The sequence below is a fragment of the Xanthomonas sp. NCPPB 3583 genome (assembly GCF_041475715.2).
Lineage (GTDB): Bacteria > Pseudomonadota > Gammaproteobacteria > Xanthomonadales > Xanthomonadaceae > Xanthomonas > Xanthomonas euvesicatoria.
In genome coordinates, this window is the sequence record NZ_CM191263.1 from 344930 (window position 1) to 402600 (window position 57671).

General features: G+C 64.7%; 49 protein-coding genes, 1 other RNA gene and 2 pseudogenes (2 of these 52 running past the window's edge). 24 read left to right on the forward strand and 28 right to left on the reverse strand.

Going from position 1 to position 57671, the window contains the following annotated elements; genetic code table 11:
* The 4 genes from ACCQ07_RS01510 to ACCQ07_RS01525 all read right to left on the reverse strand — a co-directional run.
* Positions 1-1442 carry the 5' portion of an adenosine deaminase family protein gene (locus tag ACCQ07_RS01510; RefSeq protein WP_372363709.1) on the reverse strand. The gene continues 109 nt to the left of window position 1, outside the view, so only the first 1442 of its 1551 coding nucleotides appear in the window; the start codon lies at positions 1440-1442; its stop codon lies off the left edge, out of view.
* Between the two features lie 127 nt (positions 1443-1569).
* Complete coding sequence (locus tag ACCQ07_RS01515; RefSeq protein ID WP_372363710.1) at positions 1570-2883, reverse strand: NCS2 family permease; 1314 nt, start codon at positions 2881-2883, stop codon at positions 1570-1572.
* 365 nt (positions 2884-3248) lie between these two features.
* The gene (locus tag ACCQ07_RS01520) at positions 3249-4205 is read right to left on the reverse strand and encodes a PDR/VanB family oxidoreductase (RefSeq protein WP_164738821.1); all 957 of its coding nucleotides are present in this window, start codon (positions 4203-4205) and stop codon (positions 3249-3251) included.
* 17 nt (positions 4206-4222) lie between these two features.
* Positions 4223-5275, reverse strand: coding sequence for a Rieske 2Fe-2S domain-containing protein (locus ACCQ07_RS01525; protein ID WP_372363711.1), 1053 nt, complete (start codon positions 5273-5275; stop codon positions 4223-4225).
* A 125-nt stretch (positions 5276-5400) separates the two neighbouring features.
* Between ACCQ07_RS01525 and ACCQ07_RS01530 the strand changes: the two genes are divergently transcribed.
* Together ACCQ07_RS01530 and ACCQ07_RS01535 are read left to right on the forward strand one after the other, a co-directional pair.
* Positions 5401-6318, forward strand: coding sequence for a LysR family transcriptional regulator (locus ACCQ07_RS01530; RefSeq protein WP_008575625.1), 918 nt, complete (start codon positions 5401-5403; stop codon positions 6316-6318).
* 209 nt (positions 6319-6527) lie between these two features.
* Entirely contained in the window at positions 6528-7340 is an 813-nt protein-coding gene (locus tag ACCQ07_RS01535; protein ID WP_057681335.1) for a TatD family hydrolase, read from the forward strand.
* A 137-nt stretch (positions 7341-7477) separates the two neighbouring features.
* On the opposite strand, the gene ACCQ07_RS01540 is transcribed toward ACCQ07_RS01535, so the two are convergent.
* Positions 7478-8146 carry a VOC family protein gene (locus tag ACCQ07_RS01540; protein ID WP_071118473.1) on the reverse strand — a complete coding sequence of 223 codons (669 nt, stop codon included), beginning with the start codon at positions 8144-8146 and terminating at the stop codon, positions 7478-7480.
* 332 nt (positions 8147-8478) lie between these two features.
* On the opposite strand from ACCQ07_RS01540, the gene ACCQ07_RS01545 reads away from it, so the two are divergent.
* Positions 8479-9357, forward strand: coding sequence for a hypothetical protein (locus tag ACCQ07_RS01545; RefSeq protein ID WP_372363712.1), 879 nt, complete (start codon positions 8479-8481; stop codon positions 9355-9357).
* Between the two features lie 288 nt (positions 9358-9645).
* Here ACCQ07_RS01545 and ACCQ07_RS01550 read toward each other — a convergent pair whose 3' ends face one another.
* Complete coding sequence (locus tag ACCQ07_RS01550) at positions 9646-10533, reverse strand: LysR family transcriptional regulator (protein WP_209261100.1); 888 nt, start codon at positions 10531-10533, stop codon at positions 9646-9648.
* A gap of 96 nt (positions 10534-10629) precedes the next feature.
* On the opposite strand from ACCQ07_RS01550, the gene ACCQ07_RS01555 reads away from it, so the two are divergent.
* Entirely contained in the window at positions 10630-11910 is a 1281-nt protein-coding gene (locus ACCQ07_RS01555) for an MFS transporter (RefSeq protein WP_372363713.1), read from the forward strand.
* A gap of 19 nt (positions 11911-11929) precedes the next feature.
* Here ACCQ07_RS01555 and ACCQ07_RS01560 read toward each other — a convergent pair whose 3' ends face one another.
* Positions 11930-12358, reverse strand: a complete 429-nt coding sequence (locus ACCQ07_RS01560) for a MerR family transcriptional regulator (RefSeq protein ID WP_071118151.1) — start codon at positions 12356-12358, stop codon at positions 11930-11932.
* Positions 12359-12447: 89 nt separating this feature from the next.
* On the opposite strand from ACCQ07_RS01560, the gene ACCQ07_RS01565 reads away from it, so the two are divergent.
* From ACCQ07_RS01565 to purU, 6 genes are all read left to right on the forward strand, one after another.
* On the forward strand, positions 12448-13368 hold the full coding sequence (locus ACCQ07_RS01565) for an alpha/beta fold hydrolase (RefSeq protein WP_372363714.1): 921 nt from the start codon (positions 12448-12450) through the stop codon (positions 13366-13368).
* A 278-nt stretch (positions 13369-13646) separates the two neighbouring features.
* Positions 13647-14528 (forward strand): NAD-dependent protein deacetylase, encoded by an 882-nt coding sequence (locus tag ACCQ07_RS01570; RefSeq protein ID WP_218499089.1) that lies wholly within the window; start codon positions 13647-13649, stop codon positions 14526-14528.
* 80 nt (positions 14529-14608) lie between these two features.
* The gene (locus tag ACCQ07_RS01575) at positions 14609-15706 is read left to right on the forward strand and encodes an NADH:flavin oxidoreductase/NADH oxidase (protein WP_074038877.1); all 1098 of its coding nucleotides are present in this window, start codon (positions 14609-14611) and stop codon (positions 15704-15706) included.
* A gap of 34 nt (positions 15707-15740) precedes the next feature.
* Positions 15741-16619: an NAD(P)-dependent oxidoreductase gene (locus ACCQ07_RS01580; RefSeq protein ID WP_372363715.1), complete on the forward strand. Its 879-nt coding sequence runs from the start codon at positions 15741-15743 to the stop codon at positions 16617-16619.
* A 213-nt stretch (positions 16620-16832) separates the two neighbouring features.
* Positions 16833-17225 carry an XVIPCD domain-containing protein gene (locus tag ACCQ07_RS01585; RefSeq protein ID WP_008574877.1) on the forward strand — a complete coding sequence of 131 codons (393 nt, stop codon included), beginning with the start codon at positions 16833-16835 and terminating at the stop codon, positions 17223-17225.
* A gap of 210 nt (positions 17226-17435) precedes the next feature.
* On the forward strand, positions 17436-18314 hold the full coding sequence (purU, locus tag ACCQ07_RS01590; protein WP_171309876.1) for a formyltetrahydrofolate deformylase: 879 nt from the start codon (positions 17436-17438) through the stop codon (positions 18312-18314).
* A gap of 114 nt (positions 18315-18428) precedes the next feature.
* Here purU and ACCQ07_RS01595 read toward each other — a convergent pair whose 3' ends face one another.
* Both ACCQ07_RS01595 and baeS read right to left on the reverse strand, forming a co-directional pair.
* Complete coding sequence (locus ACCQ07_RS01595) at positions 18429-19112, reverse strand: response regulator (protein ID WP_008574880.1); 684 nt, start codon at positions 19110-19112, stop codon at positions 18429-18431.
* Positions 19109-20488, reverse strand: a complete 1380-nt coding sequence (gene baeS / locus ACCQ07_RS01600; protein WP_008574883.1) for a sensor histidine kinase efflux regulator BaeS — start codon at positions 20486-20488, stop codon at positions 19109-19111. Before baeS ends, ACCQ07_RS01595 begins: the two co-directional genes overlap by 4 nt.
* Before the next feature lie 160 nt (positions 20489-20648).
* On the opposite strand from baeS, the gene ACCQ07_RS01605 reads away from it, so the two are divergent.
* From ACCQ07_RS01605 to ACCQ07_RS01615, 3 genes are read left to right on the forward strand one after another with little or no spacing between them, the layout of a single operon-like run.
* Positions 20649-21872: an efflux RND transporter periplasmic adaptor subunit gene (locus tag ACCQ07_RS01605; protein WP_372363717.1), complete on the forward strand. Its 1224-nt coding sequence runs from the start codon at positions 20649-20651 to the stop codon at positions 21870-21872.
* Between the two features lie 9 nt (positions 21873-21881).
* Complete coding sequence (locus tag ACCQ07_RS01610; protein ID WP_372363718.1) at positions 21882-25031, forward strand: efflux RND transporter permease subunit; 3150 nt, start codon at positions 21882-21884, stop codon at positions 25029-25031.
* Positions 25031-26479: an efflux transporter outer membrane subunit gene (locus ACCQ07_RS01615; protein ID WP_372363719.1), complete on the forward strand. Its 1449-nt coding sequence runs from the start codon at positions 25031-25033 to the stop codon at positions 26477-26479. The genes ACCQ07_RS01610 and ACCQ07_RS01615 overlap by 1 nt, the downstream gene beginning before the upstream one ends.
* A gap of 237 nt (positions 26480-26716) precedes the next feature.
* On the opposite strand, the gene ACCQ07_RS01620 is transcribed toward ACCQ07_RS01615, so the two are convergent.
* The 4 genes from ACCQ07_RS01620 to ACCQ07_RS01635 all read right to left on the reverse strand — a co-directional run bounded on the left by ACCQ07_RS01620 (position 26717) and on the right by ACCQ07_RS01635 (position 31678).
* On the reverse strand, positions 26717-28675 hold the full coding sequence (locus tag ACCQ07_RS01620) for a choice-of-anchor X domain-containing protein (protein WP_372363720.1): 1959 nt from the start codon (positions 28673-28675) through the stop codon (positions 26717-26719).
* Between the two features lie 416 nt (positions 28676-29091).
* Positions 29092-29991: a methylenetetrahydrofolate reductase gene (locus ACCQ07_RS01625; RefSeq protein WP_372364109.1), complete on the reverse strand. Its 900-nt coding sequence runs from the start codon at positions 29989-29991 to the stop codon at positions 29092-29094.
* A gap of 107 nt (positions 29992-30098) precedes the next feature.
* A complete protein-coding gene (locus tag ACCQ07_RS01630; protein ID WP_014089082.1) occupies positions 30099-30764 on the reverse strand; it encodes an epoxyqueuosine reductase QueH in 666 nt (221 codons plus the stop codon).
* Positions 30764-31678 (reverse strand): LysR family transcriptional regulator, encoded by a 915-nt coding sequence (locus ACCQ07_RS01635; RefSeq protein ID WP_014089083.1) that lies wholly within the window; start codon positions 31676-31678, stop codon positions 30764-30766. Before ACCQ07_RS01635 ends, ACCQ07_RS01630 begins: the two co-directional genes overlap by 1 nt.
* A 187-nt stretch (positions 31679-31865) precedes the next feature.
* On the opposite strand from ACCQ07_RS01635, the gene msuE reads away from it, so the two are divergent.
* The 4 genes from msuE to ACCQ07_RS01655 all read left to right on the forward strand — a co-directional run bounded on the left by msuE (position 31866) and on the right by ACCQ07_RS01655 (position 34772).
* Positions 31866-32453, forward strand: coding sequence for an FMN reductase (gene msuE, locus ACCQ07_RS01640; RefSeq protein WP_372166589.1), 588 nt, complete (start codon positions 31866-31868; stop codon positions 32451-32453).
* A 141-nt stretch (positions 32454-32594) separates the two neighbouring features.
* A complete protein-coding gene (locus ACCQ07_RS01645) occupies positions 32595-33578 on the forward strand; it encodes a DUF1852 domain-containing protein (protein WP_008574901.1) in 984 nt (327 codons plus the stop codon).
* 28 nt (positions 33579-33606) lie between these two features.
* Complete coding sequence (locus ACCQ07_RS01650) at positions 33607-34635, forward strand: methionine synthase (RefSeq protein WP_031420763.1); 1029 nt, start codon at positions 33607-33609, stop codon at positions 34633-34635.
* 60 nt (positions 34636-34695) lie between these two features.
* Positions 34696-34772, forward strand: a non-coding RNA gene (locus tag ACCQ07_RS01655) — sX9 sRNA.
* A gap of 216 nt (positions 34773-34988) precedes the next feature.
* Here ACCQ07_RS01655 and kdgT read toward each other — a convergent pair.
* The 3 genes from kdgT to ACCQ07_RS01670 all read right to left on the reverse strand — a co-directional run bounded on the left by kdgT (position 34989) and on the right by ACCQ07_RS01670 (position 39249).
* Positions 34989-35945, reverse strand: a complete 957-nt coding sequence (gene kdgT, locus ACCQ07_RS01660) for a 2-keto-3-deoxygluconate transporter (protein WP_039417721.1) — start codon at positions 35943-35945, stop codon at positions 34989-34991.
* A gap of 135 nt (positions 35946-36080) precedes the next feature.
* Positions 36081-37538, reverse strand: a complete 1458-nt coding sequence (locus ACCQ07_RS01665; protein WP_014089087.1) for an OprO/OprP family phosphate-selective porin — start codon at positions 37536-37538, stop codon at positions 36081-36083.
* Between the two features lie 832 nt (positions 37539-38370).
* On the reverse strand, positions 38371-39249 hold the full coding sequence (locus ACCQ07_RS01670) for an SDR family oxidoreductase (protein ID WP_372164995.1): 879 nt from the start codon (positions 39247-39249) through the stop codon (positions 38371-38373).
* Positions 39250-39385: 136 nt separating this feature from the next.
* On the opposite strand from ACCQ07_RS01670, the gene ACCQ07_RS01675 reads away from it, so the two are divergent.
* Positions 39386-39817, forward strand: a complete 432-nt coding sequence (locus tag ACCQ07_RS01675) for a winged helix-turn-helix transcriptional regulator (RefSeq protein WP_008576183.1) — start codon at positions 39386-39388, stop codon at positions 39815-39817.
* Positions 39818-40010: 193 nt separating this feature from the next.
* Here the strand turns inward: ACCQ07_RS01675 and ACCQ07_RS01680 are convergent, their stop codons facing one another.
* From ACCQ07_RS01680 to ilvD, 10 genes and pseudogenes are all read right to left on the reverse strand, one after another.
* Complete coding sequence (locus tag ACCQ07_RS01680) at positions 40011-40286, reverse strand: hypothetical protein (protein ID WP_057681352.1); 276 nt, start codon at positions 40284-40286, stop codon at positions 40011-40013.
* A gap of 492 nt (positions 40287-40778) precedes the next feature.
* A complete protein-coding gene (locus ACCQ07_RS01685) occupies positions 40779-41174 on the reverse strand; it encodes a hypothetical protein (RefSeq protein WP_029818361.1) in 396 nt (131 codons plus the stop codon).
* Positions 41175-41198: 24 nt separating this feature from the next.
* A complete protein-coding gene (locus ACCQ07_RS01690) occupies positions 41199-41561 on the reverse strand; it encodes an MAPEG family protein (RefSeq protein WP_029818363.1) in 363 nt (120 codons plus the stop codon).
* 201 nt (positions 41562-41762) lie between these two features.
* On the reverse strand, positions 41763-42197 hold the full coding sequence (locus ACCQ07_RS01695; protein WP_372164999.1) for a hypothetical protein: 435 nt from the start codon (positions 42195-42197) through the stop codon (positions 41763-41765).
* 100 nt (positions 42198-42297) lie between these two features.
* Positions 42298-42642 (reverse strand): hypothetical protein, encoded by a 345-nt coding sequence (locus ACCQ07_RS01700; protein WP_071118797.1) that lies wholly within the window; start codon positions 42640-42642, stop codon positions 42298-42300.
* Between the two features lie 1174 nt (positions 42643-43816).
* A protein-coding gene (locus ACCQ07_RS01705; protein ID WP_143030861.1) for an IS3 family transposase occupies positions 43817-44919 on the reverse strand; the annotation gives its coding sequence in 2 pieces (ribosomal slippage) (positions 43817-44661 and positions 44661-44919; 1104 coding nt in all).
* A 112-nt stretch (positions 44920-45031) separates the two neighbouring features.
* Positions 45032-45463 carry an SRPBCC family protein gene (locus tag ACCQ07_RS01710; protein ID WP_071118805.1) on the reverse strand — a complete coding sequence of 144 codons (432 nt, stop codon included), beginning with the start codon at positions 45461-45463 and terminating at the stop codon, positions 45032-45034.
* 2159 nt (positions 45464-47622) lie between these two features.
* Positions 47623-48069 (reverse strand): hypothetical protein, encoded by a 447-nt coding sequence (locus tag ACCQ07_RS01715; protein ID WP_081711024.1) that lies wholly within the window; start codon positions 48067-48069, stop codon positions 47623-47625.
* A 29-nt stretch (positions 48070-48098) separates the two neighbouring features.
* A pseudogene (locus tag ACCQ07_RS01720) lies at positions 48099-48314 on the reverse strand (hypothetical protein); the annotation flags it as partial.
* A gap of 64 nt (positions 48315-48378) precedes the next feature.
* Positions 48379-50217: a dihydroxy-acid dehydratase gene (gene ilvD, locus ACCQ07_RS01725; protein WP_372363722.1), complete on the reverse strand. Its 1839-nt coding sequence runs from the start codon at positions 50215-50217 to the stop codon at positions 48379-48381.
* Positions 50218-50572: 355 nt separating this feature from the next.
* Between ilvD and ACCQ07_RS01730 the strand changes: the two genes are divergently transcribed.
* Together ACCQ07_RS01730 and ACCQ07_RS01735 are read left to right on the forward strand one after the other, a co-directional pair.
* On the forward strand, positions 50573-51934 hold the full coding sequence (locus ACCQ07_RS01730) for a glycoside hydrolase family 5 protein (RefSeq protein ID WP_071118802.1): 1362 nt from the start codon (positions 50573-50575) through the stop codon (positions 51932-51934).
* A gap of 126 nt (positions 51935-52060) precedes the next feature.
* Complete coding sequence (locus ACCQ07_RS01735; RefSeq protein WP_029818374.1) at positions 52061-52249, forward strand: hypothetical protein; 189 nt, start codon at positions 52061-52063, stop codon at positions 52247-52249.
* A 56-nt stretch (positions 52250-52305) separates the two neighbouring features.
* Here ACCQ07_RS01735 and ACCQ07_RS01740 read toward each other — a convergent pair whose 3' ends face one another.
* Positions 52306-52851, reverse strand: a complete 546-nt coding sequence (locus tag ACCQ07_RS01740) for a gamma carbonic anhydrase family protein (protein WP_008577979.1) — start codon at positions 52849-52851, stop codon at positions 52306-52308.
* Positions 52848-53072 (reverse strand): annotated as a pseudogene (locus tag ACCQ07_RS01745) (hypothetical protein). Before ACCQ07_RS01745 ends, ACCQ07_RS01740 begins: the two are co-directional and overlap by 4 nt.
* Positions 53073-53312: 240 nt before the next feature.
* On the opposite strand from ACCQ07_RS01745, the gene ACCQ07_RS01750 reads away from it, so the two are divergent.
* The 4 genes from ACCQ07_RS01750 to ACCQ07_RS01765 form a co-directional block, all read left to right on the forward strand.
* Positions 53313-54623, forward strand: coding sequence for an MFS transporter (locus ACCQ07_RS01750; RefSeq protein ID WP_372363723.1), 1311 nt, complete (start codon positions 53313-53315; stop codon positions 54621-54623).
* Between the two features lie 149 nt (positions 54624-54772).
* A complete protein-coding gene (locus ACCQ07_RS01755) occupies positions 54773-56020 on the forward strand; it encodes a cyclic di-GMP phosphodiesterase (RefSeq protein WP_008577977.1) in 1248 nt (415 codons plus the stop codon).
* 382 nt (positions 56021-56402) lie between these two features.
* The gene (locus ACCQ07_RS01760) at positions 56403-56933 is read left to right on the forward strand and encodes a MarR family winged helix-turn-helix transcriptional regulator (protein ID WP_011346056.1); all 531 of its coding nucleotides are present in this window, start codon (positions 56403-56405) and stop codon (positions 56931-56933) included.
* Between the two features lie 167 nt (positions 56934-57100).
* Positions 57101-57671 carry the 5' portion of a SphA family protein gene (locus ACCQ07_RS01765; RefSeq protein ID WP_218559961.1) on the forward strand. It continues 422 nt past the right edge of the window, so the window shows 571 of its 993 coding nt (coding positions 1-571); it begins with the start codon at positions 57101-57103; its stop codon lies beyond the right edge, outside the window.

Sequence of the window (57671 nt, forward strand, 5' to 3'; positions counted from 1 at the left end):
TCATCGGTTTCGCGCTGCAACGCAGTGGCGCAGGCCTGCGCAACCTTACCGTCGGCATCCCACAGGCTGGTGCCCGGCAGGAAGCTGTAGGTGAGGCCATTGCGGGCCAGCTGTTTGAGCGTGGGGTAGTCGAGGCCTTGTTCCTGCATCGCGCGTTGGTACTCGTGGGTCATGTCCGCACGCGAGACGCCGGCATCGTCGGTGGACAACACCACCGGCACGCCGGCACGCAGATACAGCGCCAGCGGATGCGCCATGCCCTTGACGCCCAGGATCACATCGTTGCTGGTGAGGTTGATCTCCACCGCAACCTGTTCGCGTCGCATGCGTTGCAGCAGTGTCTCCGCATCGTCTTCGTAGGGCAGGTCCACGCCATGACCGATGCGGCGTGCACCGGCATCCACCGCCTGCCGAATATGCGAGCGCAGCTGCGCCGGCGGCACCAGCCCCAGCGCCAGCTCGCCGGCATGCAGCGACAGCGGCACACCGGGATAACGCGTTGCGAAGAAGCGGAACATCGCCATGTGCCGCGCGTAATCGGCCAGCGCCACTGGATTGTCTTCCGGCGCGACGATGTTCAGCGCCACCGCGCGGCTGCCGCCGGCCGCGATCAGCGCATGCGCCAGCGCCATCTGCCCGAACACCATCGGCTGCGGCAGCACGCGCAGCACATACGGAACATAGCGGTACTCGACCGTGCAGCCGGGGCGTGCATCGGCCTGGTCGCAACGCAGTACGCGCCGGACCTGCGCGTCGATGTCGGTAAGATCGCGTTGCGCGGCCTGCACCAGCGGCGCCAGGTCGGGCTGCAACGCACGCAGATTCGCTGCGTCGTCCTCGCCCTTCCACGGCAGTAACTGCATGCGCTTGGCTGCCTGATCCATCTGCGGCGGGTTGGCGATGATTTCCACATACGGCACGCGGTCGCGTGCGGCCTGCTCCAGCACTGCGGCGACGGTGTCGGCAACGCGGGTGCGGACCACCGCGTCGAACTTGCCGAAGGTGCTGAAGAACTGATCGTGGCCGCTGGGGTGCGTTGGGCCTGGCAGGAAGTTGCGCATCGACAGCGAATTCACCATCCGCCCGTACAGCGCGGCATTGCGGGTCGCCAGGCCGCCCGCCGGCTCCTGGCCGGCCCCGCAGGGCGGCGCGCGCAGGCTCAGGTCGTCCAGTTGCACGCAGGCGCCATCGTCGCTGGCCCACTGCAGATAGTCTTCCGCATACACCGAACCGGAGAGGTGGTTATGCAGGTCGCCACCTTTCGGCATGGCCTGCAGCCAGGTGCGTAGCTGTGCCGGCTGCGCGGCCGCCTCACGGAACAACTGCGCCACCTGCAGTTGGCGTTGTTGCGCAGGCGCCGGTGCTGGTGTTGGCCGTGCGTGCACGGCAACGGGCAAGCACGCCCACACGCTTAGGATCAGACAGCGGCGAACAAATGGCATGCAGGAGACTCGTTTGGAGAGACGGTGGCGTGCGACGGCCGGCGGCCCCATAGCTTGCCCACCAGCGCGATCCGAAGCCACCCACGTACGCGCCGGCAAGCAGGCCTGGAACACGTGGAGGCACGCATCATTCCAGCGCATAGCGCAGCACGAACAAGCCCGCGATGGCCCAGGTGGCCGGGTGCACCCCACGCCAGCGGCCGCTGCCGAGCCTGAGCGCGGCATAGGTGATGAAGCCGAACGCAAGCCCCGTCGCAATGGAATAGGTCAGCGGCATGGCGAGCATGCAGATGGCGGCCGGCAAGGCGTCGCCCACATCGTCCCACTGGATCTGCGTGCATTCGCGCAGCATCACCGAGGCCAGGTAGATCAGCGCGGGTGCGGTGGCGTAGGCCGGCACCATCGCGGCCAGCGGCGAGAACAGCAGGGCAAGCAAGAACAAGGCGGCAACCACCAGCGCGGTGAGGCCGGTGCGCCCGCCCACCTGCACGCCGGCGGCGCTTTCCACATAGGCAGTGGTGCTGGAGGTGCCGAGCAGCGAGCCGGCCAGGATGGCGGTACTGTCGGCAAGCAGCGCGCGGTCGAACTGGCGGCGCTGCGCGGGCGTGTGCAGCAGGCCGGCGCGTTGCGCCACACCCATCAGCGTGCCGGTGGCGTCGAACATTTCCACCAGCACGAACACCAGCACCACATGCAGCACCGCAGCGAGCGCACCGCCGCCGCCATGGCCGTGCAAGGCGCCGACGATATCCAGCTGCAGCAAGGTGGGCGCCAGGCTTGGCGGCAGCGCCAGGACGCCTTGGTAGCGCACCAGCCCCAACGCCAGCGCCGCGCCGGTCACCGCAAGAATGCCCAGCAACATGGCACCCCGCACGCGGCGCACTTCCAGCACGCCGATCAGCAGTAACCCGGCCAGCGCAAGCAGCGGCTCGGGCCGGTGCAGATCGCCCAAGGTCAGCAAGGTCTGTGGATGCGCCACCACCAGCCCGGCCTTCTGCAGCCCGATCAGGGCCAGGAACAAGCCAATGCCCGCCGCAATGGCGCTGCGCAAGGTGGGCGGAATGCCATCCACCAACCAGCGCCGCGCGCCGGTGACGGTGAGCAGCAGAAAGAGGCAGCCGGAAACGAACACCAGCCCTAACGTCTGCTGCCAGCTATAGCCCAGCGTGCCGACCACGCTGAAGGCGAAGAATGCGTTCAGGCCCATGCCGGGCGCCATGCCGATGGGGTAGTTGGCCAGCACGCCCATCAGCAGCGAACCCAGTGCTGCAGCCAAGCAGGTGGCCACGAACACCGCGCCGTGATCCATGCCGGTGGTGGCCAGGATGTCGGGATTGACGAAGACGATGTACGCCATCGTCAGGAAGGTGGTGGCACCGGCCAGCAGTTCGGTGCGCACGCTGCTGCCGTTGGCGGCAAGCGCAAATCCGGGCCAGCGCATCAGCATGCGCTCGGGGCGTACAGCCGGTTGACGGCAGGACAAACGAACATCGGCAGAGATCTCATCGATATGGGGCGGGGTGCGTGGCAGGGCCCGCACGCGGGCGGCCCATCTTGCCCTGTTGCGCTGCGCTTGCCACGGGCATCGGGCACGGATTGCGCTGCAGGAGCGTTTGCACACAGGTGCGCGGAAGCGTCACGCGGCATCGCGCATCGTTGCGGCGCATGCCGCGCCGCCGCTGCACGCATGGCAGCGCACGTGCCGTGGGCGATGGCGCGCTGTGTCGCCTGCCATCGTGAAGGGCAAGCGAGGCGTCAGGCTGCGCGAGGTGAATGACAACCGCAATGGCGCCGCGACGACCGAGCTCAAAGATCCAGCACCAACTGTGGCGAGCGGCTGCGCGAACAGCACACGGTGATCTGCCGGTTGGCGGCGCGTTCGGCGTCGCTGAGCACGCTGTCGCGGTGATCTGGCGTGCCAGCCAGCACGCCGGTCAGACAGGCGCCGCACATGCCTTGTTCGCACGACAGCGGCACCTCGATACCGGCATCGCGCAGGGCGCTGGCGATGCTGCAATCGGCCGGCACCTGCACCACGCGGCCGCTGGCAGCCAGTTCCACCTCGAACGCGCTGTCGGCATCGTGGGCGAGGCTGGGCGCGGCGGCGAAGTGTTCGCGATGCAGTTGCGCCGCCGTCCAGCCATGCGCCTTTGCCAGCACGGTGAAGTGGTCCATGAACGCCGCCGGCCCGCACAGATACAGCTGGTCGCGCGCACGTGCCTGGCGCAGTTCCTCGGGCACATGCACGCGTGGACTCTGCCCGCCATCGCTCAGGTGCAGGTACACCTGCCCATGCGTAAAGCCTTGTTGCAGCCGCTGCGAAAACGCCACATCCGCATGCCGGCGTGCGTAGTAGTGCAGCACGAAGGGCTCGCCGCGCGCTTCCAGTGCTTGGGCCATCGACAGCAGCGGGGTGATGCCGATGCCGGCCGCCAGCAGCACATGGCGCTCGCCGGGGTGCAGCGGAAACAGATTGCGCGGTGTGGAGATGCGCAGGCGGTCGCCGGGCGCGAGCTGTTCGCACAGATGCCGCGAGCCGCCACGCGAGGCGTCTGCCAGCTTGACGCACAGCAGATAGTGGTCGCGCACATGCGGCGCGCTGGCGATCGAATACTGGCGAACCAAGCCATCCGGCAGATGCAGGTCCACATGCGCGCCGGCCTCGAAGGCCGGCAATTGCGCGCCCACCGGTTCCAGCCGGATCGCGCGCTGGCGGTGACCCTGATCGACGACCTCGGCAACGCGCACTTCATGCAGGCTCATGCGGGTGTCCTCGGCCGTCAGCGCAGGAAGAAGTCGCTATAGCCCTGGCTGCGCAGCCCGCGGCGATAGGCGATGGAACTGCGATCGGCGGGAATGTGCACTTCCAGCAGCGGGTCCAGCGGCAAATACTCCGGCCGCTGCGCTTCCACCATGGCGCGGTCTTCTTCGAACACGCGCAGGTTGAAGGCGTGCACGTCTTCCACCGGCAGATGGGTGTCGAAATTGCGCGCGATCGGCACCAGCAGCCGGGTGGTGTGCTTGGACACCGGGCTGGCGGCATTCATGATCACCAACCGCTTGCCCGGTACCGGGAAGTGGATGGTGAGCGTGGCGGTGAAGGGCAGATGCACCTCGAAATGACGTAGCCACTGGAAGGTCGGGTCCACGTCGGGCAGCGGCATGTCCACCGAATAGTTGGCCACGGTGCTCAGGTAATCGGCGTTGAAGCCGGTCGGCGTTTCGGTGGTGGTGTAGGCCGGCACCTCGCGTTTGTCCGGCTGGGCGAAGGTGGCGGTGTGCACGAAGGCGAAATGCGCCACGTCGATGAAGCCTTCCAGCTGGCGCGCGGCGCTGCCGCCGATGTCGAAGGCCGGGCAGACGATCTGCTGGAAGCCGTCCTCGTCCCAGCCCGGCATCGGTGGAATCTGGATGTCCGCATCGCTCACCCCGGCCGGCTTGGCCAGGCACACCCAGATCAGCCCGTAGCGTTCGGCCACCGCATAGGTGTGCAGACGCATCCTGGCCGGGATGTTCTGGCTGGGACTGGCCGGGATATGGTTGCAACGCCCGCCCGCGCCGAAGCGCAGCCCGTGGTAGGCGCACACCACGCCGCCGCCATCGGCCGTGCCCATGCTCAGCGGCACCCCGCGGTGCGGGCAGACGTCGCGCGCGGCCACCAACTCGCTGCCCAGCCGGTACAACACCAGCGGCTCGTCCAGCAGGGTGGCCTTGAATGGCGCTTCGCTCACCTCGCTGCTCAGCGCCACCGCATGCCAGTGCCGGGCCAGGCGCTGCCAATCGGTGGCCTCGAAGGTGCAGTGCAGCGGCAGGGCGGGGACGGCGACATCCATGGGCGGTCTCTGGCGTGGGGCGGGAGCGGTGCCGGATTGACTCTAGGAAGCCGGGGGTGTGTGATCAAACATCGTTTTTCCGCCAAGCCATTGCAAAAAATGCAACGCCAACCGAGCCCCGCCGCATGCTGACCTTTTCGCGCTTTACCCGGTATTTCATCGAAGTGGCCCGCTGCGGCAGCATCCGCAAGGCCTCCGAGGTGTTGCACGTGTCGGCGTCGGCGATCGACCGGCAGATTCTCAAGGCCGAGGAAGAACTGGGCGCCCAGCTGTTCGAGCGCCTGCCCGGCCGGTTGCGGCTCACCGCCGCCGGCGAGCTGTTGCTGGTGGACGTGCGCGGCTGGGAGAAGGCCTACGCACGCACCCTGGAGCGCTTCGACGAGCTCAAGGGCCTGCGCCGGGGGCATGTGGAGATCGCCATGATCGACGCGCTCAGCGAAGGCGTGGTGCCCGCGGCGGTGGCCGCGCTGGTGCAGGAGTACCCGGGCATCACCTTCAACCTGTCCACCGCGCGCAACCAGCGGGTGATGGAAATGGTGACCTCGGCCGATGTGGATATCGGCCTGCTGCTGGACCCGGTCAGCAGCGTGGACCTGGAGGTGCGCGCGTTTGCAGACATTCCGCTCGGCATTGCGATGCCGGTGGGGCACCCGTTGAGCACCCGTACCGAGCTGCAGCTGAGCGAGACGCTGGAGCACCGTCTGTTGCTGCCGGCCGCGCCGTTGATCGTCGGCGAGCACGCCAAGGTGCTGTACCAGCGCCAGCACATCGATGTGAAGCGGCTCACCCACTGCAACGACGTGCGCACCCTGCGCGGCCTGGTGCGTGCCGGCGCCGGCGTGGGGCTGATGTCGTGGCTGGACGCCGCCCCGGACGTGGCCGACGGGCGCCTGGCTTTCGTGCCGTTCCGCCAGCACCTGACCAAACCGATGACGCTGGCGCTGTGCGTGGCCCCGCAGCGGCAGCTCTCGCGCTCGGCGCAGCTGGCGATCCAGGCGCTGGCGGCAAAGATCGATGCGATGGCGGTGCCGGCGGTGGGGTGAGTGTGTCGCAGGTGGCACTCATCCCTGCCCTTGTCACGCAGGGGGAAAGATCGCGCGTTCGTGCAGGCTCGTGGCTGCAGGCACCGCTGACCGCATGCAGATCCCGTTACGGATGTTCTTTCCCCCGCCTGCCGGAGCAGGTGCCCGCAGGGCGGATGAGCAACCTCACCCAGTACAATCACCCCTGTTCTTTCAGGCGACACCGCAGCATGCAATTGATCGATATCGGCGCCAACCTCACCCATGACGCGTTCGATCGCGATCGCGATGCGGTGCTGCAACGCGCACGCGATGCCGGGGTGGCGCAGCTGGTAATTACCGGCGCCAGCCGCGAGCATTCGCCGCTGGCCCTGCAACTGGCGCAGCAACACCCCGGATTTCTCTACGCCACCGCCGGCGTGCATCCGCATCACGCAGTGGAATTCACTGCCGAATGCGAAGCGGAAATGCGCACCCTGCAGGCGCATCCGCAGGTGGTGGCAGTGGGCGAGTGTGGGCTGGATTACTTCCGCGATTTTGCGCCGCGCCCTGCGCAGCACAAGGCCTTCGAACGCCAGCTGCAGTTGGCCGCCGACAACGGCAAGCCGCTGTTCCTGCACCAGCGCGATGCGCATGAGGATTTCATCGCCATCATGCGCAGCTTCGAAGGCCGCCTGGGTGCGGCGGTGGTGCACTGCTTCACCGGCACGCGCGACGAACTGTTCGCGTATCTGGACCGCGACTACTACATCGGCATCACCGGATGGCTGTGCGATGAGCGCCGCGGTGCGCACCTGCGCGAGCTAGTGCGCAACATTCCGGCCAACCGGTTGATGATCGAAACCGATGCGCCGTACCTGCTGCCGCGCACGCTCAAGCCGATGCCCAAGGACCGCCGCAACGAGCCGATGTTCCTGTCGCACATCGTCCAAGAGCTGGCGCGCGATCGTGGCGAAGATGTCGCGGTGACCGCCGCCAACAGCACGGCCGCGGCGCGTGCGTTCTTCCGCTTGCCGGAGCCTGCCAGCGCCACGAGCGGCTGACAGCATCTCGCAATCGTGCCGCAATCGCGTGCTGTTACCGCAGTGCACGCGTGCCGCACCGAGCCGGCCGTATCTGCCGGCGGTGAGCGCAGTGCTGCTGTGCGCGGCGCTGAGTGGATCGAGCTGCGCGCGGAAGTTTACGCGGCCAGCAATTCCCACCCCTGCGCATCGCGCAGGCGCAGGCCGGGTTCTGGCGCGTCCACGCTGATGCGCAGGCCGTCGGCCCAGGGCAGTTGCCGTTGTTGCGGAAACCACCGCCGGCGCTGGTCGACTACGATCAACAGGCCGTGGTCATCGCCCAAGGCCGCAAAGCCCTCCAGCGGCGGGGCGAAGGGTTGCAGGCCGAAGTGATGCGCCAGGCTGCGCGTCACCACCTCGACATTGTTGCTAGGCAGGCCGATTTCGCTCAGGCACAGCAGTTCTTCGCCGCCGAACTGGCCTTCACCGACCGGTGCATCCTGCAAGGCATTGCGCGCGATCAACTCCAGCACTGCGCCATCGGGCCCGGCGAAGTACACCGAGTGCGACTGCCACACGCCGTCCAGGGCGAAATGCTCGCGACCGTGTGCATCGCTCAGCAAGGTGGCGCGTGCGCCAATCCACTGCGCAGCGGCTTGGAAGCGCGACGGGGCCACGTTGAAGGCCAGATGCACGCTGCCCACCGGCCGCTGCGCCTGCACGCATTCCAGTGTGCTCCAGCCGATGCGCACCGCGTTGCCATGGATGGGCAACTGCAGTACATCGCGGTAGAAGCGCAGGGTCAGGTCGGGGTCCAGGCAGGGCAGTACCAGATGACGCAGATGCATGGCGGCAATGTCGTTGGAAAACCGGCATTGAACGACCTCAAGCGCAGTTGAGGTCAAGCGTTTCACTCTGTGCGTCGTAGCCGGTGGCGAGTAAGTGCCGGCCTGCGGGCTGACCTGACTGAGTTTTGCCTGCAATTGCTGGCATCGATCGATTTCAATGTTCACAGCCACTCGTTAGTTGCCCGACAGTTCGCTGCTTCGCAGGCCGGGCCTTCGCATACGCAAGCGGGATTTCCATCGGCGTGGACGCGGCGTGCGCATCATTGCCTATGCTTTAGAAAAGCATGGGAGATGTACAAATGGGAAACTGCCTACGCATACCCTCTGCAAACATGGCGCCCGCGTTGCCGGAGCATGGCACCGCCGAAGCGTCCACCAGCAACCCCATGCCGCATGCAGGAAACATGACGGCTGGGCCGCAGGAGTACACTGCCGTCGAGGATTGCGCCGGACGCCAGATTGCCGATATGTGGCTGTCATCCCTGGAGCGACCGGCCCGCAGACCCTCCGGGAGTAGGAGCCAACCCACCGCCCAGTCGCGCCCCCAATCGAAGTTGGAGAAGTTGACCGAGCAACGCCAATCGATGCTACAGCGCGCGATCATTCTGGAAGACCAGTGGCGGAGTCTTCAGGAACGCTGCGCGAGAACAAGTGTCGGCGGCCGGCAAGCATTCAATCTCGATATTCTCAAGGGAATCATTGACCGGGATAAACAGGCGTTGCAGCGCATGGGCGGTGAAGGTAGCTATATCGCTGAGCGCCACCTTCACCGAATCGAACGCACACTGCTGGATTTTGAGAAAAAAATCAGCAATCAAAAAAAACTGGAATCGCATCTTGCAAAAGCGAACGATTTCCTGGCCCGGCTGAAGCTGCTGAAAGACGAGCTCTCAAGCCGAGGCGAAAACAAGGACATCTTGAATGATATCGATTTAAATATAAGAGATTTGGAAGGCATCTTGAATGAACTGACGAGGATTGATGCCAATGGTGCCGGCATCGAATACGACGGCTGCCGTGGGGGTGCCATCGCGTACTTCGATAGTGTCACTATATCGCTTGAAGCGATGCTTCGAAGCCATGATCCAGGCTATTCTGATTATCTGCGGCCTGCGCTGGCCAATGTCCTACAGGATGGTTACTCACCAAGCAGGCGGAAGGCGGTAAGCGATGCTGGGGTGCGCGGTGGCGCCAGCGATGGCATTTCTTGAAGAGCCAGCCCGCAGAGTCTCAATGGTCTCCATAGGACGGCGATTGGTCTTCCAAAGCGCAGCCACGTAACGTCTGCCTCGGTGTTCCCTGTGCGAGTAACAACCCGGCACTGCCCAGACGTCGATGATCTGGGAAACGATGTGTTCCTGCTCGAACGATGTCTGCAGTGAGCGCCGGCCCCTCGCGGTCGGTGTATGCGGTCGGCAATGATCAGGGCCCAGGGTCAACATCGTTTTCCAACGGCATCAAGCAGGAACGTCGCTGTATCGTAGGTCGTGTGGCCAGCGCTAGATCAACTTGGCCAGCGCCCACAAATGCCGCACCAACGGTGTGGTTTCCAGTCCACCCGGCGCGGCGGCCAGGGCCAGTCGCGCCAGCGGCATATGGCCTTCGATATCCAGATAGCGCACGCCGGGTCGCTGCAGCTGCGCGGTGGAGGCGGGCACCACCGAAACGCCCAGCTCGGCGGCCACCAGATTGATGATGGACGACATCTGTGGCGCTTCCTGGGTGATGCGCAAGGTCACGCCGGAGTCGCGGCAGGCGGCGAGGATTTCGTCGTACAGGCTCGAGCCGAAACTGCGCGGAAACAGAATGAAGGGTTCCCCGGCCAGTGCGGCCAACGGCGCGCTGTTGCGCGTGGCCAGGGGGTGCGCGGCGGGGACGGCGATCTTCATCGGCTCGTCGGCAAAGCGCAGCAATTGCAGATCCGGTGGCGTGCTCAGCCCATAGCGCACGAACGCCGCATCCAGACGGCCATCGGCCAGCCCGACCAGCAGGCTGGCAGTATTGGTTTCTTCCAGCAGCAACTCCACCTGCGGCCACTTGCGGCGGAAGTCGCGAATCAGGCGCGGCACCACCGGGCTGAAGGCGGCAGAGGCGGTGAAGCCCAGGCGCAACCGTCCGGATTCGCCACGCGCCACCCGGCGTGCGGTTTCGGCGGCGCGTTCCACATCGGCAAGCACGCGCCGCACCTCGCTCACAAACGCCTCGCCAGCCGGAGTGAGCTCGGCGCCGCTGTGGGTGCGCCGAAACAACGGCGTGCCCAGCTCGCGTTCCAGGGTCTGGATCTGCTGGCTGAGCGGCGGTTGGCCAATGCCCACGCGGGCGGCGGCGCGGGTGAAATTGCCTTCTTCGGCAACTGCAAGGAAATAGCGCAGGTGACGCAGCTCCATCCATCTGTTCCAGATATGGCAACTGCCAGCATCATATATTGGACAGGGGGTGGCGGCAGGCGAATACTCCCCTTCCCACGTCACACGTGCACTGCCGTGTCTTCCTCCGATCATCGCCCGGGTTTGCTGCCTGACCCACCCACCCGTTCCGACCCAGATGCCGACGCACCTGCAGCGGTGCGCATTCGCGTGGCGCTGTTTCTGGCCGGCTTTGCGACCTTTTCGCTGCTGTACAGCGTGCAGCCGCTGCTGCCGGAATTTGCGCGTGCCTTCAAGGTGGACCCAGCGACCGCCTCGCTGCCGTTGTCGCTGGCGACCGGTGCGCTGGCGCTGGCGATTTTTGGTGCTGGCGCAGTGTCGGAAAACCTGGGCCGGCGCGGATTGATGTTCGTGTCGATCGCATTGGCAGCAGGACTCAATCTGATTGCTGCGTTCCTGCCGCACTGGGGCGCGCTGGTGGTGGTGCGTACCTTGTCCGGCATCGCGCTGGGCGGGGTGCCGGCGGTGGCGATGGTGTACCTGGGCGAAGAATTGCCGGCCAGCAAGATGGGGGCAGCCACCGGCCTGTACGTGGCCGGCAATGCCTTTGGCGGCATGAGCGGGCGCATCGTGATGAGCGTGCTGACCGACCACACCGATTGGCGCACCGCACTGGCGGTGTTGAGCGTGTTCGACCTGCTGTGCGCGCTGGCGTTCTTCTGGTTGCTGCCGCCGTCGCGCAATTTCGTGCGCCGGCACGGCATCAACCTGCGCTTCCATCTGCGCGCCTGGGCCGGGCACCTGCACGATCGCAATCTGCCGTTTCTGTTCGCGCTGCCGTTCCTGTTGATGGGTGTGTTTGTGTGCCTGTACAACTACGCCGGCTTTCGCCTGGGCGGGCCGGAATTCGGCTTGAGCCAGAGCCAGATCGGGATGATCTTCAGCGCCTATGTGTTCGGCATCGTCAGTTCCTCGGTGGCCGGTGCGGCATCGGACCGGTTCGGGCGCGGGCCAGTGGTCACGATCGGCATCGTGCTGTGCGGGCTCGGCGTGGCGCTGACCCTGGCGCACGTGCTGGCGTTGGTGGTGGCCGGCATCGTGGTGGTGACGATCGGGTTCTTCATCGCGCATTCGGCCGCCAGCGCATGGGTGAGCCGGCTCGGTGGTGCGCATCGCAGCCATGCCGCGTCGCTGTATCTGCTGGCGTATTACGCCGGCTCCAGCGTGATCGGCGCGCTCGGCGGCTGGTTCTGGCAACACGGCGGCTGGGCCGCGTTGGTCGGCATGTGCCTGACGTTGTTGATGCTGGCGCTTGCGTCGGCATACGTGCTGCGCCAACGTGCCGACGATGCACGCCCCTATGGCCGGTTTGCCCCGCATCCTGCGCGGGGCGAATGATGCAGCGCGCCCGACGCTTCTAGCGCACCCGCTGGCGCCGTGTGGCTTGCGCGGCTGAAGACGTGACGGCCGTTGCATCCCCGGCTGCCTGCGCCAAGGTTGCCAACAGATGCGCACGCCGCCGCTCCAGATCGGCCAGCTGGCGCTCGATCAGCTGCAGGCGCGCGCGATGCGCCGGCGCGGTTTCCGGGCACATCTGCGCGCCTTCCACCAGGCGCATGCACTCAGGAAAGCCGACAATCTCATCCAGGTTGAAACCTGTTGCAATCAGGCGCTGTATCTGGCGCACCTGTGCAATGCATGCGTGGGGAAAGACCCGGTAGCCGTTGGCGCTGCGCGAGGATGTCAGCAACCCGTGCGCATCGTAATGACGGATCGAACGCACGCTGGCGCCGGTCTGTTGCGCCAGCGCACCAATGCGCAGCAAGGGTTCAGAGCAAGCGGCCATGCGCCAAGCATACGCTGCGCGCACGGCTTGACCCTCACATTGGTGTGAGGCTGCACGATCACGGCTCTTATTCGTCTGGAGCTCACCCGATGTCCGTTCGCCTGTTGCCCGGCAGCCGCATGCTGCCGCTGCGCTACCTGTTGGCGTGTGTGATGTTGATATGTTCGATGTGGGCGACAGCCAGCCCGAGCGACATTGCGACCGCACGCAGCTATACCGTCACCGCACCCGATGGCGTGCGCCTGGCGGTGCAGGAGCACGGCGCCACCGATGGCACGGCCATCGTCTTCGTGCATGGCCTGCTCGGGAGTCGCATCAATTGGGATGCACAACTGGCCGATGTGCGCCTGCAGCGGTATCGGCTGATTACGTACGATTTGCGCGGGCATGGCGCTTCCGGCAGGCCGGCTGCCGCATCGGCGTATCAAGACGGCATGCGTTGGGCTGACGACCTGGCTGCCGTGTTGAAGGCCGCAAACGCGCGCCAGGCGGTCCTGGTGGGCTGGTCCCTGGGCGGCGCGGTGATCAGCAACTACCTGAGCCGATATGGCGATACCGGGCTTGCCGGCGTGGTGTACGTCGACGGTGTGATCGAACTGCGCGCAGAGCAGTTGGGCGCGCATCCGGCGGTCTATCGCGATCTGGTTTCGCCCGATCTGCGTACGCATCTGCAGGCGGTGCAGGATTTCCTGCGGCTGTGCTTTGCCACCCAACCGCCGGTGCCGGTGTTCGAGACCTTGCTGGCCAACGCATCGCTGGCCTCGTGGGACATGCAGCGTGCCGTGCAAGGCATGTCGATCGATACCACCGGCCTGCAGCGCACGCGCCTGCCGGTGCTGCTGATGTACGGCGCGCGCGATGCCCTGGTCGCCACCGAGCCGACCGTGGCGCGTGCGCGCCAGCTGCAGCCGCGCGCGCAGACCGTGCTGTATCCGGATGCCGGGCATGCGCCGTTCCTGGAGGACAGTGCGCGTTTCAATCAGGATCTGCTGCGCTTTGTCGAACACTGAACGCGCCGCGCATTGAGCGCCGGCAGCCACAACATGCCCCACCGCGAACGGCTCGAAACCACCTGCGCGGCCATGGCGTGATGCCGTACCGTCTGCGTGCCTGCATCCAGGGCGGCGCATTGCGCGTACTCGGTGTACATCTTCACTTGTCGACGACGGTGTGATGTGCACAGCTATGCGCGAACAAGCGCGCCGGTCTGGCGGCCGACACGGCGCCGCGGCGGGCCGGGCACGTGGCGCTGGCGCAACGTGCTCCCATGGCTTTCCGGAACTACCACATGACCGCTGTCCCTGCCCACGACGATCACCCGCTGCAGGACTTCATCGCGCGCCATCGGCGCCTGTTCGTGCTCACCGGTGCCGGCTGCAGCACCGATTCGGGCATTCCCGATTACCGGGACCTGCAAGGCGGCTGGAAGCGTCCACAGCCGGTGACGTTCCAGGCGTTCATGGGCGAGCTCTCCACGCGGCAGCGCTACTGGGCGCGCAGCCTGGTCGGCTGGCCGCGCTTTGGCTTGGCACAACCCAATGCCACCCATCACGCGCTCGCTGCGCTGGAAGCGCGCGGCCAGTTGGAAGTGCTGCTCACCCAGAACGTGGACCGCCTGCATCAGGCCGCTGGCAGCCAGGCGGTGATCGATCTGCATGGCCGGCTCGATGTGGTGCGCTGCATGGGCTGCGAGCGCCGCATGCCACGCAGCGAATTTCAACTGTTGCTTGAGCAGGCCAATCCGGGCTGGGCAGCGCTTGAGGCCGCGCAGGCGCCCGATGGCGACGCCGATCTGGACGATGTGGCCTTCGAGCATTTCGTGGTGCCGCCGTGCCCGGTGTGCGGTGGCGTGCTCAAGCCGGATGTGGTGTTCTTCGGCGAGAACGTGCCGCGCGAGCGGGTGGAGCGCGCCTTTGCGCATCTGCACGCTGCCGATGCAGTGCTGGTGGTGGGCTCCTCGCTGATGGTGTATTCGGGCTTTCGCTTCGTGCAGACTGCTGCGCGCAATGGCTTGCCGATCGCCGCGCTCAACTTCGGGCGCACGCGTGCGGACGCGCTGCTGACGTTGAAGGTGGAGCAGTCGTGTGCGCAGGCGCTGGCGTTCCTGCACGGGCCGACGGACCTGCCGCGTGTACGTAGCGTCAATGACGCCGGTGCGCGCTCTGCATGACGCAGTGATCCATCGCAGCGGTTGTGCCGGCGCGCGCGGCGCAGTGCAATAAGCACCCCATGTCAGCTGTGGATGCCGCCTTGAGCCAGTTGTTCTCCCCCATCACCTTCGGTCCGCTCGCGCTCGCCAACCGGATTGTCATTGCGCCGATGTGCCAGTACTCGGCACAGGACGGCCGCGCCAGCGATTGGCACCGCATCCACCTGGGCACCTTGTCGCAATCGGGCGCCGGCTTGCTGATTCTCGAAGCGGCGGCGGTGGTGCCGGAAGGGCGCATCAGTTACGCCGATCTTGGTTTGTACGACGATGCGACCGAGCAGGCCCTGGCCGAGGTGTTGCAATCGGTACGACGCTGGTCGCCGATGCCGATCGGCATCCAGCTGGCGCACGCCGGCCGCAAGGCGTCGACCGATCTGCCGTGGAAAGGCGGGGAGGCCATCGCACCCGATCATGCGCATGGCTGGCAGACCGTGTCTGCATCGGCGCTGCCGTTCCGGCAGGGACAGCCGGTGCCGCAGGCATTGGACGAGGCGGGGATCGATGCCGTGGTGGACGCCTTTGTCGCATCGGCAAAACGTGCCGAACGGCTGGGCCTGGAGTTGATCGAACTGCACGCCGCACATGGTTATCTGATGCATCAGTTCCTGTCGCCGCTGAGCAACCAGCGCAGCGATGCGTATGGCGGGTCGCTGGAAAACCGCATGCGGCTGACGCTACGCATCTTCGATGCGGTGCGTGCGGCAGTGTCCGAAAAAATCGCCGTTGGCGTGCGCATCTCGGCCACCGATTGGGTCCAAGGCGGTTGGGATGTGCAGCAGAGCATTGCCTTGTCGCAGGCGCTGGATGCACGCGGCGCGCATTACATCCACGTCTCCAGCGGCGGGCTTGATCCACGCCAGCAGATTCCGTTGCAGGCGGGCTATCAGATTCCGTTCGCACAGGAGATTCGCGCGCAGGTGAACACGCCGGTGATTGGCGTAGGCTTGATCACCGAGCCGGCGCAGGCCGAGGCGATTTTGCAGGAAGGCCAGGCCGACGCGATCGCGCTGGCGCGTGGCATCCTGTACGACCCACGCTGGCCGTGGCATGCCGCCGCGGCACTGGGCGCATCGGTCACGCCGGCACCGCAATACCTGCGTTGCGAACCGCGCGATGCGCGGGGCGTGTTCGCCAACTGACTGCACCTGACGTCATACCGAACAAGGACACCGCATGCCGATAGGATTTCTGGGCTTGGGCACGATGGGCCTGCCGATGGCGCACAACCTGCTGCGTGGCGGGTTCGCGTTGAGCGTATGGAACCGTTCGCCCGAACGCGCCCAGCCGCTGCACGACGCTGGCGCCACGGTGGTGGAGCAACCGCACGATGCCGCGCACGGCCCGCTGCTGTTTTCGATGCTGGCCGACGACAATGCAGTGCGCCAGACCCTGCTGGAGCGTGGCGTACTGGACGCGCTGCCGGCGGGCAGCGTGCACGTCAACATGGCCACCATTTCGGTGGCGCTGGCACACGAGTTGACCGCGCTGCATGCCGAACGCGGTGTGGCCTACGTGGCCGCGCCGGTGCTTGGGCGTGTGGATGTAGCCGAAGTCGGCAAGCTCAATATCCTGGCCGCCGGCGATGAAGCGGCCGTGGCTCGGGTGCAGCCGATGTTCGATGCGCTGGGGCAGAAGACCTGGTACATCGGTCGCGCACCGGAGCAGGCCAATGCAGTGAAGCTGGCCGCCAACTTCTGCCTGGCCAGCGCCATCGGCGCCATGGCCGAAGCCAGTGCGCTGGCACGCGGTCACGGTGTGGATGCCACGCAATTTCTGGGCATGCTCACCAGCACCTTGTTCGCCGCGCCCGCCTACCAGGGCTATGGCCGGCTGATCATGCAGCGCCAATACCTGCCGGCGGGTTTCACCGCCACGCTGGGCCGCAAGGATGTGGACCTGGCCATCCAGGCCGGCGCCGACAAGCAGGTGCCGATGCCGTTGGGCGAACTGCTGCGCGCAGGGCTGGACGAGGCCATTGCGCATGGCGACGGCAACGCAGACTGGGCGGTCCTGGCGGACGTCTCGGCGCGGCGGGCAGGGCAGGTGGCCTGATCACCTTGCGCAACGCGGATTGAGCCCTGCGCAAGGCACTTGGCTTCATGCCACGACGGCCCACCGCTTGCTCACCCAAACATGCAGCGGACCTTCTAAAATGCCGGCTCGTTACAGCCGCCGCTCCAGGGAGGATGCGATGCGACACCTGCAGATCACGCTCGGCTTGGCCGCGCGCGCGCCGCGCGCACGGGCTTGCGCCGGTGGCACGCGATGACCGACGCACCGGTCATCCACCAGGGCCCGGTGGGCCCCGACCATCCCGAGCACCCGGACCACTACCTGTTCGCACAGATCCGCGAAGCGGTCAGCGTGCTGGACGCCGAGTTAGGCAAGCCCGTGGACCAGGCAAGCGAACGCATGGCCGCGCGCCTGCTGCCGCTGGCCAAGCAGCATGGCTTCGACCAGGTGGACTACGTGGTGCTCAGCCGCCATCTGGGCGAAGTCGGCGAGAACGTATTCCTGGTGCGTGGCGAGCTGTCCGACCCCGCGCATCTGCGTGCACACATCACCACGCAGGAAGCCATGGAAACATCGGTGGACGCATCGCTTGCGCAGCTGGAGGAGATCAACCGGCGGCTGATGCTGCGTTTGCCGCCGCGCTGAGTGCCGATGCCGGACGTGCGTGGCGGTGCCGCGCATCCGCATCGGTGCACGCATGGCCCTGCCGGGCGACACGTGATGTTGGCTGCACGTCATCTTGCAGTACGAGCGCAACGCCGCCACGGTCAGAGCGTCAAACATCGGCTGGACGGCACGCCGGTTTTTGCACCCGTTCGCACTGCAAAAGTTACCGACGCAAGCACTGCGTCGGTGATGTCGTGCATTGGCTATCATGCGCCGATGCGCTCCGACTACATCCTCACCCTGTCCTGTCCCGACCGCACCGGTATCGTCTATCGCGTGACCGGGCTGCTGTTCGACCTGGCCTGCAACATCCTCGACGCGCAGCAATTCGGCGACGACGAAAGCGGGCGATTCTTTCTGCGCGTGCATTTCCACAAACCGGCAAAGACCGACATTGCCGCGCTGGAGCAGCGCTTTGCCGTGCTGGCTGATCAATTCCAGATGACATGGCAACTGCATGACGCACGCCGCCGCGCGCGCCTGCTGGTGCTGGTGAGCAAGCAGGGCCATTGCCTCAACGACCTGTTGTTCCGCATGCACAGCCGGCAATTGCCGGTGGACATCGCTGCGGTGGTCTCCAACCACACCGACTTCGCGCCGTTGGCAGCCTCCTACGGCATTGCCTTCCACCATCTGCCCGTGAGCGCCGACACGCGCGCCGCGCAGGAAGCGCAGCTGCTCGCCCTGGTCGATGATCTGCAGATCGATCTGGTGGTGCTGGCGCGCTACATGCAGATCCTGTCGCCGCAGCTGTGCCGGGCACTGGCCGGGCGCGCGATCAATATCCATCACAGTTTCCTGCCCAGCTTCAAGGGCGCGCAGCCGTATCACCAGGCGCACGCGCGCGGGGTCAAGATCATCGGCGCCACCGCGCACTACGTCACCGAAGATCTGGACGAAGGCCCGATCATCGAGCAGGACGTCGCCCGCGTGGACCACGCCATGACCCCGCGCGACCTGATCCGCCTGGGCAGCGACACCGAATCGCTGGTGCTGGCGCGCGCAGTACGCCGCCACGTCGAACACCGCATCGTGCTCAATGGACATCGCACGGTGGTGTTTCGTTGAGGCGGGGAGTCGGGATTCGGGATTGGGGATTCGCGAAAGCGGCTTGACCGATTGCGTTTCAGCCATGGCGCTACCGCTCTTGCCAATCCCGAATCCCGAATCCCCAATCCCGAATCACGGCTCGAAGCGATACCCCGCGCCATAGACCGAGCGGACCCAGTCCTCGCCGCCGGCGTCGGCGAGCTTGCGGCGTAGATTCTTGACGTGGCTGTCGACAGTGCGGTCGGTGACGATGCGGTGGTCGGCGTAGAGCCGGCCCATCAGTTGCTCGCGCGAGTACACCCGCCCCGGGGCGGCGGCGAGGGTGCGCAGCAGGCGGAACTCGACCTGGGTCAGGTCCAGGGCGCGGCCGTCCACGCTGGCGCGACAGGCATCCTCGTCGATATGCAGGCCCGGTGCCGGTGCGCCGTGGGGGTCGTGGCGATGACGGCGCAACACTGCCTGGACACGCGCCACCACTTCGCGCGGGCTGAACGGCTTGCAGATGTAGTCGTCCGCGCCGATCTCCAGGCCCAGCAGGCGGTCGATTTCCTCCACGCGTGCGGTGACCATGATGACCGGCACCGCGCTTTCCTTGCGCAGGTCGCGGCAGATGTCCAGGCCGCCACGGTTGGGCAGCATCAGGTCCAGCAACACCAGGTCCGGCTGCTGCGCGCGGAATGCGCCCAACGCTTGCGCGCCATCGGCGATCCAGTCGTGCGAATAGCCGGCCGCGTGCAGGTACTCGCCCAACACCGCGGCCAGGCGCGGTTCGTCCTCGACGATCAGCACATGCCCGATCGGGGACGCGCTGCTCATGCGGCCAGCGCCGGCAAGCGCAGCACCATGCGCAGCCCGCCCAGTGCGGAAGCCTCGGCGTGGATCGAGCCGCCGTGTGCCTCGGCGATGTTGCGGCAGATCGCCAGGCCCAGGCCGCTGCCGCCGCTGGCACGATTGCGCGAAGCCTCGGTGCGGTAGAAGCGTTCGAACAACCGCGCGCGCTTGTCTGCATCCACGCCTGGCGCGCTGTCTTCGACCACCAGCTCCAGCACCGCGCCGCGGCGCACGCAGTGCACCTGCACCGTGCCACCGGCGTCGGTGTAGCGCAGCGTGTTTTCCAGCAGGTTGCCCAGCAGTTGCTGCAGACGGCGCTCGTCGCCGTCCAGCTGCAGCGGGCCGGCATCGATCTGCGCCTGCACCTGCAGCTGCGCGGCGGCAAAGCGCGCGTGCAAGCCGTCCAGCACGGTTGCCAGGATGACCGCCAGATCGACGGGAGCGCGCCGATACGCCAGCGCACCGACATCGGTCAGCGACACGTCGTACAGGTCCTCGATCAGCTTGCCCAACTGGCCGACCTGCTGGTGCAGCGACCCCAGCGAGTTGGGTGTCATCGGCCGGATGCCGTCCTGCAGTGCTTCCAGTTCGGCGCGCAGGACCGCCAGCGGCGTGCGCAGCTCGTGCGAGATGTCGGCCATGAAGTCGCGCCGCGCGCGTTCGTTGTGCTCCAACGCTTGCGCCAGCAGGTTGAAATCGCGCGCCAGCTGGCCCAGTTCGTCGCGCGCCGCGGCGTCGATGCGGGTGGCGTAGTCGCCCGCAGCGAGCAGGTGGGTGGCCTGGGTCAGGCCACGCAGGCGCCGCAGCAAGGTGCGCGACAACAGCCAGCCGAGCAGCGCGGCGACCAGCAGGCAGGCGCCGCCGATCGCCCACCACGCGCGTTGCTGGGCGGCGTAGAAGCGCGCGTCCGCCGCTGCCAGCGCCTTCTGGAACGGCAGCATCGCCATCCAGCCGACGGTGCGGCCGCCAACCACCACCGGGCGCAGGATGTCGTGGCGGCCGACATCCGGATTGCCAATCACCGGCGTGTAGTCCTGGTCGAGCAGCGCGAAGCGAAACACCGCGCCGGTCTGGTCGGAAATCGGCGGTGCCTCGCGCGGCGGGCCGGGGCCACGCTCCGGGCGCATCAGGACGAACCAGGCATCGGGATTGTCGCGCACGAACTCCCAGCTGCCGTGCCGCGCGTATTCGGCCCTGACCCGCGGCAAGGTCTCTTGCATGCGCTCCACGCCCTGTTCGTTGAGGTAGTCCAGGAACTGGCGTTTGACGAAGGCCTGCACCGCGATGCCGTTGATCAGCAGCACTGCCACGCACGCGGCGAGGATGGCGAGAAACAGCTTGGCGGTGATACCCAGTTTCATCGAAGAGGTGATGCGAAGCGCGGTAACCGCAGCTGCTGCGTATTAGCCGGGTCGGGCCAGGGGAAATCAAGCGAATCGACGCCGCGGCCGGCAATCTCCAAATTTGCTGCACATTCGCGCCGTAGCGTGGCCACATTCGGATAAACCGTGAGTTCGTCGCATGTTGCCCGTCGCTACCCATCGTTTTCGCACTGCGTCCGTGCGCTTGCTGCTGCTCGCCGCCGCGACCACGCTCATGGCCGCGTGTTCTTCCAGGCAGCCGCCGCAGATGCCGCAGACGCAGGTCGGCGTGCAGACGTTGAAGGCGCAGCGGCTGGCCGTGGACCAGACCTTGTCCGGTCGCACCGTGGCCTACGTCACCTCGGACGTGCGCCCGCAGGTCGGCGGCATTGTGCGCAAGCGGCTGTTCACCGAAGGCCAGGACGTCCAGGCCGGGCAGGTGCTGTATGAAATCGATCCGGCCAGCTACCAGGCCGCGTACGACACGGCCAAGGGCGATCTGGCGCAAGCCGAGGCGGCGGTGTTGTCGGCCAGGCCCAAGGCGCAGCGCTACCAGACCCTGGTCGGGCTGGATGCGGTCAGCAAGCAGGACGGCGACGATGCGTTGGCCACGCTGCGCTCGAACCAGGCAGCGGTGGTCGCGGCCAAGGCATCGTTGCAGACCGCGCGCATCAATCTCGACTACACCCGCATCACCGCGCCGGTGTCCGGCCGCATCGGCACCTCCAGCTACACGCCGGGCGCGCTGGTCAGTGCCGGCCAGAGCGAGGTGCTGGCCACCATCAACCAACTGGACCCGATCTATGTGGACGTCACCCAGTCCAGCGTCCAGCTGCTGCAGTTGCGCCGCCAGCTCGACGCCGGCCAGCTCAAGGCAGTGGATGGCAAGGCCGAGGTGACGCTGCAACTGGAGGACGGCAGCACCTACGCACACAGCGGCACGTTGGAGGTGGTGGATGCCGCGGTCGATACCGCCACCGGCACGGTGAAGCTGCGCGCGGTGGTGCCCAATCCCGAGCGGGTGTTGCTGCCGGGCATGTATGTCACCGCGAAGCTCTCGATGGCCGTGGACGAGCAGGCCATCCTGGTGCCGCAGCAGGCGATCAGCCGCAACAGCAAGGGCCAGGCGGTGGCGATGGTGGTCGGCAGCGACAACAAGGTCGCGCAGCGGGTGCTGACCACCGGCGATGCGATCGGCGACAAGTGGGTGGTGCGCCAGGGATTGAAGGCTGGCGACAAGGTCATCGTGCAGGGCCTGCAGAAGGCGTCGGTCGGCGCCGAGGTCAGGGCCGTGGAAGTGAGCCAGACCGCTGCGGCCGACTCGGCCGCCAACGCGTCGCCATCCACGCAGGGCACCGCCGCGGCGGCGCCCAAGGCCGACTGAGGAACCGCCATGGCCCGCTTCTTCATCGACCGTCCCATCTTCGCCTGGGTCATCGCCATCGTGATCACCCTGGCCGGCGCGCTCTCGATCCTGTCATTGCCGCTGGAGCAGTATCCCAACATCGCCCCGCCGACGATCAACGTCAGCGCCACCTACACCGGTGCCTCGGCGCAGACCGTGCAAAACTCGGTCACGCAGATCCTCGAGCAGCAGATGACCGGGTTGGACCATCTGCTGTACATGTCTTCCAGCAGCAGTTCCGCCGACACCGCCTCGATCACCCTGACCTTCGATTCCGGCACCGACCCGGACACCGCCCAGGTGCAGGTGCAGAACAAGGTGTCGCAGGGCGAGGCGATGCTGCCGGAGGCGGTGCAGAGCAATGGCGTGACCGTCACCAAGTCCACCGGCAGCAGCATGTTCATGGTGCTGGCCTTCACCTCCGAAGACGGCAGCATGGACAGCACCGACATCGGCGACTACATGGTGTCCACGCTGCAGGACCCGATCAGCCGGCTCAACGGTGTCGGCGGGGTCAACGTGTTCGGCTCCGAATACTCGATGCGGGTGTGGCTGGATCCGGACAAGCTGCGCACCTATGCGCTGATGCCCGCGGACGTGAGCAACGCGATTTCGGCGCAGAACGCCGACGTCTCCTCCGGCGCGCTGGGCGCGTTGCCGGCGGTGCAGGGTCAGCAGCTCAACGCCACGGTCACCTCGCGCAGCAAGCTCAAGACCCCGGCGCAATTCGAAGCGATCGTGCTGAAGTCGCAGCCCGGCGGCGCCACCGTGTATCTACGCGACGTGGCGCGAGTGGAGCTGGGTTCCAAGTCGTATGCATCCAGTTCCAAGTACAACGGCAAGTCAGCCTCGGGCATGGGACTGGAGCTGGCGACCGGCGCCAATGCGCTGAACGCGGCCAAGGCGGTGGAAGACAAGCTGGAACAGCTCAAGCCGTACTTCCCCACCGGGCTGAAGTACGAGATCGCCTACGACACCACGCCGTTCGTGCGCATTTCCATCGAGGAAGTGGTCAAGACCCTGCTCGAGGCGATCGCGCTGGTGGTGCTGGTGATGTACCTGTTCCTGCAGAACTGGCGCGCCACGCTGGTGCCGGTGATCGCGGTGCCGGTGGTGCTGCTGGGCACCTTCGGCGTGCTCGCCTTGCTCGGCTATTCGATCAATACGCTGACCATGTTCGCGATGGTGCTGGCGATCGGCCTGCTGGTCGATGACGCCATCGTGGTGGTGGAGAATGTCGAGCGCCTGATGAGCGAGCAAGGCATGTCGCCGCGGCAGGCCACCTACACCTCGATGGGGCAGATCTCCGGCGCGCTGGTGGGCATCGCCCTGGTGCTGACCGCGGTGTTCCTGCCGATGGCGTTCTTCGGCGGCGCCACTGGCGAGATCTACCGCCAGTTCTCGGTGACCATCGCCGCGGCGATGCTGCTGTCGCTGCTGGTGGCGCTGACCCTGAGCCCGGCATTGTGCGCCAGCCTGCTCAAGCCGATCGCGCGCGGCGGACACGTCTCGCGCCAGGGCATGCTCGGGCGCTTCTTCGGCTGGTTCAACGCCCGCTTCGACCGCAGCGCCGAGGGTTACGGCCGCGGCGTGGGCACGTTGATCGGCCATCGCAAACTCGGCGGGCTGGTCTACCTGGCGCTGCTGGTGGTGATGGCGCTGTTGTTCTGGCGCCTGCCCAGTTCGTTCCTGCCCGACGAAGACCAGGGCATGCTGATGGTGATGTTCACCACACCGGCCGGCGCCACGCAGCAGCGCACGCAGCAGTCGATCGATCAGGCCACCGACTTCATCCTCAAGCAACCGGAAGTGGCGGGGATGATGACCATCTCCGGCTTCAGCTTTGCTGGCAGCAGCCAGAACTCGGGCATGGGTTTCATCAAGCTCAAGGATTGGGCGCAGCGCGATGCGCCTGCGCAGGAGATCGCCAACCGCATCACCGGCGCGATGATGGGCGCGCTGCCCGATGCGCAGGTGTTCGCACTGTCGCCGCCGGCGATCAACGGCCTGGGTACCAGTTCCGGTTTCACCCTGCAGTTGCAGGACGTGGCCGGCAAGGGCCACGACGCGCTGGTCACCGCCAGGCAGCAACTGCTGCAACTGGCCAACGCCGACAAGGACCTGACCGCCGTGCGCTTCAACGGCCTGGAGGATGCGCCCACCTACCGCGTGCAGATCGACGACGCCAAGGCTGGCGCGCTCGGCCTGGATGCGGCGGACATCAACACCACGCTGGCCACGGTGATGGGCGGCAGCTACGTCAACGATTTCCTCAACAACAACCGGGTCAAGCGCGTGTACGTGCAGGGCGAGCCGAGCGCGCGCATGCTGCCTGCCGACATCGGCCGCTGGTACGTGCGCAACAGCAGTTCGGAGATGGTGCCGTTCTCGGCGTTTTCCAGCAGCGCGTGGGCGTATGCGCCGCAGGTGCTGAGCCGCTTCAACGGCGTGGAGTCGATGGAGATCACCGGCAGCGCTGCCAGTGGCATCAGTTCCGGCGAAGCGATGAACGGCATCGCCGGGCTGGTGGGCAAGATCGGCAAGGACGTGGGTTACGCCTGGTCGGGCATGTCCTACCAGGAGCAGGCTGCCGGCGCGCAGACCTGGATGCTGTACGCGGTGTCGCTGGTATTCGTGTTCCTGTGCCTGGCCGCGCTGTACGAGAGCTGGTCGATCCCGATCTCGGTGATGCTGGCGGTGCCGGTGGGCATCGTCGGCGCACTGCTGGCAACGTGGCTGCGCGGGCTCTCCAACGACATCTATTTCCAGGTCGGCCTGCTGGCGACGATGGGCCTGGCGGCCAAGAACGGCATCCTGATCGTGGAGTTCGCCAAGGAACTGGAAGAAAAGGGCCAGCCGCTGATCGAAGCGACCTTGCATGCCGCGCGCATGCGCTTGCGCCCGATCGTGATGACCTCGCTGGCGTTCCTGCTCGGCGTGCTGCCGATGGTGGTCAGCAGCGGCGCCGGCTCCGGTGGACGCCATTCGCTGGGCACCGGCGTGCTCGGTGGCACGCTGGTCTCTACGCTGCTGGGCATCTTCTTCGTGCCGTTGTTCTACGTGATGGTGCGCAGCGTGTTTCCGGGCAAGGCGTCTGATCACGCGACAGCCGCTGAGACGTCCGAGGTGGCCCCGTGATGCGCTTTAGCTTTGCAAGTGTGGCAGCGGCCTGCGCCATCGCCTTGAGTGGTTGCGTCAGCATGGCACCGCATTACGCGCGCCCGGATGCGCCGGTGCCCGGGGTGATCGGCGACACCGGCAGCACCGGCAACGCAGGCACCGGCATGCCGAATGCAGCCGCTGTGGATTGGCGGCAGGTGGTGACCGATGCGCGTCTGCAGCAGGTGGTCGCGCTGGCGTTGGACAACAACCGCGACCTGCGTGTGGCAGTGCTCAATATCGAGCAGGCACGCGCGCAGTACCGCATCCAACGTGCGAGCCTGTTTCCCGCCGTCGATGCCACCGTCTCGCATACCGCGCAGCGCGCTGCGGCAGCGACCAGTTTCACCGGCGCCCCGCAGATCATCCGCAGCGCCAGCGGCGAGGTGGGCATCAGCAGCTGGGAGCTGGACCTGTTCGGCCGCATCCGCAGCCTCAAGAACCAGGCCCTGGAAACCTATCTTGCCAGTGAGCAAACCCAGCGCAGCACGCGTCTGAGTCTGGTCGCTGAAGTGGCCAACGACTGGTTGACCGTTGCCGCCGATCAGCAGCGCCTGGCGCTCGCGCAGCAGACCATGGACAGCCAACGCAAGACCTTGCGTCTGACCGAGCTGCAGCACGACAACGGCATCGTCTCCGGTCTGGATCTGGCGCAGATCCAGACCAGCGTGGAAAGCGCGCGCGCTGATGTGGCCAACTACACCACCCAGCTGGCGCAGTCGCGCAACGCCTTGAATCTGGTCGTGGGCACGCCGGTGCCGGCTGCGTTGTTGCCTGCCAGCGATGCGATCGAGACGGGCGTGGCGCTGGCGCCGTTGCCTGCCCAGCTGGAATCGCGGGTGTTGTTGCAGCGCCCGGACGTGCTGTCGGCCGAGCACACGCTCAAGGCCGCCAATACAGATATCGGCGCAGCACGTGCGGCCTTCTTCCCCACCATCTCGTTGACCGCCAATGCCGGGCGCGGCAGCGATGCGTTATCCAGCCTGTTCGATGGCGACCATACATGGTCGTTCTCGCCCAGCGTGAGCTTGCCGATCTTCCGTGCCGGCGCGTTGAAGGCCGAACTGGATGTGGCCACGTTGGAAAAGGACATCACCATTGCGCAATACGAATTGGCGATCCAGACCGCCTTCAGTGAAGTGGCCGATGCACTGGCCGAACGCACGCAGCTCGAAGAACGCATGCATGCGCAGCAGGCGATGGTGGACGCCGCACAACGCAGCTTCAGCCTGTCGGATGCGCGCTATCGCCATGGCGTGGACAGTTACCTGGTGACGCTGGATGCGCAGCGCACGCTCTACAGCGCGCAACAGACATTGATCAGCTTGCGGCTGACCGAGGCGAGCAATCGGGTGACCTTGTACAAGGTGCTCGGCGGTGGCGCCGATGCGCAGAGCGGCGCGTCTGTGGCGGGTGCGGCGCGTTAGCGTATTGCCCGCACGCTCGTAGGAGCGGCGCAGCCGCGACAGACATTGTCGGTCATGCCTGTCGCGGCTGAAGCCGCTCCTACAACAAACATATTCCGATCAAACTGCACCAGCGTCAGCTTAGGCACCTGGTCAAATCGGCGCTGCACCGGGGACGTGCCCGGGACAGCGCCTTGCCCAATCCCTAATCCCGATTCCCTGGCTTTTCAGCAGCCTAATGGCTGATCATCCCGGCCCTCAACGCGCCGCATTCGCATTCATCACCGCGTTGCGATTGGCATCCAGATACTGCGCCGGGTCGCGCATGCCGGTGGTGTGGCATTGGCCGGTGGTATGGCCGCGATTCACGCCACCCGGCAGCTGCGCATTGACCTGCTCCACCGTGCCGTCTTCCGGGTCGTTCAACACCAGGTCCGAGGCAGCGTTGCAGTAGTCGTTGGTGTACCAGTTGGTCTTGGCGAACGAGGTGGTGTAGTAGTTGACCTTGGCGCGTGCATCGGCCGGGATGCCGGCCAGCCAGGCCTTGGCGCCGTCGTAGGTCATGTCGCTATTGGTGCCGCAGCCCACGCCGAACCACGAACCCACCGCGGCCAGCACCCCAGACAGATTGGTGCCTTGATACGGCGTGCCCACCGATTGCATCACTCGCCCACCGGTGGCGTTATCCAGCCCGCTCCAGTAGTAGGCATACAGGTGCAGCGCCGCCATGCCGCCCTGGCTGTGCGCGACCGTGGAGAACGACGACCATTGGCTGGCGAACTGCGCGATTCGCTGCGCGAACTGATCGTTGCTGCGGTTCTGCTTGGCATCCAGGAAGGTCGAGGCGTTGGTGAATTGCGCCTGTGGCCATACGCCGTTGGAGCAATAGCCGTGCACCAGCACCAACTGCGAACCGGCGGCCTGAGGCTTTGCCGTTGTCATCGCAGACGCCAACGCAGTCGGGCGCGGGCCCATGCGCATGCTTTCATCGATTGCCGTGCTGGCGCGCGCGATGCTGGCGCGTCGCAACGCGGGCACCTGCAACGGTAGCGTGGCGGCCTGCACCAACGGGATGTAATGGTCCGGGTCTTCGATGCGCAGGCTGCGCAGCGTAAACGGCGCACGCGCACCGGCGCGCGCAATCCAGCGTTCGTCCAGGCTTAGCGGGAGCTGGCCTTGTTGCGGCGTCAGCATGCCGCCGATCCAGGCCACCGGGATGTCCTTGCCCTTGGCATCGGTGCCCCAGACCTGGCCGAACACGCGGTAATGCGACGGCGCGTTGCCTCGCGCAGCCACTGGCAGCGCGATCGTCAGCCGCGTGCCCGCTGCAGCACGTGCGCCCAGGGCATTGCCGAGCAGACGTAGCGACGTATCCACCACCGGCACCACATGCTCGCTGGTCCGCACGAACGGCTGGCCGGCCTGGTCATGCCCATGCACGACGACCTGGGCAATCCAGGTACCCTCGCTGGTCGGTTGGAATGTGCCGCCGTACACGCCATCGCCAGCGGCGCCATCGTCGTGCTTGCCGTCGTCGGCCATCGGCAGGCTGCGCACACCGCCTTGCGGATCGATCACACGCAGGCTTGCTTCGTCGATCGTTCCGGCTTGTGCCGTCAGCAGTGTGGCGCCGCGTACATCGTTGCCGCTCAGCAACGCGTTGAGCGTGAGCGACTGGCCAACCTGTTGCTGACGCGTGCGCAGGTACGAAGCAAGCTGCGTGCGCGCATCGCCTTCCATCAGCACGTAGCCACGCTGCGCCACCGGCGAGGACGACTGCAGCGTCAATGACCAGGCGCCGTTGCGCGCCGACTCCACGGCGTAGCGCACGCCGCTGGTGCCGTGCTCGGCGGTGCCCAGCAGCGTGCGCTGCGCTTGCAGCGGCGTCGCCACGGCGGCGGTGCGCGCGCCGGCAAGCTGAGGTGCAGCCACTGCCGCCTCCCAGGCCTGATCGCCGGCCAGCACCATGAAGCGCAGGTGCCCGTTTTCCACCGGCAAGCTGCCTTGCCAGCGCGCGGATTGACCGGCCGGTGCCAGTTCCACCGGCAGCAATGCACTCTTGGACAGAATCGCCGACTCGGCCGGATCTGGCGCACGCATCTGCGCGAACTCTTCCGGTGGGCCAGCCAATTGTTTGGGCTGCAACTCGGCTGCCGCAAGCGGCGCGCAGAGCAATGAGAGGGAGCACAACAGCGACAACGGCGACGGCTTCGGCATGGCAGATCTCTCCGTGAGCATTGCAGAAGCGATGCCATCGCGCACGGCAACGACATCGGATGCAGCGCCCCCTCGCCGCGATTCGTAGACGGTTATACCGCGCTCTTGTGACAGGTCTGCTGTGCGCTGCAACACTCGCGGTGCCGCGCGCAAGTCGTTAGAAATCAAGCAATGCTGATGGTGATCGGGGTCGCGGACGCGGTGTTGTTTAGAGAAGCGCGTGCAGCGCAGGAACACGCAATTCTCTCTTCAACCTCTTGCGATTTAGCTGGAGCGGCCAGATGGCCTTGACCCATGACGCATACAGCGCATTCAGCTGTTCTCATCCTCGTCGGCCTTGCCACGGCTGGATAGCCAGATTAGCAGCGGTGTGACCGTCTCAAGCCCGCGCCGATTGGCACACGGACAGGTTGCTGTCAGGCCTGATCGGCGCGCACGGAACGCATGCGATCTTGCTGCGAAGCACGCGAGCGATAGTGCGCAACCCACTCCACAGACTGGGCGATGCCGCCGAACGGAAACAGGTGCAGGCGGACATCTCCATGGGCTTCTGTCAGGCGGCTGGCGAGGCGATCGACAAAGCGATCCGGCCCCGCGTTGCCGAATAACTTGCCAATGGAAATGCCATAGTTTGAGAGCACCGACGCGCAGGCGCCGACACCGCAGCTTGCCGCATAGCGTGCGAGAACGGCGACACTGGCAGGACCAGGCACGCCCACCCGCACCGGATGCGTCATGCCACGCGCGCGCAACGCTTCCAGCCAGGTCACCACGATGTCGGCGTCGAACCCGAACTGCGTCACGATCAGGGGCGCCATGCCGCGCTCCTGGATGCTGCGACACTTGCGTTCCAGCACGTCCCATTGTTCTGTCGTGCGCAGGATCGGATGCCCCTCCGGGTGACCCGCTACGCCGATGGTGCCGATGCCTGAGCGTTCAAACACACCCGTCTCGATCAGCGACACGCTGTCGGGAAACGGTCCCTTCGGAGTGGAAGGATCGCCCGCAATCACCAGGCAGCGGGTGACGCCGGCCTCATCGACCAGGCGCGCGACACATGCCTGCAGTTCTTCGAGCGAGCCGATGCGACGCGCGGAAAGATGGGGCACAGGTTCGAAACCAAGGCGACGCACCCTCTGTGCTGCGGCCAGCCGCACAGCCTCGTTTTGGCCTGGCAGGTAGGGAATGAACATGGCGCAGCCAGGCAGGATGCGTGGGGCCGCATTGGTCAGCGCGCCGATGTCCTTGGCGCTGACCTCCAGCGAATAGGCCTCGGTCACGGTGCTCGCGAAGTTCGGCGTGTCGGTAGAAATCACGGGTCTTGCCGTCTTGTCATGATGATTGGGTGGCATCGCCACGACGCACTGATCCAGCGGAAAGGAGCCAAAATCCCCATGTGGTCTCCGCTGGACTGGCGAAAGGCTCAGTCTTCCGGCGCGTCATCGCCGTAGAACTTCACACCGAGTTGAATGCGCTTGCGGCCGCTGTCCACACGATGCCGATTGGTGTCGCGCAGGGAATAGACGCAGCCGCAGTATTCCTGTTGATAGAAGTTCTCGCGCTTGCTGATCTGAATCATGCGCGAGGCGCCACCGCCCTTGCGCCAGTTGTACTCCCAATACATCAAGCCGGGATACCTGGACGCGGCGCGAATGCCGCAGTCGTTGATCTGCTGCATGTTTTTCCAGCGCGAGATGCCCAGCGAACTGGTGATCACCGGAAAGCCGTGCTCGTGGGCATACAGCGCGGTGCGTTCGAAGCGCATGTCAAAGCACATGGTGCAACGCACGCCGCGCTCAGGTTCGTTTTCCATCCCGCGCGCCCGCTCGAACCAGTTGTCCCGATCGTAGTCGGCATCGATGAAGGGCACGCCGAACTGTTCGGCAAAACGCACGTTCTCATCCTTGCGCAGCTCGTATTCCTTGCGCGGATGAATGTTGGGGTTGTAGAAAAAGATGGTGTAGTCGATGCCGGAGGCCAACATCGCCTCCATGACCTCGCCAGAGCACGGCGCGCAGCACGAATGCAGCAAGACCTTGGCGTGGCCATCAGGCAGTGGAAGTGGCATGCGTTGGGCAGTGGAATCCATCAGTGGGGTCCTTGCGTGTAGGCAGTGGCATTGGCGGGCGCGCGCGCCAGTTCGATGAAGGCGCGCAGGTAATCGATCGCGATGTCCGCCTCGCGCGCGCCCAGATAGATCTGCTTGGGGATGCCGCGCGCACCCAGCCGCACCGGCACCACGTCCATCCTGGACGCATATTCCTCCACCAGCCAGCGCGGCATGGCGGCCACGCCGCGGCCGCTGGCCACCATCTGCATCATGATGTCGGTGGTTTCGATGGCCTTGTGGCGCCGCGGCGTGACGCCGGCCGGCAACAGGAACTGGCTGTAGATATCCAGGCGCTCAAGATCCACCGGGTAGCTGATCAGCACTTCGCGTGTGAGCTGCTGTGGCTTGACGTAGGCCGCCGACGCCAGCGCATGGCGCTTGGCCACGACCAGTACCTGCTCGTAGTCGAACACCGGCTCGAACCTGAGCCCTGGCTTGAACAGCGGGTCGGGCGTGACCAGCAGATCGATCTCGTAGCCGAACAACGCGCCGATGCCGCCGAACTGGAACTTCTGCTTCACATCCACATCCACATCCGGCCACGTGGCCAGATACGGCGCCACCAGCTTGAGCAGCCACTGGTAGCAGGGATGGCATTCCATGCCGATGCGTAGCGCACCGCGCTCGCCCTGGGCAAACTGCCCCAGCCGCTCTTCGGCCAGATCCAGTTGCGGCAGCACCCGGTTCGCCACCGCCAGCAGGTACTGGCCGGCCTGGGTCAGCCGCAGGCTGCGCCCCTCGCGCAACCAGATGTCGGTGCCCAGCTGCTGTTCCAGCTTCTTCATGCTGTGGCTCAGCGCCGACTGGGTCAGATTCAGCACGCCTGCGGCGGCAGTCAGCGAGCCTTGCTGCTCGACCTGCTGGACGATGGTGAGATGGATGCGCTCAAGCATTCAATGATCCGAATTCATGGATTGTTGAAATAACACCATTTTACTTCATCGAATGCGAGCCCTAGCATCGGGACTCGTCGTTCAGCCGCTGCCGTGTGAACGGGTTCGGACCAGGCGCGGCCGATGGGTCGGGCCGCAAGCGTCCTGGCGCACTGCACGACGTCCCCACTGCGTAAGGTTGCCCAGCATGACTGTCAAACACCCACTCCGCGTCGTTGCGGTCTCCGGCGGGATGCAACGCCCCTCCAAGGCCGTCGCCCTGGCAGAGCACCTGCTGGAGTTGATCGCCGATCAGGCGCCGTGCGAGCGCCATTTGGTCGAACTTGGAGCGTTGGCGCCGCACTTCGCGGGCGCGCTCTGGCGTACCCAAGTGCCCCACACGGTGGAGCAGGCGCTCTGCCTGGTGGAGCAGGCCGACGTCCTGGTGGTGGCAACACCGGTCTACCGCGGCTCCTTCACCGGACTGTTCAAGCATTTCTTCGATTTCATTGATCAAGACGCGTTGATCGACACGCCCGTGCTGCTCGCCGCAACCGGGGGCAGCGAGCGCCATGCGTTGGTGATCGACCATCAGCTACGTCCGCTTTTCAGCTTCTTCCAGGCACGCACCCTGCCGCTGGGCGTCTACGCAACCGACCGCGACTTTCTGGACTACCGCGTGCACAACGACGCGCTGGCCGAACGGGCCAGGCTGGCGGTGCAGCGGGCATTGCCGTTGATCGAGCTGACCGGGCATGCACGGTCGATCGCCGCGCCGGGCGTGGCTGCGGCCTGAGGGCCCAGCTCGCGGTAGCCAGGGAACCAGACCGGTCGGCAAGCGCGCGCTGATCCACTTCCCGGCCTGCATGCCGCCGGCATGACCCGTTACGCAGCGCATGCGCGCGTTCCCATCTTAGAAACAAGGCATCGGTTCGCAATGACTCACGCATTGAATTTCACCATCAAGAGCCTGCGCTTCGATGAGGACTACCGTCCCTCGGCCACGACGCGCAACACGACCAATTTCGCCAACCTGGCCAGGGGTCAGCGACGTCAGGAAAACCTGCGTAACACGCTGGCGATGATCGACAACCGCTGCAACGAGCTGGCGCACTGGGATAACCCCGACCGCGACCGTTACGCGGTGGAGCTGGACATCATCTCCGTCGAAATGCACATCGGCGAACGCGCGCTGGACGATGCGTTTCCGTTGATCGAGATATTGAAGCCCACCATCGTCGATCGCCACACCGGCGCGCGTATCGACGGCATTGCCGGCAATAATTTCTCCTCCTACGTGCGCGACTACGATTTCAGCGTGCTGCTGCCCGCGCACAACCAGGATGCGTCCGGCTTCAACGTCCCGGACGATTTTGGCGAGCTGCACGGCAAGCTGTTCAAGCACTTCGTGCATTCGCCCGCGTACTGCGCGCACTTCCGGAAGCCGCCGGTCATCTGCATCAGCGTCTCCACCAGCAGAACCTATCACCGCACCGGAAACCGGCACCCCATCCTGGGCATCGAATACCGCCAGGACGCGTTTTCGTTGACCGACCAGTATTTCGAAAAGATGGGCCTGCAGGTGCGCTATTTCATGCCGCCCAACAGCGTTGCGCCCTTGGCGTTCTACTTCTTCGGCGACCTGCTCGGCGACTACACCAACCTGGAGCTGATCGGCACCATCGCCACGATGGAGACATTCCAGAAGATCTACCGGCCAGAGATCTACAACGCCAACGCTGCAGCAGGGCCGACCTATCGGCCCAGCCTGAAGCATCAGGACTATTCGTCCACCCAGATCGTCTACGACCGCCAAGAGCGCAGCCAGCTCGCCGTGACGCAGGGAAAGTTCACCGAAGAGCACTTCATCCGGCCCTACGGCAACCTTCTTGCGCAGTGGGCCTCCAGCCACGCTTCCTAATCAACCAGAACCCATCCCATTACTCATCATGACAAAGCTGCTTCCCACCTCAACCGCCGGTAGCCTGCCCAAGCCGTCCTGGCTTGCCCAGCCCGAAACGCTCTGGTCGCCCTGGAAATTGCAGGACGCCGAACTGATCGAAGGCAAGCAGGACGCGCTGCGTTTGTCGCTGCAGGAACAGCAGCACGCCGGCATCGATATCGTTAGCGACGGCGAACAGACCCGTCAGCATTTTGTCACCACGTTTATCGAACATCTCAGCGGTGTCGATTTCGAAAAGCGGCAGACGGTCAGGATTCGCGACCGCTACGACGCCAGCGTGCCGACCGTCGTCGGCGCGGTCAGCCGCCCAAAGTCGGTGTTCGTGGACGACGCCAGGTTCCTGCGCCAGCAGACCCGCCAGCCGATCAAGTGGGCGCTGCCCGGCCCGATGACGATGATCGACACCCTCTTCGATGCGCACTACAAAAGCCGCGAAAAACTGGCGTGGGAGTTTGCCAAGATCCTCAATCAGGAAGCCAGGGAACTCGAAGCGGCCGGCGTGGACATCATCCAGTTCGACGAACCGGCCTTCAATGTCTTCTTCGACGAGGTCAACGACTGGGGCGTTGCCACCCTGGAGCGCGCGGTGGAAGGGCTGAAGTGCGAGACCGCCGTCCACATCTGCTATGGCTACGGGATCAAGGCCAATACCGACTGGAAGCAGACGCTGGGCTCGGAGTGGCGCCAGTACGAAGAGTCGTTTCCCAAGCTGCAAACATCCTCGCTCGACATCATTTCGCTGGAATGTCACAACTCGCACGTGCCGATCGATCTGATCGAACTCGTTCGCGGCAAGAAGGTGATGGTCGGTGCCATCGACGTGGCAAGCACCACCATCGAAACACCGCAGGAAGTGGCCGAGACGCTGCGAAAGGCGCTGCGCTTCGTCGATGCCGACAAGCTCTATCCCTCCACCAACTGCGGCATGGCGCCGCTCGCCCGGCACGTGGCGCGCGGCAAGCTCGGTGCGCTCAGTGCAGGCGCGCAGATCGTGCGTGACGAGCTGTCGGCTTAGGGCAACTAACAACACTCCTACGCAGCCGTCAGGCGGGCGCGGCCGGTGCTCGGAATTCTCATGTACCGCTTGTACATTGCGGTTCTGAGCACGCCGTCCGCGCCCACCTCACGGCCACTCGCTAAGTTTTATTAGCCGCTCCTAGTCCCATTGCCACAGCAGTGTGCCCCGTGCCGTCGGGCGGGCCCGGGGTGCGCGCAAACGCGGCAGATGCCGATTCGTGGACATCGTCCATATCATCGCCAGCGGCTGCGCACGGGCGTCGCCGGCGCCTGATCGCGCCGGCGCCATGCATGGCGCAACGCGCATGGCCCACGCATCCCATCGCAGGCCGCATGACACCCGCCCGGCTCTCAGCCGCTGCGTGCAACCCCACGGCGTGCATACAAGGCCGTCAGCAACGGCACCAGCAACGAGGTGACGATGACCGCGCTGGCCACCAGCGCCGTCGCGGCCGGCGCGGCGGGTGCGAACTGCGGTGCCATGCCGGCGATCAGCGCCGGAGTGGCCACGGCGGCACCGGCGGTGCTGGAGGCCGCCACCCCGGCCGTGCCGTTGCCGCCGCCGATCCAGCGGTCGGCCAGCAGCAGGGGTAGCCCGGTGATCACGATGACTGCCACGCCCAGCAGCACCCCGCTTGCGCCGGTGTGGGCGATGGTGGACAGATCCAGCGTGTTGCCGAGCGCGAAGCCGAAGAAGGGCACCAGCGTCGTGGTCGCCTGCGCGAAGAACTGCCGCAATTGCGCATCGAGGTTGCCGAGCGCAAAGCCCAGCAACAGCGGCAGCACCGCACCGACGAACAGCAGTGGGTCGAAGCTGGCCAGGCCGCTGGCACCCAGGATCAGCATGGAGATCAGCGGGCCCGATTCCAGCGACATCAGCACCACCGCCCCTGCGTCTTCGCTGCTGCCGTATTGCTGCATCAACGCGGCGTACAGCCCGCCGTTGGTCATGTCCATCGCAGCCACCAGCGCCAGGACCGACATCCCGGCCAGCGGCCCGTTCGGCACGCCGCCGATGGGAAGCAGCGGTGCGCACAGGACTGCCACCAGCCAGGCCACGGCGATCTTGGTCAGCACCAAGCTGCCCGAACGGCGCAGCACCCGTCCGGAGGCGCGCAGCTGGATGGTTGCCCCCATGCAGAAGAACCACACCGCCAGGATCGGAACGGTGCCGCTGATCAGCCCGTTGCTGAAAGATCCCAAGGTGCTGCCGGCCTGCGGCCAGAGCGTGTGGCAAACCGCCCCAAGCAACAGGGGGACCAGCATCATCCCGCCGGGAAGTCGCTCCACCGTGGCCTTGATGTGCATCTGCGTTCCAGTGAGCGCGTCACCACGCGCGGGGCTGGCAGCATCGCGCAGGCACCTGCGTGCATGAAGATCCCGGCGCGAACGTGCGCAGCCGCACACGAATGCGCCGGCCATGACCGGCGCTGCCGACCTTGCTCAGTAATTGACCTGCAACTGCAGGCGCAGCAAATCGCCTTCCACCACCGGATACGGCGCGGTGCTGACGTCGGTGCGCTTCATCTTCGAATAGGCGAACACCAGTTCCAGCGCATCCATCGGCTGCCATTCGACACCGGCTTCCACTTCGTCCAGACGCATGCGCGGGGCATTGGTGTCGAACTTGGAGCCGCCGCGGTAGGTCTGCCATTTCAGGTAGGGCAGCAAGGTGCCGTAGTTGAAGTCGTGCTTGAACATGGCCTGCACGTAGCCGCCGCTCAACGAGCGGGTGCGGATGCGGCGTTGGGCCACATCCAGTTCCGGGCCACGGCCCACCGTCCACTCCGCCTGCAGTCCGAACGGCTGCGGGTAGTAGATGATGTGCGCGGCCACGCGCTGGTCGGTATAGCCATTGGGCTCGGTGATGGCCGGGGTAAAGCTGCGGCCGCCGATATTCACTGCCGCCGAAGTCGGCACGAAGCGGCCGGCGTAGGCGTCGGCGCCCACTTCCAGGTACTGGCCGTTGGCGAACTTGAACGGGTAGGTGGCGTGCACCACCGCGTGCATGCTGTCGTTGCGCTCGGCGCGGTTGGCGCCCTGGCCGTTGTACACACCGGCACCGATCACGCCGTAATCGCCGGACCCCTTCAACCCCGACTTGACCAGGTCCTGGAAGCGGCCCTTGGCCACGGTGGGGCTGTAATAGAACACCGCACCGATATCGCGTTCGTCGCGCAGGCCGGAGTTGAGTGCATCGGCGCGATCCAGCGAGAGCCGGTTCTGGCTGGACTGCAGATTTTCCCAGCCGTACGGCATTTTCGACTGACCCACACGCACGCGATATTCGCGCTTCTTGTCGAAGAAGATATCGGCGTAGGCATCGCGCAGCTGCGCAAAGTTGGAGGTGGTGGAGCCGGTGGGCGTGCTGGCGAAATCCGGCTGGAAATACAGCGACACGTGCTCGTTGAGATCGCCGCTCAGCACCAGGCGCGCGCGGCGGATGCCCAGGCTCTGGTCGTTGCCGATAAAGCGGTCGCCCGGCGCGCGCAGGTCCTGCGCATCGCCGCCGATGCCCTGGTTGTAGCGGATCTGGGTGTAGCCGCGCAGGCTGAGTTTGTCGTACCACTTTTTGCCGGCGTCGCCGGACTTGGCCGGCGCTGGCGTTGCAGCGGGCGCCGGCGCAGGCGCGGCCTGGGCAACGGCAGTGTCGGCGGGCGTGGCGGCGCCCGGCGCGGGCGGGAGCGGTTGCGCAGGCGTTGCCGGCATCGCCGACGCCGGCAGCTTGCCGTTTTCGTCCACCTGCACGAAGGTGCCCAGCTTGTCGCGCCCTGGCGCCGGCTCGGCGAAGATCTGCTTGGTCTTGCGGTCGACGTACAGCTCCAGCTCGGCGGCCAGCGTGCTGCCGCTGGCGGTCGCGCTGAGGGCGCACAGAACAGTGGCGAAATTGCGTTTTTTCATTGGTCCGGCTCGTGCAAGGGAAACGGGTCGGCGGCTGCGTCGATCCGGTGCTGCCAAGAAGGCGGCTGCACGGCGTGGAAGCGCCTGCCAGGCGCCGGTCGTCCTGACGTAGCGGCAATGGCAGCAGTTATATTTAGATTTGATGTCAGTTTGGTGACACTGGCGGACCTCGCTGCCGTGGCCCTTGTGTCACGGTCGTGTCGGGGCGATGGCAGTTATGCGACCAACGTGAGGCGGGCCCAGCTGCGCACGATGGTGTGCAGACGATCGACAGAACTGGATTCGGAAGGTGTGGTCGTGGGCATGGCGGAGATTGCGCACGGGCCGTCCAAGCTTTCGACGTGGCCCATCGCCGATGGCTGCGCGGCGTGCTCTGCTGGACTCGCCAGCGTGGACAGCGTCTGCGCCACCACTGGGTATCGGCAGGCACGTGTCACCGGCGGCGACATCGGCCCGGTCACGCGGCCGTCTGCTGCGCGGGGGACTATGTCGCGCAGCGCCAGGCCGTGCAGGTCTCCAGCGCTGGCAGCAACCCAGTGCCGCATCGGCGCGCTCACCGCGCCACGCGTTGACCAACCGAGACGCGCACGGCGGCTGATCGGCCGTTCAGAGCAGCGCCACACCCGATCGCCTGAACCAGTGCCACTGGTCCAACGCACTGGAGATCATCCCGACACACGCAGCCACGCCGACCAGCCAGCCACCGCCGCTGGTTGCATGCGGTGAAGCGCCACGAAGTTCGCCGGGTTCCAAGGGGCCACGTCGCACTTGCTCAACGCTGCGCGAACCACTGCGTGCCGAACGCTGGGCAGCGCAGTGGTCGCGCCGTGACTCAGCGCGCCGCGAGTGCCGCCGCCACCGTGTCGCGCAACGGCGTGGTGGGGCGGCCGATCAACCGGCCCAGCGTCTGGCTCTCATCGAACAGGGCGCCGTCGCGCGAGGCGGCCGAGCACTGCGCCAGCACCTGCGCAAAGCCGGCCGGTAGGCCGATCTGCACCAGCGCTGCCGCGTAATCGGCTTCCGGCAGGTCGTGATAGGCCACCGGCTTGCCCGACTGCTGCGCCACCTCGGCGGCGTACTCGGCCATCGTGAAAGCGGCATCGCCTGCCAGTTCGTACACCTGGCCGGCCTGTGGGGCGTCCGAAGCCAGTACTGCAGCCGCCGCCGCAGCATAGTCGGCGCGCGTGGCGGCGCTGATTTTGCCGTCGCCCGCACTGCCGATCACCGCGCCGTGGGCGACTTCTGCGGCGATCGAGCCGGTGTAGTTCTCGGTGTACCAGCCATTGCGCAACAACGCGTGCGGCACGCCGCTCTCGCGCAGCAGCGCCTCGGTGGCCACATGCTCGGCGGCCAGCGACAGCGTGCTGGTATCGGCATGCAGGATGCTCGTATACGCCAGCAGCTCCACCCCGGCGCGCTTTGCAGCCTCGATCACGTTGCGGTGTTGCGGCACGCGCTGGCCGACCGCATTGGACGAGACCAGCAACACGCGGCCCACGCCGGCGAAGGCGGTGTCCAGGCTTTGCGGGTTCGCATAGTCGGCCTGACGTACCGCGATGTCGCGTTTTGCGAACTCGGCAAGTGACGCGGTATCCCTCGCCGTTGCTACGATGCGGTTGGCAGGCAGATGGCCAAGCAGCGCTTGGACAACCAGCGCACCCAACTGCCCGCTGGCGCCGGTGACAAGAATCAGGGGGGATGTAGATGTCATGACGGGCTCCGTTAGGTTTGCATAAGAGATTTGGTCTACTATCTAGACCTCATTGGTCGCCCGCATAGTGTCAGCCCCGCCCCGGCCTCCGCAAGGAGGCAGTTTCGCTCCCCCTGGTTACCGTGAGATACCCCACGTGAATGCGATTGCCCTGTTCCCGCTGCCGCCGTCCCTGGAAGGACCCTTCGACGCCACCAAGTGCCCGGTGCGCGATGTACTCGACCAGATCGGCGACAAGTGGACCCTGCTGATCCTGCTGACGCTGATCCCCGGCCCATCCCGCTTCAGTGCCATCCAGCGCGCCGTGCCGGACATCTCCAAGCGCATGCTGACCCAGACGCTGCGCAATCTTGAGCGCAACGGCATGATCACCCGCAAGGTCTACGCCACCAAGCCGCCGAGCGTGGAATACGCGCTCTCCAAGCTGGGAATTTCACTCCTCGGCCCGGTCTCGCAACTGCTCACGTGGGCGGGCGAAAACCACGGCAGCATCCGCGCCGCGCGCGAGCGATTCGATCGCGCGCAGCAGGCGGCAGTGGCGTTGGATCCCGACGAAGCGATGGCATAGGCGCAGTGCTGCGTCACCGCGATTCAAGCCAATGCGCTGAGGTGGTGCAGCGGCGCTCCCGCGTGCGCATCGGCTGGGCTGTCGGCCGTGACTGCAGAAGGCACTCGTGGTGTCCCTGCTCGCATCTCTCTCATGTGCGGTCTGATGCGTGAGTCAGTCCGCGCTGTGAAGTGCTGTCGGATGGAATGAAGTGTCAGGGCGCCAACCGGCGACGACACAGCGTCAGTGCAGCCCAGCCAACCCCGCCGCCAGCGATGCCACCCCAAATGATGCCATCGGTGAAGCGATAGCCAGTAAGGTGTGCCACACCGGCACCGATGACGAAGCCGGAAAGCGAGAACCAGCCAACCATCCGACGGCCCGCCACGGCCCGATCTTTCGCGGCACGCCTGCGACGAATCTTTTCTCGTGCTTCCAGATCCGGCTGAAGTATGGCCTGCGCGATTGCGTCTGCTTGTGACTTATCCATGCACCGATTCCTGAAGAGCGCCAGCGCTTGAATTACGCTGCCGCCTGCCCGCGAGACGGACTTGGCTTGAAAGAGTTGTTAGGCCGCATTCTGCGCCGCCACACGCGACCGGAACAGTAGAAACTCCAGGCGGTGATTGCAGTTGGCGCAGTATAGGTCCCGTCCGATGCCGGGGCTCTCAACCTTGCGAACAAGATGCAGCGGGTAATCTGGCAGTGGCCGCTCCGGCAGGCCCCAGTAATCCGGAAAGTACGATCCAAAATCTGCATCACAGAAGTCGCAGAGGACAATCTCTTGGCCCCAAATTTCAAAGGCGTGGTACTCGTGCTCTCCGCGAATGCACTCGTCTAGCTCGCCAGGCACATGCCCGCAGTCGAAGCACGGGGCCACATCAATCTCTTGCAGTTGAAGTGAGCAAATGGGGCAGCTGGTCATACGGCCTGACGCTTGAGGTACGCCGAGCCGCAAAGCGGGTTCGGCTTGAATGAATGGTTACGACGCATCGCCGAACTCGCGCAGATGCGGCACATACGCTGAGAGCACAGACACACAGAGGCACTCGGAGACTATGAGCCACTCCTGCATCGAGTCTAACGATGCGGTGACGTGCAGGAAGTGACCTGCGGTGCGATCCCGCCAGCCGCCGGAAATGACCTTGTAGAGGACGTGGCCTGTAGTGAGCGGGCTTTCCCAGTACTCAAGCATGTCCCCTTCGTCCATCGCCTGGAATGCCCGAACGAAAGGAAAGTGGATCTCAAGGTGGCGGTCGACTCCCGCCGGCGCCGCCACAACAATGCGCAGGCCAGAGCTGGTGCTGATGATCTCGGTAACGTCTGCGCCTTCATGCCATTGGACCTCGGAGCCGACAGGTTCTAGAAACGTCTGCATGCGGCCCAATGCCTCAATGAATTGTTAGACGGCAACACTAACTGCAAGCAGCACGAGTTGCCAGATGAGCAGGAGCACAGTGGGATAGAAGGTCAGCGCGAACCCCAGCGCTCTGGCGCCAGCACCGCCACTGTAGGTCGCAAAAAACGTCAGCCTTCCAAGCAAGAACGCACAAGCGCATGCCGGAACTGCGGCTTGGATGCCGCGGTGCGGGTTCATGAGGGCGGCGACGTAGACCGGCAGCGCAAACGCTAGCTGCTCTGTCGTATTTTGAAGCAAAGATTGCAACGTTTTAGCACGAATGGTGCCATCACTCATCGCGCTGCCGTCAATGTCTGCAGGCGTAACGAAGCGATGTTTGGCCATGCGTGCGATAGCGACAAACATCCCCGTGGCCGGCAACAGCAAGCTGATAACTGCCCGCTCTGGTGTGTCCCAGCGCAAGAACGCTCGTGATAGCAGGAATACAACGAGTAGAGAAGCAAAAAGGCCAGATGCCATACCGAGGACCACGCCTCGCTGCTTTCTGTCTAAATACACCGTGGATCCCTCTGCCGGCGAACGTTCGAGGACACCTTGGCGTAGGTTTCAGGCATTGATGCGCCTCAAGCGGTAGGTCATTTCTTCCGCGATTTCCGGGTCACTGCATTTCGCAAACTCTTCAATGACCGCAATGGACTCGGGTGTATCGATATCAGCGAGCGCATGGCTAAACCATTTCGCGATCACGTCTGGCTCAGAACACGTGTACTCAAACATCTGAAACCCGTTCGCAAGTACCTGTCGAATGTACGTAACGCTGGATGGGCGACGAAGCAACTGGATTTCCCGCGTGATCTCTTGATGGAGCTCATGGCCGGGCATCACCAACAGCCTGTTGAAAAGCTCAGCCCTCTGCTCCTGATCCGGAATGATTTGAGCAAGGCAAAAGAGATCGTATGTGGCCTGCCAATCATTGTTGGCGATGGCTGCGACCATCCCGTGCAGGACTTTTTCTTTGATCGTGGCTGACGGTTGGCTCATGCCGGATGACCTACGCCTAAGCTAAGCGGGCTGCGCGGTCTGGGTGTTGGCCGAGAGGGCAGCTTACTCCATGCAGTTTGCATGGGCGCATGGTTAGGGTCTACAGCGCTGCGCCGAGGGGACTGGGCTTCTTGTAGCAGCCCAAGAGCGTATGCTCGAACTGAACAATGGACACGGTCTTGTGATCGATCGTCTGGATTCGTGAGGCGGCCAGCGTTACCAGTGATTGTTCTGCACCGACAAGCCGCTCCTTGCCTCCGAGGCTGAGCTGAAGCAGAGGAAAGACATGCTTTGAGTCTGCGATCTGGATGAAGTCGTGTAGAGGCGCACCGCTCTTGCATTCGTACACGCTGAACCAGTGAGGGCGAAAGTCGCCAATCTCTCTCAGCTCCGAGCCACACTCGCTGCAGAATTTTGCCATGAAACTAACCCTGAGTTGAGCCACATTGGGGGCAACGCCGGCTTGTACGAAGTGTTAGGCACTTCCGCCGTGCCGTTCGGACCACGCCTGCCAATAACTGGAGCTTGCCTGATCGAGGGACGCAGTTGCCAGTGGCTGGCCGGTGTCGAGCGCGAGCTCCAGTGCCCGATAGGCAAGTGTGAGCGTGCCTAGCGTTGTGTATATGGTCAGAGGTGCCTCACTCACGATCGAGAGCAGCTCAGGTGAGCGCTCAGCGATTTCGCGTTGATCTGCAAGCACCGTGCCATGGTGATCTTCGAGCTGAAACAGTGTGCAGCCTCTCAGCAGAAGCACGAACCCATCGCCCTCAGGCTGGAAGCCCTGCGCAGGTAAGGGATTGAGATGGAGAGAGCCAGATCGCCAGGCACAGTTCCCTCGGCTCGATCCAGGGAGCCGTCGTGGAGATAATCCCAAGCTGCCGTATGACTCATGAAGCGCCTAACGCTTGAATTAAGCCGCGCGCGATGCGGACTTGGGTTGAATGAATTTCTAGACGCCAGCCAAAGTAGCTGGAGCCTGCTCTAACTCTGACGTAAATATATCCGCTAGCCAGATGGTGTGGCCCTCCGAGCCGACACACTCGACGGCGAAAGCGGCCTCACCGCCTGGCTTAGCTGCATGCATCAGAACGACCGCTCCAAGGTCACCGATCTGGAGAGATCTTTGGCTGAAGTCATGGTCTATCCGAGCGTCGGGGATGTTTGCGATAACGCGAACTAGGTCGAACTCAGAGATTGGCATTGCGGGATCCAGTACCTGAGTTAGGCCGCGCCACGACGCGGCATCGGCATGAATGAGCCATTAGGCGGCCTACCCTTTCATGCATACCGCTGGGTGGACCTATGAGGGAGTCAATGCCCTCATCCCGAATGGTGCGCAACGCCTCGTCGCGTGCGATCTGGTCCGTTGCGAATAGGTCATCACAGACGGTGGAGTTATCGAACTCATCAAGAGCCTCAAGAGTCCAGTCGGTGTCGAGCCGCAATAGATCTCTAAGCGACCAGTACGGCCATCGGTCGAAACGGAGCGGCATGGGGGCGGTGCAAAAAGTTGATAGTTCTCCTAAAGAGTCTTTGATGCATTTGCATCTGCTCATCACCTAACGCCTCAGTTAATCAAGGTTGCGACGACGTCCCCCCGCCCTGAGTAGCGGCCGGGTTTAGAGTCCGGGGTTGATGATATCGGTGTTGGCCAGCTGTTGGGCATACGCAGATGGCGTCATGCCGCCAATGGCCTTCTTGGGTCGCTCCTCGTTGTATTCGCGTCGCCAGCGTTCGATCTCGGTACGCGCATGCAGCAGGGTTGGGAACCAGTGCTCGTTGAGGCATTCGTCGCGCAGCCGGCCATTGAACGATTCGACGTAGGCGTTCTGGTTTGGCTTGCCAGGCTGGATCAGCCGTAACTGCACGCCACGCGCATGTGCCCAGGCCACCATCGCTTTGCCGCAAAACTCCTTGCCGTTATCTGTGCGGATCACCTGTGGCAAGCCGCGACTGTGCGCCAGCCGATCCAGCATGCGTGTCACGCCATGGCCCGAGATTGCGCGCTCCACCTCGATGGCGATCGCTTCGTGGGTTGCATCTTCCACGATCACCAGACACTTGATCACTCGGCCTTCGGCGCTGCGGTCGAACACGAAATCCATCGACCACACCTGATTGGCCTGCGATGGCCGCAGCAGCGGCTGACGCTCTCCTATCAGCACCTTTTTGCGCTTGCGGCGCCGGACCTGCAGCTGCTGCTCGCGGTACAACCGCTCCACACGCTTGTAGTTCACGATGCGTCCTTCCTGTCGTAATTTGAGATAGATCATCCCCACACCATAACGGCGATGGCGATGCGCCAACGCACAGATGCGTTCGCGCAGTTCGACGTTGCGATCTTCGCGCGGGCAATATCGCAGCGCACTGGCGCTCATGCCGATCACTGCCAACGCACGACGCTCGCTGGCACCACGCCCGATCCACTCGCGCACCAGCATGCGACGCGCCAGTGCGCTCACCACTTTTTTCGCAACGCATCCTTGATCAGGTCGTTCTCGAACAACTGCTCGGCCAGCAACTTCTTTAGCCGCGCGTTCTCGGCCTCAAGGTCCTTGAGCCGCTTGGCGTCGGGCACGCTCATGCCGCCGAATTTGCTGCGCCACAGATAGTACGAGGCCTCACTGAAGCCATGCCGCCGGCATAAGTCCTTGATCGCTATGCCCGCTTCGGCTTCGCGCAGGAAGCCGATGATCTGTTCTTCGGAAAAACGCTTCTTCACGTCCAATCTCCTTGGGGTAGGGAATTGGACTCCAAACTGAGGTGCTACTCAAAATTGGGGGGACGTCGGCGAAACAACATCGGCCTTGATGAATTTTTAGGAAAAACTACCATCAAGGCATTTTGCTTTCGACAAGTTCTTTCAAGTACGAAAATACGTCAGGCCCAGCATCTTCGCCTGACGACTTATTTGGCGGGGAAGGGCGAGGGTCTTCCTGACGCACAAGCAAAGAGCTGCTTCCCTCACTTTCGGTCAGCTCATAGGTCATGAAGAAATAGTGCTCTGGAATGTCTTGCAGATCGGGACGCGGGAAGAAGAGTGAGTACTTGAGGCGCGACTCCGGCAAGAACTCAAGAACCGTGCCTTTCTGTTCAAACACTTGCCCGTTCCACTCGTTTCGAAAAATGATAGGAGTGCCCACTTCCCACGTGGTCAGCAGATCAGAGCCGTACTGCCATTGCTTGACTAGCTCAGGCACGGTCAACGCCTTCCAGACTTTACTGGCAGGTGCAAGAATCCTTACGAGTGAATCGGACGTTTTCATCTGCATATCCCGAGGATGTTTCGTGTTGGCTAACCCCTGAATCAAACCGCGCCGCGAAGCAGCGTCGGCTTGAATGAATAGTTAGACGGTGGTGCCAGGAGGTGGTGCAGCAAGGACCGTGATACCCAGCCCTGCTGCCGCGCACCGAGCATGCCACAGACTGCGGCTTCGGGCTCGCCCGAGATGCTAGTCGCTGGATGTGACCGGCACCGGAGGCATGAGCGTAGCGGAGCAATGAAGACGCACGACGAAGCGGCGAGCGATCCGACGCAAGGGACGAGAGAGTCAAGCAACGGAGCCGACCGCTGAAGCACAAGAGCTGTTGCAGAAGGCAGAAGTCAAGCCGCAAGTACAGCACTACCGCCTAACGCCCGAATTGAGCCGTGCCGCGAAGCGGCGTCGGCTTGGAAGAATTATTAGCCACTTAGTGGCGGCATCAGTTTTTTTTCACATTCACCGACATCGATCTCTGGGCGCTCCGGCCACTCTAGTTGCGTCATAGGACTAAAGCAGATGTGGTAACAGCCACCTCCAACCCTAAAGCCGTCCGGGCTCATAGTGCAGGTGACCAAACAATCCGCCGCTTTAGTGCAATTCTTGAAGAGCAGCCGAATCTCACACTGCTCTTGCTCGTTCAAGACGCGACGGGGCTGCGCCTTGCAGGCATTGAAGTGGCTGATGTCGCCAAAGTCTTGAGGAGGCGATGGGATTGCGGTCTTAGGATTGACTGCGCCGTAGGATGTGCTGACATCTTGGACTTGGCATCCGCCAAGAGGAGCCGAAACCAGAAACAAGAAAAGAGTAGGTCTCACGTGGCTAACGCCCAAATTAAGCAGACCCACTAAGCGGTTTCGGCTTGAATGGATTGTTAGGCCGCGCCTGACAGCACGCGGCCAGTAGCTTTTGTATCACCCTCCCAGACCGTGAACTCGGTACCGACCGGGAAGTATCGAACAGCCTCTGGCATGAGCAGTTGTACCGTAGCCGGGAAAGTCTCTCCAGGCAAAGGATTGCCCGAGAAGAGCAGGCGAGCCGACCAATGCTCGTTGTTGATGCCAAGGACTGTGCGCCACTCGCCGTGTATCAGGTGGCCAGTACGTCCGCCGACGTCTGTCGCTAGCAGATGAATCTCGGCAGCGAATAGAGGTAACATAGCGGCCTAACGCTGGAATCAAGTCGAGTTGCGAAACAACTTCGGCGGGAATGAATTGTTAGGCTGACGGCCGGTGAGAAATATATTGCAAAGGCTCTCGCTGCAGGAACCATTTTGGTAGGTAGACGCGGCCAAATGGGGGTGACAAAAGCACAACGCTAGGTTCTTCAGTGCCGATGGTCTCCATCTCGGCTGCCGTCAGAATGACAAGCTCAACGGTGCCAGGAGTCTGGCCATGTTCCAGCAGCACCGAGTCTCCTACTTGAATTGGTGATCCGTCTGCGTAGGTGAGCATTGAACTTTCCCCCGAGGCCTAACGCCTGAATTAAGCCGATCCGCGAAGCGGGTTCGACTTGAATGAATTGTTATGTGCCATCCTGCAACGGAAAGCCGTCCGGAAGCAATTCAACCTCCGAGAGCATGCAAATGCCATTGCCGCCACACAGCGGCCTGACGCCAAGGATGACACCGGAGGGGCCGTGCTCAGCTTGGACTACGACGACGGGCTCGGACTCACCAGACTCAAGGCGCTGGAGAGCGCAGCACGGAAGCGTGAAGTCCACGGGCTCGGACCCGCCAGGGATGTAGAACACGGCGCTACCCTCTATCACATCGGCCTCGGTTGCGGGGCGGCGAGCCATGTGGGGAACGGACGACCAGCAGGTTTTTTCTACACGACCCCAGAGATTGTCCATGGCACTTAATACCTGACTTAACCCGAGCCGCGAAGCGGATTGAGCTTGAATGAATTGTTAGGCCTCATCATCTATCATGCCTATGCTGTAAGGAAGTCCTGCAACGAAATGCGCGACGCGCTGGTCGCGTGATGCTGATTTGATGGCGACCGCCTCCTGTTCGCATACCCGAACAAAAGTCCTCCTCTCTTCTAAGGATGCGCCTTGTAGTTCTGCCGCCATCCCTTCCGCAGCTGTAATCGCCGAGTTGCTATGCCGCCTGACGCCTGAGTTAAGTCGAACCGCGCAGCGGTTTCGACTCGAATGAATTGTTAGGCCGGAAGCCGACGCAGTCTTCCCCACGACTGGCGAAGCCCCACAAGGTGCACCAGACCAATGGCGAGACGGGTCGCCGAGCTCACGACCCAGAACGTGAGGCTGTTGCCAGGGAAGTAGGCCATGACCGGGACAAACGCCACACCGCGAACGATGTAAATACCTGTGACCGCAGTAAGGACTGTTCGACGTAGCGGAAACGGCCGGAATACACCTGCAGCCGAGAGTGCGTATGCACCCCAGATGGCCAAGATGGTGGCGATTGCTAGTGTGACCACTGTCGGGTACCAGCTGCCTTCAGCGTGACGTTGCGCCATCTGCTCTCCGGCGCCCAAGAGGCGGAAGAGTGGTTCGCCCACTACCAAGCATGCAAGATGTGCCAGTGCTGCAACGCCACTCAGTGCGCCGCCGACGATGAGAAGCTTGTTGGTTGGGCCTTCCACGCGATCTCCCTTGCGGACTAACGCCCGAGTTAAGCCAATCCACGAAGCGGGTTCGGCTTGAATGAATTGTTATCGCGGAGGTCGTTGACCAAGTTGTCGAACGATTGCGTGCCCTTTAGAAGGTGCTGCGCATCCTGTACGAACTCTTCCAGCTCAAGGATTGTAATCCCAGCAAGGCGATGGACCTCTGCAGCGCTCTGCCCTAGGGACTGGTGCCCAACAACCTTGTTACGGACAAGGAAAATCCACCGAATGCGTTGCACCGCGCTGGCCATCCGAAGCCAGCTCGCCACGCCGCGCTCGCTGTCCCTAGCCGTCCAACAACGCCTTGTCCCGCACCGCACCCTTGTCCGCACTGGTCGCCAGCAACGCGTACGCCTTCAATGCAGTAGTGACCTTGCGCGGGCGCACTTCCACCGGCTTCCAGCCCTTGGCATCTTGCTCGGCACGACGAAGGGCGAGTTCCTCGTCCGAGATCAGCAGATTGATCGAGCGCTTGGGAATGTCGATCAGGATCCTGTCGCCCTCGCGCACCAGGCCGATCGCGCCGCCTGCGGCGGCTTCCGGCGATGCGTGGCCGATCGATAACCCCGAGGTGCCGCCGGAGAAGCGGCCGTCGGTGAGCAGGGCGCATTGTTTGCCCAGGCCCTTGGATTTGAGATAGCTGGTGGGGTAGAGCATTTCCTGCATGCCGGGGCCGCCCTTGGGGCCTTCGTAGCGGATGACCACCACATCGCCTGCGATCACCTCATCGGCAAGGATGCCCTTGACTGCCGCATCCTGGCTCTCGAACACGCGGGCCGTGCCTTCGAATACGTGGATGGATTCGTCCACGCCTGCAGTTTTCACCACGCAGCCGTCGCGGGCGATATTGCCGTACAGCACGGCCAGGCCGCCTTCCTGCGAGAACGCGTGTGCGACATCGCGGATGCAGCCCTCGCTGCGGTCGGTATCCAGGCTGTCCCAGCGCGTGGCCTGGCTGAAGGCGATCTGCGTGGGAATGCCGGCCGGGCCGGCTTTGTAGAACGTGTGTACTGTTTCATCGTCGGTCTGGGTGACATCCCATTGCGCGATGGCCTCGGCCAGCGTGCGTGCGTGCACGGTGGCGGCGTTGGTATGCAGCAGGCCACCACGTGCCAGCTCGCCGAGAATGGCCATGATGCCGCCGGCGCGATGCACGTCTTCGATGTGGTACTTGGGCGTATTCGGCGCGACCTTGCACAGCTGCGGCACGCGCTTGGACAGGCGGTCGATATCGTGCATGCCGAATGCAACCTCGCCCTCTTGTGCGGCAGCGAGCAGATGCAGGATGGTGTTGGTCGAGCCACCCATGGCGATATCCAGCGTCATCGCATTTTCGAAGGCTTCGAAGGTAGCGATGCCGCGCGGCAGGGCAGTGGGATCTTCGCCGCCGTACCAGCGGTGACACAGTTCCACCGCCACGCGTCCGGCGCGCAGGAACAGTTGTTCGCGGTCGGCGTGCGTGGCCACAACCGTGCCGTTGCCGGGCAGCGACAGGCCCAGCGCTTCGGTCAGGCAGTTCATCGAGTTGGCGGTGAACATGCCCGAGCACGAGCCGCAGGTGGGGCAGGCGCTGCGCTCGAACTCTGCCACCTTTTCGTCGGAGGCGCTGTCGTCGGCGGCGATCACCATCGCGTCGATCAGGTCGAGCTTGTGCTCGGCCAGCTTGGTCTTGCCGGCTTCCATCGGGCCGCCGGAAACGAACACGGTGGGGATGTTTAGCCGCAGCGCGGCCATCAACATGCCCGGGGTGATCTTGTCGCAATTGGAAATGCACACCAGCGCGTCGGCGCAATGCGCATTGACCATGTATTCAACCGAATCAGCGATGATCTCGCGGCTTGGCAACGAATACAGCATGCCGTCGTGGCCCATCGCGATGCCGTCATCCACAGCGATGGTGTCGAACTCCTTGGCCACGCCGCCGACGCGTTCGATCTCGCGCGCGACCAGCTGACCAAGATCCTTCAGATGCACATGCCCGGGCACGAACTGCGTGAACGAGTTGGCGATAGCGATGATGGGCTTGTGGAAGTCGCCATCGCGCATGCCGGTGGCACGCCACAGGGCGCGGGCGCCGGCCATGTTGCGGCCGTGGGTGGAGGTCTTGGAGCGGTACTCGGGCATGGCGAATTCGACGGCTGATTGGCGAGCGGTGGCTGGCAATTAGAGCGCGTCGTGACTGTTGCTGCTGCAACCGTCACCGCACGCGCAGGGTCCGCACGGTAGCACGCACGCCGGCGTGCACCTGCAGTGCAGCGGCGGGCGCTGCCGGCATGCCGTGCAGTACCGCACGTGCGCGGCGCCTTTGCCTGTCATGTAATGCGATGTAAACGTATGCGTCCGGGCATGCAGTGGCAGGAGTGCGAACCGGCGCGCAGATCCGGGCGCTGGGGCGCGGCCACCATCGAACCGGACCGCTGCGGCCGAGGGGAGCTGCGCCGGCGAGGATCTTTCCAACGGCACCGCAGGAGGCGCCCCGATGTCCGACCATCCCTCTCCACGCCGCGTACCAGCGGCATCATCTCACTCCACCACGCCACCGGTCGCCGGCGGCATCAGCCGCCGTCGCGTGCTGCAAGGCGCGGCCGGCGCTGCGGTCGTGGCCACCACCGGCTGGGTAGGCCATGCGGCCGCGCAAAGCGCCAGCCTGCCGTTCGCTGGCCTCAACCTGTCCGGTCTGGCCTCCAATAGCTATGTGGAGAACGCCGAGATCGGCACGCATTACCGCGCCATCACTGCCCAGCATGTGGCCGCGGCGGGGAGCTGCCCGCTCTTCCGTCTGCCGACCACTGCCGCGCGCTTCACGCGTGGACAGGGCGCGCCGTTGAACGAGAGCTACTGCAGGCAGGTGCAGGACGCGCTGGACAACATCGCTGCGCGCGGCAAGCGCGCCATCGTGGAGTTGCACGATTACATGCGGCTGCCGCAGCGGGTGGCGGCCAAGAGCGGTTATCGGCGCGATGCCAGCGGTGCAGTGGTCGATGCGCGTGGCAACCGTGTCGGCGACCTGGCGGCGGCCGGGTTGTGGGCCGACACCTACCCGCTGCGCAACTTCAATTACGTGGGCTATCTGGACAGTCGCGACCAACTGCTCAAGCTCTACGAATACCGGGTGATCGGCACGCCGGGGTGTACGCTCTACAACGACGCCGGCTTGCCGGATCTGTGGGCGCGTCTCGTCAACCGGTTCAAGCAGCACCCGGCGGTGTTCGGCTGGGGCGTCATGAACGAGCCGTACCAGGGCGCCGAGCGCAACGCCGATGGCAGCGTGCTGTCGATGGCCGCACATTGGCAGAAGACCGCCACCGCCTGCTCCAAGGCCATCATCGACCGCGATCGAAACCATTTCGTGTTCGTGTGTGGCAACGGCTATGCCAGCGCCCGGCGCTGGCAGGACGATTCGATGGGCCTGTTCGACATCCCGGACCCATACGATTGCATCGTGTACGAGGCGCACAACTATCTCGACAGCAATGGCAGCGGGGGCGGTAACTGGATCGGGCCCGGTGGACGCAACGAGGTGATCAAGCCGGATACCGGCATCGACATGGTCAGCCCGTTCATCGAAGCGCTGCAGCAGGCCGGCAAGCGCGGTTATCTGGGCGAGCACGGCTATCCGGCCGGCAATCGCAGCGCGGAGATCGCCACCACGCGCATGCTGGCGCACTTGCAGGCCTACAACATTCCCAGCACGCAGTGGTGCTTCGGCCCCGGGTGGCCGGACGACGACGTGCTTGGCATGAGCCGCGACGTGGGTGCGGACATCCAGGCCAAGGCCAATCTGGCGGCCGTGCAGGCGTTTTTCGACGTGCGCCTGTCCAGCTACGTTCCGCCCCGCTAGCGGGCATCGCCGCCGCTACGGGGAGGTGGCGGCGGTTTACACTGCGGCATGCACATGGACATCCCCTGCCGCGCTGGCTGCGCGGCCTGCTGTATCGCCCCATCCATCAGTTCGGCGATTCCCGGCATGCCGCACGGCAAGCCGGCGGGGGTGCCGTGCGTGCAACTGGACGGGCAGGGCCGCTGCCGCCTGTTCGGCCTGCCGACGCGGCCGGCGGTCTGCACCAGCCTGCGCCCGTCCCAGGACATGTGCGGTGAATCGCGCGCCCAGGCGCTGGCGATGTTGACGGCACTGGAGCACGCCACGCAGCCGTAGCCGCGCGCACCTGGTACCGTCGCGCCCGCGCCAGACAGGTGCGCCGGTGCTGCGGCTCAGCCGGCGGGTGAGGCGCCCAGGTACTGATCCTTGAGCCGCACGTAATGTTGCGCGGAGTAATGCAGGCTTTCGATTTCCTTGTCGCTGAGCGTGCGCGCCAGGCGTGCAGGATTGCCCAGCCACAACTCGGCTTCGCCCACCACCTTGCCCGGGCCCACCACTGCGCCGGCACCCACAAAGCCATACCGTTTGACCGTTGCGCCATCCAGCACGCAGGCGCCCATGCCGATCAGGCACAGGTCTTCGATGGTGCAGGCATGCAGGATGGTGCCGTGGCCGACGGTGACGTCCTCGCCGATCACGGTGGGGTAGCCGGCCTTGTTGAACGGGCTGTGGTGACTGACGTGGATGATGGTGCCGTCCTGCACGTTGGTGCGCGCGCCGATCTGCACATGATTGACGTCGCCGCGAATCACGGTGCCCGGCCAGACCGAGACGTCATCGCCCAGGCTCACCTCGCCGATGATGGTGCAGGCAGGATCCACGTAAACGCGGGCGCCCAGTTGCGGGGTGTGGTGCAAAAAGGAGCGAATCGGGGTCACGGCATCTCCGTCAGGTCAGCGTGCCGCCCACTGCGGACACGCTGCGGATGATACCTGCGCTGCGGTTGCCGCTGCGGCAGCGCACCGGGCTGCAGTCACCAACGCACGGATGCAATGTGTGCGAGGTGGCTGGCAGAGGTGGCCGGGTGGGCCGACGTGCAATGGAGTGTGTCGCGTCGCCAGAGATTCCAAAGCCGCGGGCAGCACGTGACGCGGTGCATCCGGAGACATCGCAGCGCTGGCCAAGTGTGTTGGCGCATTTCCGATAAGCGCACAGCGTTGCGGTCATCGGCCTTGAACCGGCAGCGCAATGGGCTAGCGTGTGCAGGCGGTCGCAAGCCACTGCGCATCGGCGATTGCACGCATCGCTGCACCGCGGTGTAGCCGGTCTCGCACACTGCGCCGTTCAACGGCCACTGCAGTGCCTTCACCTCAACCCTCGCTCACCACAGGACATGCCAATGCCTCAGCACACTGCATCGTTTGGGCATTTCGTGCTGGAGCGCATGACGCCGTTTCAGTGGAGGGCCGTGGCGGTGTGCGTGTTGCTGACGATGCTCGACGGCTTCGACGTGATGGCGATGGCGTTCACCGCACCGCACGTGTCGGCAGACTGGCAGCTGTCGGGCAAGCTGCTGGGCATGCTGTTCAGCGCGGGCCTCATCGGCATGGCGCTTGGCGCATTGGGGTTGGCGCCGCTGGCCGACCGCATCGGCCGTCGCGCGCTGACGCTGGCATGTCTGGCCATCCTGACCGTCGGCATGGGCATTTCGGCAGTGGCCAGCACTGCATGGCAGCTCGGGGCGCTACGGCTGCTGACCGGTCTGGGTATCGGCGGTATGTTGGCCTGCGTTGCGGTCACGGCAGGGGAGTTTTCCAGCCCCCGTTGGCGCAACACTGCCATCGTGCTGCAGGTGACCGGCTACCCGGTCGGTGCCACGCTGGGTGGCATGATTGCCGAACTGTTGATGCAGCAGTGGTCGTGGCCCGCGGTGTTCGTGCTCGGGGCGGTGGCATCGTTGCTGTGCGTGCCGTTGGTGCTTGCATTCCTGCCCGAGTCGCTGGAGTTCCTGATCATGCGCCGGCCACCCGATGCCGTCGCGCGCTTCAACGCCGTGCTGGCGCGGATGGGAATGCCGCCGCACGACGCATTGCCGCCGCTGCCGCCGCAATCTGCCACGCAGGCACAAGGCTATCGGGCCCTGTTTGACGCTGCCATGCGGCGGCACACGCTGCTGATCGCGCTTGGCTTTTTCTCGCTGATGTTTGCGTTCTACTTCGTGATCAGCTGGACGCCGAAGCTGCTGGTGACCGCCGGCGCGTCGGCCACGGACGGCGTCACGGGCGGGGTGCTGTTGAATCTTGGTGGCATCGGCGGCGGCTTGCTGTTCAGCGGGTTGGCATCGTGCGTGCGGCTGGCGCGCCTGACGATCGGGTCCCTGTTGCTGATGGGCCTGGCGATGCTGGCCTCCGGCCTGTGCAGTACGCAGTTGAGCTGGGCGTTCGCCGTCGCCTTGCTTACCGGGGCAGCGATGTTCGCTGCGGTGGGCGGCATGTACGCCATTGTTCCGATCGTCTTCAACGCTGCGGTGCGCTCGACTGCGCTGGGCTGGGCGATCGGGGTGGGGCGCTTGGGTGCGATCTTGTCGCCGTTCTGCGCCGGGGTGTTGCTGGACGCCGGATGGTCACCGGCCATGTTGTATCTGGCCTGCAGCGTGCCGTTGCTGTTTGCCATCCTCGCCGTGCTGGCGATGCGGTTGCCCAACCGCTGAGCGGCCCGCCTACAGCCGCGTCCGGCATCACATCCGGGCCGTTCCCCGACCCGGCCGCGGGCCAAAGAAATCGTGCCATGTGCCGATAACACCGCAGACCGCCAAGTCGTGGCGAACTTTTCCTGGACATTGTGCAGACCAGCGCCGGCATGCTCAGAACCATCGACTCAGATCAACTCCGCCCCGGCATGTACGTCTACAAGCTGCTGGGCGCGTGGGTGCACCATCCGTTCTGGAAGACGTCGTTTCTGGTCGATTCCGACGATGTGGAGAAGATCCATGACAGCCGCATCGAGCAGTTGGTGATCGATACCGCGCGCGGGCTGGATGTGGAGGCGCCCACGCCCCCTGGCGTGTCCGCCGAACCAGCCGCGCCGCCGAGCCCGGCACCTGCTGCGCCCGAACCGCCGGAGCCTGCCGCCGCGCCGCGTAGCGTGCGCACCAACAGCGTGACCGCCCAGGTCGGCATCGAAGCGGAGGTGGTACGCGCACGCCGCATCTTCGAAGACGGCCGCGACATGGTCGAGGCGATGTTCCGCGATGTGCGGCTGGGGCGCACCGTCGACACAGAAGCGGCCATGCCGCTGGTGGAAGCCATCAACGACTCGGTGCTGCGGCATCCGCAGGCCTTGATCAGCGTGGCGCGGCTCAAGACCGCCGACGACTACACCTATCTGCATTCGATGGCCGTGGCCGGGCTGATGAGCGGGTTGGCGCGCCAGCTCGGCCTGCCCGAATCGCAGGTGGTGGAAGCGGCAATGGGCGGCCTGCTGCACGACATGGGCAAGGCGGTGACACCGTTGGAAATTCTCAACAAACCCGGCCGGCTCACCAACGACGAAATGGAGATCATGCGCCAGCATCCGCTGGATGGCCATCGGCTGCTGGTGGCCGGCGGCGTGCAGAACGCGGTGGTGCTGGAAATCGCGCTGCATCACCACGAAAAGATGGATGGCAGCGGCTATCCGAATCAATTGGTGGGCGAGAATATTTCGTTGATGTCGCGCATGGGTGCGGTCTGCGATGTCTACGACGCCATCAGCTCGGACCGCCCTTACAAACGCGGTTGGGATCCGGCCGAATCGCTCAAGCAAATGGCGTCCTGGAAGGGCCATTTCGACCCGGTGGTGTTCCAGGCTTTCGTGCGCCGGCTGGGGATATATCCGGTCGGCTCGCTGGTGCGGCTGGAGTCGCAAAAACTTGCGGTGGTGATCGAACAGACGCCCGATGCGCTGCTCAAGCCCAAGGTGCGCGTGTTCTATTCGGCCAAGTTGCGCAGCCACGTGTTGGTGCAGGACATCGACCTGTCGCGTCCGGACTGCCATGACCGCATTGCGCAGATGGAAAGCCCTGCCGAATGGGGCTTCCGCGATCTGGAAAAGCTCTGGCTGCCCTAGACGGGCTATACAGGCGTTGAATCGGCAGCCGCCGCGGCAATGCGCGCGGTGCGTCATGCGCGCCGATCACCGCGACACTCCTTGCACAGAAGCGCCACCCCGCTAGCGAACGCGACCATGCTGCGCTGCAGCTTGGCAATGTAGTTATGATCAATAACTATTCCGGAACGCAATCACTTGCCGGCCGGAACCATGTCTCAGCCTTGCCCGGATCACCGTCGCCCCCCGTCAGCCGCAGCGCCGGCCCGCCGCTGCAGGCTGCGTGCGTGGCAGGGCGTCGGGGCTGACGCACCCGCGGCGCGTGCACCCGCGGCCTGCCTGTCCACATCGGCAGGCCCGGTGGCGTCTACAATGCGGTGCACGCCGTGGATCGGCGTTGCGGATGCGGCGCATTGCGCGTACCGGTCCGCCCGCTGCCCCCGTCGCGAGAACCGCCATGCCCGTCACCGCTCTTGCTGCACCCTTGCCCGACGCCGTCACCTCGGTGGATCAGGCGCGGCTGCTGCGGTTGCTGGGGTATCGCATCACCCGCACCGAGTTGATGGTGCGGCGGATGTTCCAGGAGTGCGTGGCCGCCTTCGACCTCAAGCCGGTCGACTTCTCGCTGCTGATGCTGGTGGATGGCAACCCCGGCATCAACCAGCGCCAGATCGGCGATGTGCTGCACGTGTCGCCGCCGAATCTGGCGATCGTGGTGGCCAGGCTGGTCAAGCGTCGCCTGCTGCGGCAGGTGCGTGGGCGGCAGGACCGGCGCATGCAGCACCTTTCGCTGACCGCGGCCGGTGCCGCGCTCCTGGCCGCCGCCGAGGCCGAAGTGCTGCGCATGGAACAGCAGCTCAGTGCCGTGCTCGGTTCCAGCGAAGCACCGTTGTTGCGCGCCCTGGACCGTCTGGACCGTCTGGACACGCCGTAACCCGCCTCCGTCGGCGGCCTGCCGCCCGGCAGCCATTCCCAACGAACGTTTCCACTGCACGTGCTGTGCGTCGCGCGGGGCACGCGCTTGCCTGACGTCGCTGATGTGGCACGCACCGCTGTTGCTTCCCAACGCTGGAGATATCTGCAGTGATTCGATCATCGGTGATGCGTGGTGCGGGTGTGGCAGCAGGCTGGCGGCTGCGCGCGTTGCTCGGCCTGGCGGCATGCCTGGCAGCGGGTGCGGCGCCTGCGCAAAGTGCGCCACAGAGCGCGGCGCTGACCAATGGCATCAATACCGGGGGCACCAGTTTCCTGGATGGCTTTACCAGCACCACGCCCGGCTTGGCGGTGGTCACCTATCTGCGGCACAACGCGCTGGATGCCATCAAGGACGCACGTGGCAACGATATCCCGGTGTTCGACAACCCGCGGATCGATTCCACCGTGTTGCTGACCCAGTTCGCTTACGTCACGCCCTATCACGTATTCGGCGGCGCGCTCGGCATCACTGCGCTGGTGCCGCTGGTCAATCTGGATGCCTCCTTCGGCCGCAACAGCATTGCCACGCTGCGTGACAATGGCGCCGGCGTGGGTGATGTGACGTTCGGGCCGTATCTGCAAATGCCACCTTTGATACGCAACGGGCGAGCGGTGTTCTCGCAGCGGTTCGAATTCGACGCCGTGGCACCGATTGGCAAGTACGACGGCAATCGCGATCTCAATCAGAGCTCCGGTT

Bases quoted from the DNA above. Each gene is read 5' to 3' on its own strand.
- ACCQ07_RS01515 (WP_372363710.1), bottom strand. From the start codon at position 2,883: ATGCGCTGGCCCGGATTTGCGCTTGCCGCCAACGGCAGCAGCGTGCGC.
- ACCQ07_RS01520 (WP_164738821.1), bottom strand. From the start codon at position 4,205: ATGAGCCTGCATGAAGTGCGCGTTGCCGAGGTCGTCGATCAGGGTCAC.
- ACCQ07_RS01525 (WP_372363711.1), bottom strand. From the start codon at position 5,275: ATGGATGTCGCCGTCCCCGCCCTGCCGCTGCACTGCACCTTCGAGGCC.
- ACCQ07_RS01530 (WP_008575625.1), top strand. From the start codon at position 5,401: ATGCTGACCTTTTCGCGCTTTACCCGGTATTTCATCGAAGTGGCCCGC.
- ACCQ07_RS01535 (WP_057681335.1), top strand. From the start codon at position 6,528: ATGCAATTGATCGATATCGGCGCCAACCTCACCCATGACGCGTTCGAT.
- ACCQ07_RS01540 (WP_071118473.1), bottom strand. From the start codon at position 8,146: ATGCATCTGCGTCATCTGGTACTGCCCTGCCTGGACCCCGACCTGACC.
- ACCQ07_RS01545 (WP_372363712.1), top strand. From the start codon at position 8,479: ATGGCGCCCGCGTTGCCGGAGCATGGCACCGCCGAAGCGTCCACCAGC.
- ACCQ07_RS01550 (WP_209261100.1), bottom strand. From the start codon at position 10,533: ATGGAGCTGCGTCACCTGCGCTATTTCCTTGCAGTTGCCGAAGAAGGC.
- ACCQ07_RS01560 (WP_071118151.1), bottom strand. From the start codon at position 12,358: ATGGCCGCTTGCTCTGAACCCTTGCTGCGCATTGGTGCGCTGGCGCAA.
- ACCQ07_RS01565 (WP_372363714.1), top strand. From the start codon at position 12,448: ATGTCCGTTCGCCTGTTGCCCGGCAGCCGCATGCTGCCGCTGCGCTAC.
- ACCQ07_RS01570 (WP_218499089.1), top strand. From the start codon at position 13,647: ATGACCGCTGTCCCTGCCCACGACGATCACCCGCTGCAGGACTTCATC.
- ACCQ07_RS01580 (WP_372363715.1), top strand. From the start codon at position 15,741: ATGCCGATAGGATTTCTGGGCTTGGGCACGATGGGCCTGCCGATGGCG.
- ACCQ07_RS01585 (WP_008574877.1), top strand. From the start codon at position 16,833: ATGACCGACGCACCGGTCATCCACCAGGGCCCGGTGGGCCCCGACCAT.
- purU (WP_171309876.1), top strand. From the start codon at position 17,436: ATGTCGTGCATTGGCTATCATGCGCCGATGCGCTCCGACTACATCCTC.
- ACCQ07_RS01595 (WP_008574880.1), bottom strand. From the start codon at position 19,112: ATGAGCAGCGCGTCCCCGATCGGGCATGTGCTGATCGTCGAGGACGAA.
- baeS (WP_008574883.1), bottom strand. From the start codon at position 20,488: ATGAAACTGGGTATCACCGCCAAGCTGTTTCTCGCCATCCTCGCCGCG.
- ACCQ07_RS01605 (WP_372363717.1), top strand. From the start codon at position 20,649: ATGTTGCCCGTCGCTACCCATCGTTTTCGCACTGCGTCCGTGCGCTTG.
- ACCQ07_RS01610 (WP_372363718.1), top strand. From the start codon at position 21,882: ATGGCCCGCTTCTTCATCGACCGTCCCATCTTCGCCTGGGTCATCGCC.
- ACCQ07_RS01615 (WP_372363719.1), top strand. From the start codon at position 25,031: ATGCGCTTTAGCTTTGCAAGTGTGGCAGCGGCCTGCGCCATCGCCTTG.
- ACCQ07_RS01620 (WP_372363720.1), bottom strand. From the start codon at position 28,675: ATGCCGAAGCCGTCGCCGTTGTCGCTGTTGTGCTCCCTCTCATTGCTC.
- ACCQ07_RS01630 (WP_014089082.1), bottom strand. From the start codon at position 30,764: ATGGATTCCACTGCCCAACGCATGCCACTTCCACTGCCTGATGGCCAC.
- ACCQ07_RS01635 (WP_014089083.1), bottom strand. From the start codon at position 31,678: ATGCTTGAGCGCATCCATCTCACCATCGTCCAGCAGGTCGAGCAGCAA.
- msuE (WP_372166589.1), top strand. From the start codon at position 31,866: ATGACTGTCAAACACCCACTCCGCGTCGTTGCGGTCTCCGGCGGGATG.
- ACCQ07_RS01645 (WP_008574901.1), top strand. From the start codon at position 32,595: ATGACTCACGCATTGAATTTCACCATCAAGAGCCTGCGCTTCGATGAG.
- ACCQ07_RS01650 (WP_031420763.1), top strand. From the start codon at position 33,607: ATGACAAAGCTGCTTCCCACCTCAACCGCCGGTAGCCTGCCCAAGCCG.
- kdgT (WP_039417721.1), bottom strand. From the start codon at position 35,945: ATGCACATCAAGGCCACGGTGGAGCGACTTCCCGGCGGGATGATGCTG.
- ACCQ07_RS01665 (WP_014089087.1), bottom strand. From the start codon at position 37,538: ATGAAAAAACGCAATTTCGCCACTGTTCTGTGCGCCCTCAGCGCGACC.
- ACCQ07_RS01670 (WP_372164995.1), bottom strand. From the start codon at position 39,249: ATGACATCTACATCCCCCCTGATTCTTGTCACCGGCGCCAGCGGGCAG.
- ACCQ07_RS01680 (WP_057681352.1), bottom strand. From the start codon at position 40,286: ATGGATAAGTCACAAGCAGACGCAATCGCGCAGGCCATACTTCAGCCG.
- ACCQ07_RS01685 (WP_029818361.1), bottom strand. From the start codon at position 41,174: ATGCAGACGTTTCTAGAACCTGTCGGCTCCGAGGTCCAATGGCATGAA.
- ACCQ07_RS01690 (WP_029818363.1), bottom strand. From the start codon at position 41,561: ATGTTTGTCGCTATCGCACGCATGGCCAAACATCGCTTCGTTACGCCT.
- ACCQ07_RS01695 (WP_372164999.1), bottom strand. From the start codon at position 42,197: ATGAGCCAACCGTCAGCCACGATCAAAGAAAAAGTCCTGCACGGGATG.
- ACCQ07_RS01710 (WP_071118805.1), bottom strand. From the start codon at position 45,463: ATGAAAACGTCCGATTCACTCGTAAGGATTCTTGCACCTGCCAGTAAA.
- ilvD (WP_372363722.1), bottom strand. From the start codon at position 50,217: ATGCCCGAGTACCGCTCCAAGACCTCCACCCACGGCCGCAACATGGCC.
- ACCQ07_RS01730 (WP_071118802.1), top strand. From the start codon at position 50,573: ATGTCCGACCATCCCTCTCCACGCCGCGTACCAGCGGCATCATCTCAC.
- ACCQ07_RS01735 (WP_029818374.1), top strand. From the start codon at position 52,061: ATGCCGCACGGCAAGCCGGCGGGGGTGCCGTGCGTGCAACTGGACGGG.
- ACCQ07_RS01750 (WP_372363723.1), top strand. From the start codon at position 53,313: ATGCCTCAGCACACTGCATCGTTTGGGCATTTCGTGCTGGAGCGCATG.
- ACCQ07_RS01755 (WP_008577977.1), top strand. From the start codon at position 54,773: ATGCTCAGAACCATCGACTCAGATCAACTCCGCCCCGGCATGTACGTC.
- ACCQ07_RS01760 (WP_011346056.1), top strand. From the start codon at position 56,403: ATGCGGCGCATTGCGCGTACCGGTCCGCCCGCTGCCCCCGTCGCGAGA.